This window comes from Luteolibacter arcticus (assembly GCF_025950235.1).
GTDB classification, from domain to species: domain Bacteria; phylum Verrucomicrobiota; class Verrucomicrobiia; order Verrucomicrobiales; family Akkermansiaceae; genus Haloferula; species Haloferula arctica.
In genome coordinates this window covers 688,841-746,511 of sequence record NZ_JAPDDT010000001.1, presented here as the reverse complement: position 1 = coordinate 746,511, position 57,671 = coordinate 688,841, and the positions used below count along the sequence as shown (strand labels likewise).

Annotated in this window: 42 protein-coding genes (2 of these 42 running past the window's edge); 20 read left to right on the top strand and 22 right to left on the bottom strand. The window is 61.5% G+C overall.

Going from position 1 to position 57,671, the window contains the following annotated elements; translation table 11 throughout:
• The 3 genes from OKA05_RS03040 to OKA05_RS03030 all read left to right on the top strand — a co-directional run.
• Positions 1-305, top strand: partial view of a hypothetical protein gene (locus OKA05_RS03040; protein WP_264485621.1) — the 3' portion only. It extends 118 nt beyond the left edge of the window; only the last 305 of its 423 coding nucleotides appear in the window; its start codon lies off the left edge, out of view; it ends in the stop codon at positions 303-305.
• Between the two features lie 379 nt (positions 306-684).
• On the top strand, positions 685-1,254 hold the full coding sequence (locus OKA05_RS03035) for a prepilin-type N-terminal cleavage/methylation domain-containing protein (protein ID WP_264485620.1): 570 nt from the start codon (positions 685-687) through the stop codon (positions 1,252-1,254).
• 440 nt (positions 1,255-1,694) lie between these two features.
• On the top strand, positions 1,695-2,198 hold the full coding sequence (locus OKA05_RS03030; protein WP_264485619.1) for a YcxB family protein: 504 nt from the start codon (positions 1,695-1,697) through the stop codon (positions 2,196-2,198).
• A gap of 289 nt (positions 2,199-2,487) precedes the next feature.
• Here OKA05_RS03030 and OKA05_RS03025 read toward each other — a convergent pair whose 3' ends face one another.
• A complete protein-coding gene (locus OKA05_RS03025; protein ID WP_264485618.1) occupies positions 2,488-3,075 on the bottom strand; it encodes a hypothetical protein in 588 nt (195 codons plus the stop codon).
• Positions 3,076-3,287: 212 nt separating this feature from the next.
• Positions 3,288-3,725 carry a hypothetical protein gene (locus tag OKA05_RS03020; protein WP_264485617.1) on the bottom strand — a complete coding sequence of 146 codons (438 nt, stop codon included), beginning with the start codon at positions 3,723-3,725 and terminating at the stop codon, positions 3,288-3,290.
• Between the two features lie 345 nt (positions 3,726-4,070).
• Between OKA05_RS03020 and OKA05_RS03015 the strand changes: the two genes are divergently transcribed.
• From OKA05_RS03015 to OKA05_RS02995, 5 genes are all read left to right on the top strand, one after another.
• Positions 4,071-5,102 carry a hypothetical protein gene (locus OKA05_RS03015; protein WP_264485616.1) on the top strand — a complete coding sequence of 344 codons (1,032 nt, stop codon included), beginning with the start codon at positions 4,071-4,073 and terminating at the stop codon, positions 5,100-5,102.
• Between the two features lie 814 nt (positions 5,103-5,916).
• On the top strand, positions 5,917-6,189 hold the full coding sequence (locus tag OKA05_RS03010; protein ID WP_264485615.1) for a hypothetical protein: 273 nt from the start codon (positions 5,917-5,919) through the stop codon (positions 6,187-6,189).
• A gap of 1 nt (position 6,190) precedes the next feature.
• On the top strand, positions 6,191-6,385 hold the full coding sequence (locus OKA05_RS03005; RefSeq protein WP_264485614.1) for a hypothetical protein: 195 nt from the start codon (positions 6,191-6,193) through the stop codon (positions 6,383-6,385).
• Positions 6,367-6,621, top strand: a complete 255-nt coding sequence (locus OKA05_RS03000) for a hypothetical protein (protein WP_264485613.1) — start codon at positions 6,367-6,369, stop codon at positions 6,619-6,621. Before OKA05_RS03005 ends, OKA05_RS03000 begins: the two co-directional genes overlap by 19 nt.
• Positions 6,622-6,829: 208 nt before the next feature.
• Positions 6,830-7,132, top strand: a complete 303-nt coding sequence (locus OKA05_RS02995; protein ID WP_264485612.1) for a hypothetical protein — start codon at positions 6,830-6,832, stop codon at positions 7,130-7,132.
• Positions 7,133-7,665: 533 nt separating this feature from the next.
• Here OKA05_RS02995 and OKA05_RS02990 read toward each other — a convergent pair.
• From OKA05_RS02990 to OKA05_RS02945, 10 genes are all read right to left on the bottom strand, one after another.
• Positions 7,666-8,991, bottom strand: coding sequence for a secretin GspD/PilQ domain-containing protein (locus OKA05_RS02990; protein WP_264485611.1), 1,326 nt, complete (start codon positions 8,989-8,991; stop codon positions 7,666-7,668).
• A gap of 3 nt (positions 8,992-8,994) precedes the next feature.
• Entirely contained in the window at positions 8,995-9,810 is an 816-nt protein-coding gene (locus OKA05_RS02985) for a zonular occludens toxin domain-containing protein (RefSeq protein ID WP_264485610.1), read from the bottom strand.
• Positions 9,810-10,181 (bottom strand): hypothetical protein, encoded by a 372-nt coding sequence (locus OKA05_RS02980; protein WP_264485609.1) that lies wholly within the window; start codon positions 10,179-10,181, stop codon positions 9,810-9,812. The genes OKA05_RS02985 and OKA05_RS02980 overlap by 1 nt, the downstream gene beginning before the upstream one ends.
• A complete protein-coding gene (locus tag OKA05_RS02975; protein ID WP_264485608.1) occupies positions 10,153-11,205 on the bottom strand; it encodes a thrombospondin type 3 repeat-containing protein in 1,053 nt (350 codons plus the stop codon). Before OKA05_RS02975 ends, OKA05_RS02980 begins: the two co-directional genes overlap by 29 nt.
• Before the next feature lie 254 nt (positions 11,206-11,459).
• On the bottom strand, positions 11,460-11,591 hold the full coding sequence (locus tag OKA05_RS02970; protein ID WP_264485607.1) for a hypothetical protein: 132 nt from the start codon (positions 11,589-11,591) through the stop codon (positions 11,460-11,462).
• A gap of 72 nt (positions 11,592-11,663) precedes the next feature.
• Positions 11,664-11,885 carry a major capsid protein gene (locus tag OKA05_RS02965; RefSeq protein ID WP_264485606.1) on the bottom strand — a complete coding sequence of 74 codons (222 nt, stop codon included), beginning with the start codon at positions 11,883-11,885 and terminating at the stop codon, positions 11,664-11,666.
• 324 nt (positions 11,886-12,209) lie between these two features.
• Positions 12,210-12,413: a hypothetical protein gene (locus OKA05_RS02960; protein ID WP_264485605.1), complete on the bottom strand. Its 204-nt coding sequence runs from the start codon at positions 12,411-12,413 to the stop codon at positions 12,210-12,212.
• A 71-nt stretch (positions 12,414-12,484) separates the two neighbouring features.
• Positions 12,485-13,456, bottom strand: coding sequence for a rolling circle replication-associated protein (locus OKA05_RS02955; protein WP_264485604.1), 972 nt, complete (start codon positions 13,454-13,456; stop codon positions 12,485-12,487).
• Positions 13,457-14,003: 547 nt separating this feature from the next.
• On the bottom strand, positions 14,004-14,333 hold the full coding sequence (locus OKA05_RS02950; protein WP_264485603.1) for a hypothetical protein: 330 nt from the start codon (positions 14,331-14,333) through the stop codon (positions 14,004-14,006).
• Positions 14,334-15,197: 864 nt separating this feature from the next.
• Complete coding sequence (locus tag OKA05_RS02945) at positions 15,198-18,254, bottom strand: DEAD/DEAH box helicase (RefSeq protein ID WP_264485602.1); 3,057 nt, start codon at positions 18,252-18,254, stop codon at positions 15,198-15,200.
• A gap of 673 nt (positions 18,255-18,927) precedes the next feature.
• Between OKA05_RS02945 and OKA05_RS02940 the strand changes: the two genes are divergently transcribed.
• Complete coding sequence (locus OKA05_RS02940) at positions 18,928-19,500, top strand: LON peptidase substrate-binding domain-containing protein (protein WP_264485601.1); 573 nt, start codon at positions 18,928-18,930, stop codon at positions 19,498-19,500.
• Complete coding sequence (rarD, locus tag OKA05_RS02935; RefSeq protein WP_264485600.1) at positions 19,497-20,387, top strand: EamA family transporter RarD; 891 nt, start codon at positions 19,497-19,499, stop codon at positions 20,385-20,387. The genes OKA05_RS02940 and rarD overlap by 4 nt, the downstream gene beginning before the upstream one ends.
• Positions 20,388-20,426: 39 nt before the next feature.
• Here the strand turns inward: rarD and OKA05_RS02930 are convergent, their stop codons facing one another.
• Positions 20,427-20,744: a bactofilin family protein gene (locus tag OKA05_RS02930; protein WP_264485599.1), complete on the bottom strand. Its 318-nt coding sequence runs from the start codon at positions 20,742-20,744 to the stop codon at positions 20,427-20,429.
• 257 nt (positions 20,745-21,001) lie between these two features.
• Between OKA05_RS02930 and OKA05_RS02925 the strand changes: the two genes are divergently transcribed.
• Positions 21,002-23,536, top strand: coding sequence for a DEAD/DEAH box helicase (locus tag OKA05_RS02925; protein ID WP_264485598.1), 2,535 nt, complete (start codon positions 21,002-21,004; stop codon positions 23,534-23,536).
• Positions 23,537-23,663: 127 nt separating this feature from the next.
• On the opposite strand, the gene OKA05_RS02920 is transcribed toward OKA05_RS02925, so the two are convergent.
• The gene (locus OKA05_RS02920; protein WP_343226944.1) at positions 23,664-24,947 is read right to left on the bottom strand and encodes a replication-associated recombination protein A; all 1,284 of its coding nucleotides are present in this window, start codon (positions 24,945-24,947) and stop codon (positions 23,664-23,666) included.
• Positions 24,948-25,111: 164 nt separating this feature from the next.
• A complete protein-coding gene (locus OKA05_RS02915) occupies positions 25,112-29,515 on the bottom strand; it encodes a glycoside hydrolase family 2 TIM barrel-domain containing protein (protein WP_264485596.1) in 4,404 nt (1,467 codons plus the stop codon).
• A gap of 97 nt (positions 29,516-29,612) precedes the next feature.
• On the opposite strand from OKA05_RS02915, the gene can reads away from it, so the two are divergent.
• The gene (can, locus tag OKA05_RS02910) at positions 29,613-30,212 is read left to right on the top strand and encodes a carbonate dehydratase (RefSeq protein WP_264485595.1); all 600 of its coding nucleotides are present in this window, start codon (positions 29,613-29,615) and stop codon (positions 30,210-30,212) included.
• A 120-nt stretch (positions 30,213-30,332) separates the two neighbouring features.
• Here the strand turns inward: can and OKA05_RS02905 are convergent, their stop codons facing one another.
• From OKA05_RS02905 to OKA05_RS02895, 3 genes are all read right to left on the bottom strand, one after another.
• Positions 30,333-35,237, bottom strand: coding sequence for a beta strand repeat-containing protein (locus tag OKA05_RS02905; RefSeq protein ID WP_264485594.1), 4,905 nt, complete (start codon positions 35,235-35,237; stop codon positions 30,333-30,335).
• 162 nt (positions 35,238-35,399) lie between these two features.
• The gene (locus OKA05_RS02900) at positions 35,400-36,074 is read right to left on the bottom strand and encodes a response regulator (protein WP_264485593.1); all 675 of its coding nucleotides are present in this window, start codon (positions 36,072-36,074) and stop codon (positions 35,400-35,402) included.
• A 10-nt stretch (positions 36,075-36,084) separates the two neighbouring features.
• Positions 36,085-38,856 carry a sensor histidine kinase gene (locus OKA05_RS02895; protein WP_264485592.1) on the bottom strand — a complete coding sequence of 924 codons (2,772 nt, stop codon included), beginning with the start codon at positions 38,854-38,856 and terminating at the stop codon, positions 36,085-36,087.
• Between the two features lie 141 nt (positions 38,857-38,997).
• Here OKA05_RS02895 and OKA05_RS02890 point away from each other — a divergent pair, with 141 nt between their 5' ends.
• The 3 genes from OKA05_RS02890 to OKA05_RS02880 all read left to right on the top strand — a co-directional run bounded on the left by OKA05_RS02890 (position 38,998) and on the right by OKA05_RS02880 (position 46,540).
• Positions 38,998-40,077: a GNAT family N-acetyltransferase gene (locus OKA05_RS02890; protein ID WP_264485591.1), complete on the top strand. Its 1,080-nt coding sequence runs from the start codon at positions 38,998-39,000 to the stop codon at positions 40,075-40,077.
• A gap of 150 nt (positions 40,078-40,227) precedes the next feature.
• On the top strand, positions 40,228-45,639 hold the full coding sequence (locus OKA05_RS02885; RefSeq protein ID WP_264485590.1) for an Ig-like domain-containing protein: 5,412 nt from the start codon (positions 40,228-40,230) through the stop codon (positions 45,637-45,639).
• A gap of 73 nt (positions 45,640-45,712) precedes the next feature.
• Positions 45,713-46,540 (top strand): tetratricopeptide repeat protein, encoded by an 828-nt coding sequence (locus tag OKA05_RS02880; RefSeq protein WP_264485589.1) that lies wholly within the window; start codon positions 45,713-45,715, stop codon positions 46,538-46,540.
• Positions 46,541-46,549: 9 nt separating this feature from the next.
• Here the strand turns inward: OKA05_RS02880 and OKA05_RS02875 are convergent, their stop codons facing one another.
• Complete coding sequence (locus OKA05_RS02875) at positions 46,550-47,194, bottom strand: D-Ala-D-Ala carboxypeptidase family metallohydrolase (protein WP_264485588.1); 645 nt, start codon at positions 47,192-47,194, stop codon at positions 46,550-46,552.
• Between the two features lie 271 nt (positions 47,195-47,465).
• On the opposite strand from OKA05_RS02875, the gene OKA05_RS02870 reads away from it, so the two are divergent.
• The 3 genes from OKA05_RS02870 to OKA05_RS02860 all read left to right on the top strand — a co-directional run bounded on the left by OKA05_RS02870 (position 47,466) and on the right by OKA05_RS02860 (position 51,818).
• Positions 47,466-48,701, top strand: a complete 1,236-nt coding sequence (locus OKA05_RS02870) for an LptF/LptG family permease (protein ID WP_264485587.1) — start codon at positions 47,466-47,468, stop codon at positions 48,699-48,701.
• A 7-nt stretch (positions 48,702-48,708) separates the two neighbouring features.
• Positions 48,709-50,580 carry a SulP family inorganic anion transporter gene (locus OKA05_RS02865; protein ID WP_264485586.1) on the top strand — a complete coding sequence of 624 codons (1,872 nt, stop codon included), beginning with the start codon at positions 48,709-48,711 and terminating at the stop codon, positions 50,578-50,580.
• Between the two features lie 107 nt (positions 50,581-50,687).
• Positions 50,688-51,818, top strand: coding sequence for a serine hydrolase domain-containing protein (locus OKA05_RS02860; protein WP_264485585.1), 1,131 nt, complete (start codon positions 50,688-50,690; stop codon positions 51,816-51,818).
• Positions 51,819-51,914: 96 nt separating this feature from the next.
• Here OKA05_RS02860 and OKA05_RS02855 read toward each other — a convergent pair whose 3' ends face one another.
• Complete coding sequence (locus OKA05_RS02855; RefSeq protein WP_264485584.1) at positions 51,915-53,180, bottom strand: acyltransferase family protein; 1,266 nt, start codon at positions 53,178-53,180, stop codon at positions 51,915-51,917.
• Positions 53,181-53,185: 5 nt separating this feature from the next.
• On the opposite strand from OKA05_RS02855, the gene OKA05_RS02850 reads away from it, so the two are divergent.
• Complete coding sequence (locus tag OKA05_RS02850) at positions 53,186-53,866, top strand: zf-TFIIB domain-containing protein (protein WP_264485583.1); 681 nt, start codon at positions 53,186-53,188, stop codon at positions 53,864-53,866.
• Here the strand turns inward: OKA05_RS02850 and OKA05_RS02845 are convergent.
• Positions 53,846-55,039 (bottom strand): hypothetical protein, encoded by a 1,194-nt coding sequence (locus OKA05_RS02845; RefSeq protein ID WP_264485582.1) that lies wholly within the window; start codon positions 55,037-55,039, stop codon positions 53,846-53,848. The genes OKA05_RS02850 and OKA05_RS02845 overlap by 21 nt on opposite strands.
• Before the next feature lie 58 nt (positions 55,040-55,097).
• Positions 55,098-56,177 (bottom strand): GntR family transcriptional regulator, encoded by a 1,080-nt coding sequence (locus tag OKA05_RS02840; protein ID WP_264485581.1) that lies wholly within the window; start codon positions 56,175-56,177, stop codon positions 55,098-55,100.
• Positions 56,178-56,346: 169 nt separating this feature from the next.
• On the opposite strand from OKA05_RS02840, the gene OKA05_RS02835 reads away from it, so the two are divergent.
• Positions 56,347-57,671, top strand: the start of a protein-coding gene (locus OKA05_RS02835) for a beta strand repeat-containing protein (protein WP_264485580.1). Its footprint extends 1,462 nt past the window's final position; the window shows 1,325 of its 2,787 coding nt (coding positions 1-1,325); it begins with the start codon at positions 56,347-56,349; its stop codon lies off the right edge, out of view.

The following is a 57,671-nucleotide window of genomic DNA, read 5'->3' as shown; positions in this document are numbered from 1 at the left end:
TCGTCTGGGTTTCGGGTAAGAAGCTGCGGCTTTCGATCGAGACCATCGACGGCAAGCCGAAGGGCACGCACGAAGTCGATGCTGGCCGCCACACGTTCGGCCTGGTGGGCGAGGGGCTGGAGCGCATGCAAGTCCGGGGCTCGCTCACGGTGCGGATCGAAAAGGACACCTACTACTACTTCAGTTGCGTGAAGGTGGAGCAGGGGCGCTATCGCTTTGTCTGCGAGGTCGACTTCGACGACGGCGATGAAGAGACCGACGCCAAGCGGGAGATCACCTCGGTCACGGTTTCCGTGAAGGAGTGAGAGTGGCGACAGGGCCGGCCGGTCTGGCGCGCGACAACCCGGACCGATTTGGAGGACGGACCCGAAGGCACGGGACTAAGTCTGTGATCGGCGCGCCACGGCACACTGGGAACGCGGAATTTATTCCGCCTGGAAGCCCCGGCGAACCGGCCGTCGAGGCGGAATAAATTCCGCGTTCCCAGTGAATCCGAGAGGCGCAACTGGCCTTAATCCCGTGCCATTCAGGACGGACGGGCAGGGGTGATCGATCCCATTCGCGCCGCTTGGCTTCCATTCGCGGTTCTCTAAGTCCAAGTGCGGTTGCCCTGACCCCTCGCTTTTGCCCATTGCCACTGCGCTAGAAATCCGCTCTATTCATAGAGCTTGGAGTCCTAGATCTATGAAAACCCATTTCTATCCTCGCTCACGGTCTGGTTTCACACTCGTCGAGCTTCTCGTCGTCATTTCCATCATCATGGTGCTCGCCGCGATGGGCTTTGGTGCCATCGCGAAGGTCAACCAGCGGAAGAACGAGTTGGTGACCAAGACCTGCGTCACGGATTTGTCCATGGCTCTGGATCAATTCTATAACACCTACAGCAGGTTCCCGAGCGTCGGCAGCGCGGATGAACTGACCGCTGAAGGCCAGGCCGGAACGGAGCTTCTGAAAATCCTGCTCGCCAAGGAGGACCCCGGAAGCGAGCTGCAGAATCCCCAGCAGATCGTCTTCCTCACCCCGAAGATCGCCAGCAACAAGAACCAAGGGGGCTTGGTTTACTCCGGCAATCAAATCGAAGGCATGTACGATGCCTGGGGCCGCCCCTTGCACATCAAGTTCGACGAGGATTCCGACAATGAGATCCCGAATCCATTCCGGCAGGGTGAGGTCGTCCGGCAGAAGAGGGTCATCGTCTGGAGCTTCGGCCCCGACGGGAAATTCGGCGACAACGATGAGGTGAAGTCGTGGTGAGGAAATCCTTCGGCGAAGGCGGAGCCTGAGCATGATGAGCCGCCATTGATAGAACCGGTGAAGCCCGCGGAGATCGACCGGCGAAGCATTCTGGTCAGCCGGATGAAAGTCTGTTCCGTCTTGAAAATCCGTGATTTTCTCGCGTATGACCTACGCGAGAGCCATACAAGTCCTCTGTAGGATTGTCGTCGGTGGCTGGCTTGCTCTCTTTGTCCTCCTTTGGTCTCTTAGCCCTTTCGCCCAGCATGCCATTGATCGCACCCTGCGTTTCTGGGTGGTTTGGGGACTGATTGAGGCAGTGTTGCTTGGGGCGTGCATCGGATCGATTGTCTTGGTCTCTCGACGCAAATGAGGCCCAACCCGGTCTCTGAGCTTGGTTGTTCGAGAGCTGGCGTTCGCCGGGGCTGGCAGGGTAAGCAATCTCAATCTCAGGGCTCCCGATGAACCTCCAATATTCGCTTTCGTACACCGATCGACGGGCCTTCCTCGATGCCATAACGCCCCGCACGTCAATCAAGCCCCTGCCGTTTTATGCCGGCGTTTTCGGAACCAATGGAATGCTGCTGGTCTTGGCTTACCTCTGTTCGGCCAAGCTCGATCACACGTTGCTGGCGATCATCGCTGTCTTCTTCGCGATCAAAAATCTGAAGGCCGCAATCCCTCACACGAAGTTCCATCGCCGGTCGATTGATGCTCAGGCCCGCGAGGGAACCGGCCACCCGATTCAGCTTGAGATTGGGGATGCCGGTCTCACTGAAACTGCGTGCGGAATCGTCTCGTTCTGCCCTTGGAGTTCTGTGACCAAGATTCAGAGGGTGGAGGGTCTGGTGATTGTCCATCTTGCTTCCAAGCAATTTTCTCTGATCCCGATCTCCGCCTTGGATTCCACCCAGGTAAGCGCAGACGAATTCGTGGCATTTCTCGAATCAAAGGTCGCGCATTGAAGGGGATTGGAGCGCCACCGTGAGCCGTAGGGGAGGCCGTTGACAGCAGGCCGTGCCCAGTCATCAGGGAAGTCACGCCCGTCAGAGCGGGTCTGATCCACGGCGCGGGCTACCCGCTGTAGCGCTATGCGATACTTCCTCCCACGAACTCGTTCCGCGAATAACCCCGGAAGCTAGATGCGTGCGGTTATCTTCAGTAGGATTTTGCGACCGTATTCTCGTGTTTCCGTTACGTTTTATTCGGCTACGACACCGGAATATTGCGTTAAAGCCGCTAAAAAGACGAAAATTAGGACGCGCCGAACTGGTCAATCATATTTTGAACCGAGTTGGGAGGAGGAGTAGCCAAGTGGATATCACGCCGCGCCTCCTGAAGAGCAGATTCAATACAGGAAGCCGCCTTGTCAAAGTCTTGGTAGGCGTCCCGGAAATCGACCTGCGAAATTTCGCCCGAACCGCTGATCTTCAGCATTCTGCATGTAACATCGGACGAGATCGAGGAGAGGTTTTCGTCGAGTCTCATAAGGATCGCTACACGACCGTGCGCATGAGCAAACTGGTTCCGCGTCTCCATCAGGGTGCTGAAGTGCCCGCCACATTTAGCGAGTGCCTGCCAACCCGTGTCGGAGGCGATATGCCTCAAGACTCTGACCTTGCCATTAAACGGCATGACCAAGCTGTTGAGGACAACGTCCTTGAAGAAGATCTGACGTCCCATTGCTGGGTTCACGTATTCAGCTATCAAACCGTCGATTTGGAATTCGATCTGGGAGAATCGCTGAAGGACTTTGCCGCGGCACGACTCGAAATCCTGTACGCGGTCGCTGACGCTCAAGATTGGCGGTGCTTCTTCATCCGGCAAAAGGTCATCGTTCATCTTCTCAAAAAAAATGCCTTGGGCGCGATCGCCCCAATGCGATAATGAGACACAGAGGAACACGGGCGTGAAGCTTCTGCGATGGGGAGTCTCTGCGCCGATTGCTGGCACGGGGCAAGCAGAACCAATCCGAAAACCACCTTTTTGAATTCCGCATTACATGCAGACAGTCAATAGGTTATGCGATAGATTCTCACTTGGGAAGGGGGCTGTTAGATACGCGGTCGCGGCCACGGAAGTCCTGCTTTCTGCATGGCTGCAATCTCTTTTGCTGCGTCCTCCAGGGAAGCACGAATTTTAGCATTATGAGCGGCAAGCACGTCTGGCGGCGTCGGTGCAGATGCGGACTCGGGAACGAGATCGAAGTCATACCGTGCGCCAGTCGGGTAGGGGACCGGCGGGGCGTTGTCTTTGAACTTCCGACTCTTCCATCGATAGCGGATCACGTCTTTGTAGGAGTAGAGTCGATTTCGCCCGTGCTGGAAGTAAGCAATCCACCCGCGCTCCGATGCTTGGTGCACGCCCTGGGGCGTCATGTTCAGGTAGTCCGATGCGAGCCAGACCGGCAGTCCAAACGAGTGTTCACGGCAGAAAAGTTCGAAGGCATGCAGAGCATTCAGGGCTTGGCGACGTGCTTTAGGCTTACTCATGATTTGTTGAAGCGAATTCCCTAACAGAACCAGATCATCGACATATGACGAGATCGCGTAGTGTACTGCGACCTCGAACGCGAAAGGCGATTTTGAACTCTCCCAAACAGGCAGAGCGGTCGCAGAAATCTCCGACCACCCTGATCCTGCCGGCATCTGCCGGCTCCCTCAGTCCAATCTCATCCGGAGGAAGATTACCACGACGCGCAGCCCTGGCACGCAGATTCTTTCCAATCGCATTGGGCGCAATCAAAGGCACCGCGTCGAACGCACGCCTTAAACTGCTTGGAAACTCGCGTTCGACGTGGCATCCAATTGCCAAGAACTTCAAAATTACGCCAAACGATGGGCCGCGATCTCACTTTATATCCGCAAAAGGCATCAAGATCAGAACTTAAAGATTACCTCGAATCCTTAGGTTTTGTGAGGTGTGGGCATTTTTGGGATTGGCCAAAGGGAACCCTCAATTATTCGTGGTTTGATTCGAAAGATTATCGCTCGATCGATGGAGTGTCAGCAGATGTTTATCCGATCCGAGACGAAGAGAAATTAATTACCGGAAATGATTGGGCCCTACACGTGAGAAACCTTGTTAGCGCAAGTTGGCACGATGTCAGCATGCTTAACGAGGTGTTGCGTGGCGCAAGAAGGAGGTTCGGAGGAACCATAAAGGGGGACTACGGCACGAATAAATATGCCACTCTTTGGAAAGACGAGAGCACGCCTATAAGCAGAGGAGTTACCGCTGTCTTTCAAAGAGTCAAACAGGACATGGACGCTGTGAGACACGCCCTGCCCGATGCGTCGTTCTCCAGCCCGGCTATTACCCCTTCCACCTCAAAGAAGTCACGAGACTTCATTGAGTTTGCTAATCGCCATGATCCTTCTAGAGTTCTGTACAACGGATTAGTCCCGTTTGCCGTTTCGATGTTTGAATACTTCTTTTCACGATTATTCAGAATACTGATCACTTACGATACATTTGCGATCTCAAAGCGAAGCGAATACAAGCTTCGAGTCGATTTTGACATATTGCTAAAAGTAGGCAAAGGCGAGGAGAGTATTGAGGATGTGATTGCCAGCGCGTATACATTTCAGAACCTTGCGCAGCTAAACAAAGCTTATATTGATTGGCTTAAAATCGACGTAAGGAAAATACTATTCAAAAAGCGGCGCATTGGGCGCAAAGTATCCTTTCTGGAGAATCGAATCCAAGAGATCATTCAGTATCGCCACGGCGTCGTTCATCATTTTGATCTTGATCGAACGCTTACACAAGAGGGGTATCTTGCGATTTTGGACGCGGTCGATGCAAGCATAACCGAAGTTGTTATGCACATTCAAAATAAATATAAGGTCAAAATCGAGCGGTATTAAAGCCTTATCGGAATCAGCCCTATGCCTGTTGTAACAAGTCTATTTTGAGACGGTCCGGATTGATTCCGAGCGACTTGCAGCGATTTCAATGAACGTCACACGGCATTCCTGAGCCGCGGTGACGTTTTTCGTCTCAATAGCGGGGAAAATTCCACCATGAAGGAGGGAAGGGGACACAATCGGCAAAGGTCGGCAGTCCTCGACACCCGGCCGGGACTCATTCTCGGTCGCAAAGCCTCCCTGCGAAGGCCCTCGTTCCGGGAGTCTGCGGTAAGAAATCCCAGTGTGAGGAGAGGGTCGCTCCGCTTGATCCTCCGCTGTGCTACGGCCGGGGCGCTGAGCGCCCAACAGTAGGAGATTTAAAGGGGCCGTTTGCCCCCGCGCAAAGGCACCGCCCGCCGGTCGCGCAAAGACACGCTGCGCGGCGCGACCGGCGGGCGGGCGCGCGGGCAAACGGCCAACAGCCCCACTGACGGCCAATCTGATGGCGGCGGAGCAACCCACAGGGGAGGCCACGCACATGACCGCCGCTGAAGTCATTGCATCGAGTGGGGTGCGGGGTTCCACCGGCCCGATGGACCCGCCAGACCTGCGGAGTTCCGCAAACCCGGTTTCGATCCACCCACCTTCCGGCCTCCGGCTCGGGCATCAGCGCCCCGGCGACACGAATTCTGTTAGATACAACACAAGGCGGGATCGCAGACAGCATGCAAGCCCTCCGGGCCTTGAGGATTAAGGGATTTCCACGCAAAAAAACAGTCGCGACCTCTAGGTTTATGCTTGAAAACGAGATACGGAATTGTAACTTATACGCATGTCCCACGCGACCTCTCAGATACCGAAATGCCCCATCGGCCACCAGAAGCTCAAGGCAGAGATCCGGAAGCAACTTGAGCTTTCCCCCACCGACCCGGTGCACATCGACTATCGCCGACCGATGTTCAAGACCACCGGAACGAAGCGCCGGTTGGATGAGGCTTGGTTCTACGAGTTTGGATACCCCGACAAGAAATCGGGCATTGCCTCGGTGATCCACTACCCAGGCACGAAGCTTGAACCCTCAATTCACCTCGCAATTTTCATCTAACATGGAAACCCAACGCCAAATCATCACCGTGGAGGTGGACGGGAAAGCCGAGTTCTGGACCATCGGCATGGAGGTAATGGGACCCGACAACGTCCTGCTGGAAGCAACCCACAAGGGCGTGTCGCAAGACGTGCTACCCGTGCAAGTGGCGACCCGCGCAATCAGGCTATGGAACCAATGGATGCAACAGCTATGAAGCTCTACACCAATCCCGGCCGCGAGCAGCTCGCGGAGGCCGCACAGCAGCTCAAGGGCAGCGAGCGCGGCCGCCGCACGCTAGTTCAGCTGGAGCCGTTCCTTCGTGGCCCCGCCTCGGCGCTGGACACGAACAACCGCAATGCCCTCCTAACCCTCATGTTCGGTTTTTATGGCAGCTACCCAGGCACGACGCTCGAAGTCATCGAGCTCGACGATCTATCGGCTACGGACTGAACCGTTAGACCCGCAGCTCTGCACGCACCTTTGGTGCCCCACTTGCAAGCGATGCATAGGCGTCCGCGATTGGATGGACACCGACTTGCGGGGCGACCTCCCGCCGAATCATTACCAATGCTTCGTATGCGGCTTCTACTTTGAATTCCGGCAACGCCAAAACCGCTGGCCCGCCCGCATCATCATTCACCACCCCGAACTCTAACTTATGGAACACCACTACATCCGCACCGGCCGCAGAGGCTACCAAGAAGCCTACAAGCCCGGTTTCAAGCCCCGGAACCGGACGCTTTCGCTGATGGCTTCCGAGGATGAGACGGCCCAAATCGACGCGGCCGCCAAGGCCGCCGGCCTGAAACGATCCGCATGGCTTACGAACGCCGTGATCAAAGTCCTGGGCGAAACCCAGAGGTCGCAGGCGCCCGCGAAAAAGGCGGCAAAGAAGACGCCGAAAAAGGCGGGTGCCATCACAGAGGCACTGACGAAGGGATACAAGACGCCGGCGCCGTGACCCATAGGTTCTCACCTGGTCATTCCCATGGGTTCGCCTCGATCGCCACCCAGAGGTTTTACCGATCGCAGCGACCCATAGGTTGACGCCGGCGCATTCCTCTAGGTTTACTGCAGAGCGCCTCCCATGCTTGAGAATCCATTTTTTCTTCCCACGGTCCTCGCGGTCGTGGTTGTTGTGACCGTGATCCTTGCGGCCCGTCGTTAGTGTTACTTTTCCAGCACTTGGGCCGGGATTGAAATTCCACATGCGTAAAAGCGCCTCCGGCGGCAGGGGTTCCACCCCTTGACCCGGCCAAGGTGGGCCTTGGAGCCCTAATTTCCCCACTCAGGGCTCTTGCCGGACGGCTGCGGCCGATATGGCGAGGAGAAGGTTTCCCGTGACTTAGCCTCATCCGCCTCCATCCGACGACCCAACTCATTCCATTGGTGCACCGCAAGGGCTCCATAGACGGACCAACCGGCGAAAAGGACTGTGATGATGATGAGGCAGGCGGCGCAGATCCAGTTAGGCAAAGCAGATTTCACGCGGACTCACTTAGCGGGAGCCCGTCTTTCGCGCAAGAAGGCCTTTTCCTGCGATTGCCAGTCACGCGGCGGAAGCAGTTCCCCAATGATCCAGTCGCGGCCCTCTGTGGCGGGCTCCGTGAGCGGGGGAGGGGCATCGAGCACACCAGCCGGAAACGGTTGCTCGGGTGCGTCTACGAGCACTGCCTTGGGTTCGTCGGTGTAGGTCGAAAGGATCACATACAGCGCGCCTTCGCTGATCTCCGTGCTCGATCCGATGAGATGCTTTTTTACGACGTTCCTAGTAGTTCGAACGCCACCGAGGACAAGGGTTTGACCGACTGTCATGTCGGCGACGCTGCTAACCGTTTGCGACTGGATCACTGGCACGCTGTTCCCTCCAACTTGGACGCTGGCACCGACGACGCCATTTGTCTGAACGACTCCAAGGCGAACGCGGTCGTTGGCAAAAAACGTCGGTGTGACCTCCAGTTGAAGCCCCACCTTGCGGTATCGGATCGAACCTTGCGAGATCCCGTTAGAGACGATGGTCTCGGCAATGGGAACCTCTTGCGTGCTCTCGACCTTGGCGGGTTCTCCGTTGAGCAACCGAACATAGGGATTCTGGACCACTTCAACCGATCCGCCTTCCGCGATGACATCGAGCGCGGCCGAGATCCGATCCGCACCGACATCGAGCGCGAGGCCGGACGGGCCAATCGTGAGTTTCGTATCGGTGGCACCCGTAATAGCTCCAAGAGCGGCGACAAGGTCGAAGCCCTTTTCTACGCGACGATCAACGTAGACGGTCCACGCTTGGACCGAACATCCGGCGGGGAGTTGATCCATTGCGACGAGAGCCGTCTTGAACGAATCGCAGGGACCGGCGAGACCACGGAAGAAAACGACACGGGCGACCGGATCTGCAATCGCCATGACTCCTAACCGCTCCCAACCCTGAAGGAATTCAGGGGAAGGGACGGGCCGGAAGTTCATGACGTAAACGTCGGACACGGGGGGGACGTCGTTGGAAGGAACTCCTTGGACCGCACCCGGTGGGGCGTGATTGGATGCACCGGCCGCCAAGCTCATGGAAGGAATGACTTGCGGTGTCGGTTGCCCTGGCACGTTGGGGAATCCGCCACTGCCGGTGGGCTGCGTTCCTGCGGGAGTCGATCCGGCAGGCGGGGCCGGTACAGGACTCGGCGCAGGTTTCGACGCAGAAGGCCCAATCTTGGGCGCGATGAGGTTAGTCACCGATCCGATAAACGAGCCGCTGCCGCCCTCTTTTGGACGCAATGCAAAATACCAGATCGCCGCGCCGATCGCAAAAAGGATGAGGATACGGCCCATGGTTCAACCCTCGCTGTCGGCGGTTGCAACTTCGACCACGGAAGGCCTGCGGGCCGCCTTGCGATTCGTTGCACGACCTGCCTTCCAGTTCTCGAAGCGAAGACGAGCCACGCGGAAGGGCTCGGAAATGTCCATCCACCAACGGCGATAGAATGGAACACGCGTGAGCTTGAAGGGATCGACGCGGGTTACCTCGTCGGATAGATCGCCCATCTCTTTGTCGAGGAACGAAAACGAATCGTAGACGCGGAAAAACCGCTTGTCGTATCGACGCCAGCGACGGCCTAACAAGGTGCCTTTCTTCACGCTGATGACCTTCACGATGAAGCATCGCGGGAAGAGCTTCACGATCCAACCGAGCGGGACGTGATCGGAGCTAACAATTGCAAGCTCATACTCGGCGAGCGCCCGGAATTGCTTCTCCATCGTTTCCTTTTCCTGAACGATGTAAGTCACGTTCACCTTGGCCTTGCGGCTTTGTGAATGGAAGGAAACCAAGCCCTTGTTCTCGGTGCCGGTTTTCTGCCAGTCGCGGGCGTTATAGATCAAGTGGATCTCATCAAAGTAAGCCTCGATTGGAACAGTTGAGCCCCACGGAATCACACGATGCCAGTTGCGATCCTCTTCGGGATTCACCCGGATGAGCTGGCGCTCATCGAGCACGACACCACGCAAGCGAGCCGCGAGAAGGGCCATTTCCTCCCAAACGACCTTGATGTTGGTGACGACGATCCGACCCTGACAGAGGGCGTCAAACATGAGCATGGACGTGTAAAGCGTCTTGCCCGAACCAAGGTCACCGGTAACAAGCTGAATCATCAGTTTGAAAGAGTTGGAATGAAGGATTTCACCCATCGTACGGAAATGATCACGGCCCAAAAGGTGAAGTAAGCACTTAGGATTCCGAGCGTCTCCGCAAGCGGGAAGATCGCATTGAGCAGGCCGATCATTGGCCAAACGCTGAACTCCGCACCGCCTCCGGCGAGCTGGATTGTGTTAAGCGTGGAGGTTATCCAATCGACACCGGCCACGAAGACGAGGGCAACGATGTTGAAGAACCAAGCGAAGAAGGCGATGACGGTTGCAGCAAGGGGGAGCAGCTTCGCAGCATAGTCCTTGACCTTGTTAAACCAGAACATTGATGGGATCTCGATCATGGCTTCAGATGGAAAGACGTTCAAAGCAATCACGGCCGACAACGTAGACGACAACCAGAAGCATGAGAGAACGGATGAGCGTCCACGGAGACTCATCGAAATGGAACGTATACGTTCGATCTCCAAAGCCCCCTAGCGGGAGCTGCATGACATAGGTGGTCGTGCTAGGAATGGCACCCGAGCCAAATGGACGGAAGCTGCCAATCTTGTTCCCGACGATGCCCTTGGCCCCACTAACCGAACCGGCCACGTCGTGGCCGACGCCGGGTTTAAAAGCTCCCGTTTCGTCACTGTTAGTAGACTGGCCTTGGCCGAATTCGTCGGTTTCACCGGGGCCGGGACCGGGGCCGGGTTGAGGCCCGGGGCCTCCCGATCCATCACCCGTCCCGGGGTTTCCTTGACCGTCTCCCTGATTGCCGGAGGGGACAGGCGTGATACCTGGGCGAACGTCGGGAGTCTTGGGATTCTCGTCCCCTTGGTCTCCAATTCCGTCGTTGTCGTCGTCGGCGTCGGTGTTGTCGCCAACCCCGTCGTCGTCGTTGTCGCCGCTCTCTTTCCAGTTATCAGGAAACTTGTCCTCGCTGTCGCGAATGCCATCGCTATCGCGATCGTTCCAAGTTTTCAAAGGATCATACGGAGCATCGTCCTGAAGGTCGGGAGTGCCGTCGTTGTCGTCATCAAGGTCGGCATTGTCGCCAGTGCCGTCGTTGTCGGTGTCGTCCTTCTCATTTGCATTCTTTGGGAAGTCGTCCGACTCATCCGGCCGGCCGTCGTTGTCGTCATCGCTATCGGTGCTGTCGGGAGTACCGTCGCCATCGAAATCGGCAGGCCCGCCCACATCAACCCAAAAGGAGAAAGCCCCCTCGACTTGCACGGGATTGATGTAAACGGGTGTCCCGTAGTAGACACCGCCCGCCGTGTAGTTGGTGACCTTCGTGATTTTCATCGTGTCGGCGACGAGATCCGCAGAGGCATTGACGATTGGGCCGCTCGTTTGCGCGGCGACACTTCCCGCCATGCTGACGGCAACGGTGGACGTTCCAGTTGCGACGGTCACGGAGCTACCGATAGGCCCGCCGATAGAGTAAGGAACGGCGACAGCTAGCGGGGCATTCGAACCCAAACCCGACTGCTGAACGCCGAGAAGCAACGGTTGATCGGGCTTGCCGGGGCCTAACTGCAACGGTCTCCATTGGTTGACGCTGTAGTAATAGACGGTGGCATTGATGGGATAATTCCCACACTTGCAGACGACTGTTTTGCCGAATGCGTGCGTGCCGGAACTGCCACCGGTTGCGGCAATCTCAGCCCTCAGCCCTTGGGAAAGAGCAAACCAAGCCCCAACGCCATAACACCAGCGAAGCAAACGCCAGCGATGAAGGAAAGAACGGCCCGCAGGTCCGTTAGAAGGTCGATGATCACCTGTCCTTGTTCGAAGGTCATGCATTGCTCTGGTGTTTGAGGTGAGGCGAAAAGGCCCCGCCCGGAACATCCGGGCGGGGCGGCGAAAGGCTGTTAGACCTTGCCAAGAGCCCGCTTGAAGATCTTGTAGGCCATGAAGAGAATGGCCAACCCGATCGCCGCTTGCAGGATGGTATCGGCGGACGTCTGAGCCGTCGTGATCTCGGTGACCACGTCGGCGGCATCGAACGCGGCATGCGCTTGCTCGGTGACGAGCGCGAACATAAGCGCGAGGGCAAGGGAGGCACGCTGTGCCCAGTATTGCAGTGTTTTCATTTGGTGTAGAATGCCGGTTACGATCCGACCGGCGGCGGGTTTAGACAGTGTCCACCGCTCGCTTGATCCACGCATTTGCGGCGATCATGCCCCAAGAAGTGAGAGCTAGGCCCAAGCCCAGCGAAAAGATGGCGATGTCCATTGGTTTACCTCTCTAATCGGCTTGGACACCCGCCCGCAGGCGCGATGACTCAGGCTCGAAATCTGTGATATGAACCGGAGTCGTCGAACAACTGCGGTCAATTATGATTTGTTTAAACAAGGAAAGGAAACCCCTGCCGCCGCGCCCGCTTCGCGGGCATCGACGGCAGGGGTTTTGGGAACCTAGGCGTCGAGCTCAACATCGTAGGACGGCAATCCGTTATTCACGCGCACACCCACGACGCGGAACTTGCGGACGCTGAAAACATCGAAGACGGGAAGCTTCGCCTCCTCATCCTTGCGAATGGTGATCTCGACGGTATCCGACCCAGCCAAGACCGTGGCCCGCTGGTTCCAGAAGGAATAGGGCTTGTTCGTCTTCGACATGCCCGACACGTGGCGAGGCTCGTCCTTGGCGGTGACGAGGCCGGTGATCTTGATGCCGAGATCGGCTTGGCTCAGGAGGTTCGCAAATGGGTTCCCTCCTGACGCAATCTCTCGGCTGCTGGAAGCGACAGGCGGTTTTCCCGTATCAGGGGTGCGATCAGACATGACGTTGTGTTTTGTTGTACGATGAAGGCCGGGACAGCGAAGGAACCCACGGCGAGCCCGACTGCCGCTCCGTGGGCTGTATGCCATGACGCGAGGTGCCAGAATCGGCCCTTGGACATGGCAAGAGTGATGACCGCGCTCGACTTGTAGTTGCCCCCGGCATCGCGGGAGACGACTTGAACGGAGCGCTCTAACCGTTCCGCGGCGACGCGAGCGGGGAAGGGGACCAAGGCCGATTTCGGCTCGATGGCGGGCCGCTCGTCTTCGATCTGAAGACCGGTGTAAAAGCCCTTCGAAGTCTGCCAGAAGCGGACGCGGGCAAAGGTAACGGGCTTGCTGACCTTCCGGCGGGTGCCGTCTTCGTCGGTGACAGTGACGAGCCGCGACGAGTGGTAATCAAGGAACCACTCGGGCGCGACGTTGCGGGAATCGGTGCCGTCCTGGTCAACTTGGTAGACGGCCTTGAAAGCGTATTTGAACGAGTAGAGGAAATCCCGGACGTTGACCCGTTCGACGTTGGTCCGGCCGAGGCCCCAAAAGCGGGCGATGTCGCGCAGTTCGTCATGCGTGAACTTCGATTTCCGCTCGACGAGCAAGTGCCAGTGAACCCAGCCGTTTGCCTGGAACTCCATCTTCCAGCACCATTTGGCGTCGTCGCTCCACAGGCCGGCACCGCGGCAGGCGAACAGGAAGCGCCGCATGTGGTCCTTGCCTTGGAGGTAGCCGGAAAGGGGGCATTGCTCGAAAAGTTCAGGGTCGAGAGTGAGCGTGATGAAGCGCCAGTTTTTGAACGAGGGCAGGCCTTTGCGCTCGATGGCCTTCCGCTTCTTGGAGACGCCGGCGACGGTCAGCCAGTTCGGCGGGCTGTAGTCGCGCACGTGGAGAACCCGCGACTGGAGCGCGGCCGGACTCTGCCGAGAATGGGAATCGTCATCAATGGACGAGACGCGACGCGGGCTCAGAGTCCGACCACGCAAGCCGGGCGATCTCTCGCGAGAAATTGTGTAATCCCGGCAGCCGTGATTTTCGGCTTCGAAGCCTTCCGGGATGTCCTGGACGGAACCTAGAGGTAATGCCCTGGCAGGATCGACAGCGCCCCCGGAAAGGGAACAACCGGTTTGCTCAGCGCTGCCGATCCCATTTTGATGGGCGGCAGAAGTCGCGCCCGCCAAGAGCGGGTCTGATCCACGGCGCGGGCTACCCGCTGTATCGCTATGCGTTACTTCCTTCCTCATTCCCGTGCCGTGGATAGACCCCGGGCGGGAATATGCGTGCGGTTATCCTCAAGCAGGATTCCGCGCCCGTGTTCTTGTGCTGTGTTCCCTTACGTTTCATCTGAGCCGCTAGACTCACCGGCCGCTAGACCGGGCCTTGCCGGAGCAAGGTGACGCGACGGCTATCAGGCCGTCGCGTGCGACGTCAACCTTAAAAAGGAGTTTCTAAGTTTTTCAGCAAGTCGTCCAACGTCTTCTCCACCTTAAAGACCTTCGATCTTACGAGATAAAAAAGATCGAAAAGATTTTCAGGCTGTATGGCGTAGCTGGGCGCGGACTCCGTAGTAATCACGATGATCGCAGAGCCATCTTCGTTGATTAAAGTAACCCGGGGCGCCTTCTGATATTCCACACGCACTGACGAATTGGGGAAATCGAGAACAAAAGAATTCGTTTCCCGACCTTCTTTCCAAACTAATGTATCGTCTTTGGTTGACTCTACAAGATAGGCGAAAATTTTATTAATCTTTTCCTTGTCCATGATTATCAGAGATTTGTGATTTTAACAGGAGTATAGTTTCGCCAATCGAGTCGCTGATTGAATCTGCGACTCCGACCAACAAAACTCTCTTAGGGCGAGTCCAACCTCTTTCAGCAATATTGCGGTCTACGATGGACTCCTTTAACTCGGAGAGTTCACGAAGAGCCCCTTGGAGTGTAGAGGCGAGAAGGCTATCATCCTTTGGGATTCTATGCTTTGCCTCGACGAGAAGGTCTCGAAGCTGCCCAAGCGGAACCAAAAAATCGGCAGGCATTTTGGAAGGCACCTGGAGATCTGAACTGAGACGTTTTACTAGTGTACCAGCGTTCGCCAATGCCGTTAAGAGATCCATGCCAGAAACCAACGCGACGGCGCGGCGTACTTCTCGAGAAAGCTGCTTCAACCGACGAACGCCAATCGCGAATCCCACAATCGCGGCAATAAACCCGAGAATTCCAAGTGCGTCCGCGATCGGCTCCCGCCAATCAGCTTCGCACCATGCCTGCCAAACTGAAACGGAAGACTCATCATCCGGTTGAGGGTTCGTCGGGGGCGGTAAGGCTGGGGGCACAAAGGGAAGTCACAAAAAGCCCAGAGAGGCTAGCGGACCTCTCTGGGCGGTAAGGAACACAGAGCAACACGGGCGTGAAGCTTTGCGATGGGAATGCTTTACGCCTCATGCCTGAATGTAGCAAGCAAGAATCAGCATTTTGAATTCCGCATTACATGCATTGTAACAAGTTGTATTAGGCTGATTCGGAAGCACTCAATCAGGCTCAAGACTGGGAAATCGGCCCTGTGGCAGCCTGCCGCAATTCTGGGTCCTGCTAACGTGACTATCGCTCCCATGGGCTCGGTTCTGTTTCATCGCAGGAGCCCTTCGAGTTCGCCGCTGGTCCAATTCATCGGCGCGCTGTCGTCTCCGTCGCCTGTGGCGGCGTCGATCAGGGCGCGCTTCCTGTCCTGCATGCGGCGGACGCGTTCCTCGACGGTGTCGCGGGTCATCAGGCGGTAAACGGTCACGGGCCGGGTCTGGCCGATCCGGTGGGCTCGGTCGGTGGCCTGGGCTTCGACGGCGGGATTCCACCACGGGTCGAGGTGTACGACGGCGTCGGCGGCGGTCAGGTTGAGGCCGTAGCCGCCAGCCTTGAGGCTGATCAAAAACACGGCCGGACCGGGCTCGGACTGGAAGGCATCGACCAAGGATTGACGGTTCCGGGTGGTGCCATCGAGACAAAATACCTTCCCGAAGTCACTTTGGAGGCGATTCTCGATTCGGCGTAAGTTCTTGGCGAATTGGCTGAATATTAGCGTTTTGCCACCGTTCTCGAAGCGCTCTCCGAGCAACTCAAGCAAACGATCGATCTTGGCACTGTTTGAATCCTTCCGTCCCGGGATCTCCAAGAGCCCGGGATCGACGCAGGTTTGCCGCAGACGCAGGAGCAGGGTCAGCAAATGCATCTTGCCGGCCCCCTCGCCTTGCTGCTCGCGGATGCGCTCCAGTTCATCGAGTCCGGATCTCGCTAGGCTCGCGTATAGCGCGGCTTGGTCGTCGGCGAGCGTCAGCCACTCATCGATCTCGATCTTGTCCGGGAGATCCTTGGCGACCTGCTCCTTGGTCCGGCGCAGGACGAAGGGCGAAATCCGCAGCCTCAGCCGCTCCAGCAGTCCGGCGGACGCCTTCGGATCGGTCGAGGCGGGCTCGTAGCGCTCCTTGAACTCCTTGCGGTCGCCCAGGTATCCGGGTGCCACGAACCGGAAGATGGCCCAGAGGTCCTGAATCCGGTTTTCGACCGGGGTGCCGGTCAGGGCGATCCGGCCGCCGGCCCGGACCTTGGCGAGGGCCTTGCTGATCTCCGCATCCGGATTCCGCAGCAGGCTCGCCTCGTCGGCGACGATCAGCCGGTACTCCCTCTGGAGGTGAAAGGCCAGGTCGCGGACCAAGGTTCCATAACTTGTGACAATCACATCCACCCCCGAAATCTGATCCCGCAGTCGATCCCGGCCGGTGCCATGGAATCCGAGGCATTTCAGGTCCGGTGCAAACCGCTCCAGCTCCGCCAGCCAGTTCCCAATCAAGGATGTCGGCGCGACCACCAATGTGGGCTCCGCGGGCTCGCTGGAATGCTGCTTGAAATGATTGATGGAAGCAATTGTTTGGAGTGTCTTCCCCAAACCCATTTCATCCGCCAGCAATGCACCGCCGAGGCGATTCAAACGATCGGTGAGCCACGAGGATCCTTGGGTTTGGTAGGGTCTCAACTTGGCCTTAAGACCGGCGTTTGAAATGATTTCGTATTCATTCTTGTTCGAGTTATCCGACGAGCTTTTAGAGAGTGGATTACGGAGTTTTTCCCGTAAATTCTGGAAAAGGATTGACGCAGCTCCAGAAAGCCGGATTTCCTCATCCGGTCGGCCGATCCCGATCTCGGAAACCAGTGGCTGGAAGAGTTCCTCGCAAGTCCGGCTCAGCACCAGTTCCGCGCCGCTTTTGAGGGTCACGCGGCGCTTGCCGCCGCCGAGGAGACGGCGCATTTCGGGGCCGGGAATGCGCTGGCCTCCGGTGGTCTGAAACGACAATTCAAACGCCAGTGAAGAGCCGAAATCTGCCTTCTGTTCGATCTCTGGACGGACGACGTGGACGCGCTTGAGGACGGTCGCGAAGCGCTCCCCTTCCCGCACGGTCCAGCGCTGGCGGAGGGCAGGGAGATCGTCGGCGATGAAGCCGAAGATGGCGTCGCGACCGCGCAGTTGGAACCGGGCGCGGCGCTGGGAGGGCTCGAAACCGGCGATCACCAGCAGATGCCGGGCGGCCTCCTCGGCGTCGATCTGTCGGGCCTGGAGGTGGCCATCGGGAGCGATGGCGGGCAGGCCGGGAAAGTCGTCGCCCGGGTCGGGCAGCGCTCGGGCGGACAGGCCGGGGTAGCGGACGGAGAGGGTGGCCTCAAGGGCCTCGAGCGAGCCCTCAAGATCGAGGACGAAGTCCGGGTCGGCACTGGCGAAGCGCAGGCTGCCGAGCCAGCCGGGATGGGGTGCTTCAAACAGATCGAGCCAAGCATCGAGATCAGCCAGAAACTCGGCGACGGGCAGGCGGAGTTTCCCCTGGCTGGCCAGATTCGCCACGCGCTCGAACCAGCCGGGACGGCCCGAGGCTGCCGGTAGCCGGGCTGCGGTTCCTGCCCCGACGAAGGCCGGACTCGAACCCCAGCGGACCAGCTTCCGGCGTGTTTCGCCTGGGTCGAGATCCAGAGAGACCTGTGAGCCCTCCAAGCGACTATCGGCCAAACGAAGCGGCGGGCCGGGATCCGAATCGAGCCGGAAGGGGCCCGGCCGGCCGTCGATCTCCGCCCGCGGGTGGCCGGCCAGGCGGTCGAGCAACGCCGCGGCGTCTTCCCCGGCGACGCGCAGGGCGAGCGGTGCGGAGCCGGATGCCGCTTGGCCGCGGTCGGCCAGCCAAGCGCTGATGGCAGCATCGGCCGCGGTGATGGGTTCCCCGGCGGCGGGCAGGAGGCGGACCGAGAGCTTTCCCTCCAGCCACTCGGATTCAAGGCGCGGGGAAAGCCGGACTTGCCACGCCATGGGAACGAAGGCGGGGGCCTTGGCCGCTTGCTGGGGCGATGCGCCAGCCGCCGGCTTCTTTTCGCCGGCGATGGCGGACAGGAGCACGGCGACCGCGTGGGCGCAGACCCCGCCGGTGGCGCGATGGTCCGGGCAGCCGCACTGGACGTTGACGTCGCTAGGGCCGGCGATTTTCACAATCGGCCGGAGCGCTAGCTTTCCTTCGCGCATGGTGCCCTGGATGAGATTCCCGTCGGCAGATCGCTTGAGGCCGGCGACCAGCCCTTGGTCGGCCATCGTCTTGCCCTCCTTGAACGGCTTCCAGCCGGTCAGTCCCCTCACCCAGTCTTCCGTGATCTCCATGTTGGCCGGGGGCTACGGAACAGTGGGAGGGGCGGGTCGGCGAGGGAAAAGACAGAGGGATTTCGGGATATGGATATTTAGTGCTGAGCACTGGGGGTGCTGAATTTATTCCACTGGTTTTAGTTGTGTTGATATTTATCCTCCTGATTTGATTGAGGTGATTTTGCTATACGTGCGAATAAATTCCAATGCCTTTAAGAATTGGCCGCTCGGAGAGGGAGCCGAGAATCAAGTTGGATTATTTTACCGCGGATTGCGCGGATAGCACGGATGGAGAAAGTAGCACCGAGAGCGATGCCGGAAGCTTGGAAGCATATTGCCCGCCATCTTTCGCTTCTCTTATTATCAGCGATATTCGCGTAATCCGCGGTGATGCTTCTTCCAATCCTTAAAGGCATTGAAATATATTCCGCGTTCCCGGTGTTCTTGGTTGCTCCTTATCCTCGATGATAAGGAGCGGATAACGCGCATCAGGGAATCGATGTCGCCAAGTTCTAGCGACCCGCACCCAGCCGGAAACGAGCAAGTCGTTCCGCTACGAGAAAACGGCTGCCGTTTCCCTTCTCCGAATGGACCTAACACCTCGCTTTTTTTTGCGTTGCGCGGGCGGTTGGGCGTGCCTCCTTTGCCGCAGCAAATGTCGTCGCTCAACATCCCCGAAACCTGTGGCGTGATGCTTCTGCCCGACTGCACGCTTTTTCCCCACGGCGGATTGCCGCTGCACATCTTCGAGCCGCGCTACCGGATGATGCTGGCCGATTCGCTGCAAGGGACCTGCTTCTTCGCGATCGGGCGCTTGCTGGGAAAGGAGACCGACGATCTGTCGCGCTGCGCCGCGCCGCTCGGCACAATGGGCTTGGTGCGGGCGTCGCGGGAACTCGACGACGGCACTTCGAACCTGCTGCTGCACGGGGTGATCCGGGTGAAATTCATGGATTGGCTGGACTCGCCCTACCCGAAGGCGCGGATCCTGCCGGTTCCATCGATCTTCGAGCCGGAGTCGCAGTCGAATGCGGCGCTGGCGGCGCTCCACGAAGCGTCCGATCAGGTGACCCGCAGCCTACCCGCCGAGGTGCGCGAGGCGCTGATCAATATGACCCAGCAGATCGATGACCCCTCGATCCTCGCGGACGTGATGGCGCAGCAATTTCTCCACGATCCGGACGAGCGCCAGGATCTGCTGGAGATGGAGTCCGCGGCGGCGCGGGTGGCGTGGATCTGCAAGAAATTCGAATCCCAGGCGTGAACGAGTCCCGCAGCGGCACGGCCAGCGCGGTGGTGGCCTTCTTCCTGTGGGGCGTGCTGCCGGTATTCTGGAAGTCGCTCGGGTTCCTGCCGCCGCTGTCGATCATCGCGCATCGCACGCTGTGGTCGCTGGTGCTGCTGGCGGTGCTCATGGGCGGACGGCGGCAGCTCGGCGAGGTGGTTCGCGGCCTCTCCTCGTGGCGCGGGGTCGGCTGGCACCTGCTTTCCGGCGGGCTGCTGGCGTCGAATTGGCTGCTCTACGTGTGGGCGACGCTCAACGGCCGCATTCTGGAAGGCGCGCTCGGTTACTACCTGAATCCGTTCCTCAACATGCTCTTCGGGGCGTGGTTCTTCGGCGAGCGTCAGAATCGGCGGCAGCTCCTGGCGGTGGGGATCGCCCTGGCCGGAGTGGCCTGCCAGTTTCCGGCGGTGAAGGGCGTGCCGTGGGTGGCGCTGGTGCTGGCCATCACCTTCGCCCTCTACGCGGTGGTGCGGAAGAAAGCCCCGCTCGGCGCGCTGGCCGGGCTGACCGCGGAGACGACGCTGATGGCACCGCTGGCGGTAGGTTGGCTGGCGTGGCAGGCGTTCCGCGGGGAGGCATGGTTTGGCAATGGCAGCACGCAGGCGCTGCTGATCATCGGGACGGGCCTGGCGACCGCCACGCCGCTGCTGTGCTTCGGCCATGCGACGCGGACGATTTCGCTGACCACGCTCGGGATTCTCCAATTCATCGGGCCGACGCTGCAGTTCCTGATCGGCTGGCGGCTCTACGGCGAGCCGATGAATGCGCTGCGGCTGGTTTCGTTCGGGCTGATCTGGACCGCCGTCGCGATCTACGCGGCGGATGCCATGACCCGCAGCAGCCAGGACACGAAAAAGGCCGCCTGACGAGCAGGCGGCCTTTTTGAAAAACGGATAATTCGGCGATCAGCCGATCTCGGTGCGGCCGGAAAGCTGCGCGCCTTCTTCCATCGAGAAGTTCTTGGCCTTGATGTCGCCGTCGAGGCGGGACTTGGCCTTCAGCTCGCAACGCTCGGAGGTGATCTTGCCCTCGATCTTGCCGAAAACCTTCACGTCGCCGGCGGTGACGTTGCCCTTCACGGTGGCATTCTCGCCGATGGTCACGCGACCCTTCTCGGAGATGATTTCGCCCTCGATCTTGCCGTCGATGATCATGTCATTCGAAAAGCGGATGGAACCGGTGATCTCGATGCCGCTGGAAAGGACGTTGGTTGCGTTCGCCATGGGTCCGGAATTCAGCAGAGCCACCGCGGCTTGGCAACCGGATTCCCCGGCGAAAATTCGCGGAGGCCCCATCGGCAAATGTAGCGGCTATCTGCGACTGTCGCAATTTGGCGGCAACAAGTCGCATCCTTGGGCTCCCGAAAATCGGGAATCGCACGATGCGGCCGCTGCCGCCAGCTTCCGACGGTCGCAGACCGCCGCTACAGCTGGAAGGGCTCGACCCGCCCCCTCCCGGCCCCCAGCATTCCGCCCCGCCGATGCTGCTCGACCCCGCCCGTGTCTCCGATCCTTCCTCAAACGACGAGGTCCTCAGTGCTTTCCTCGATTACCTGATCGAGACGAACGTCGAGCCCTACGATCATCAGGAGCAGGCCATTCTCGAGCTGTTCGCCGGGAATAACGTCATCCTCAATACCCCGACCGGCTCGGGGAAATCGCTGGTGGCGCTGGCGCTGCATTTCAAGGCGATCTGCCAGAACCGCCGCTCTTACTACACGGTGCCGATCAAGGCGCTGGCCAACGAGAAATTCCTCTCGCTGTGCCACATCTTCGGGCCGGAGAAGGTCGGAATGATCACCGGCGATGCGACGGTGAATCCCGGTGCGCCGGTCATCTGCTGCACAGCCGAGATCCTCGCCAATCTCGCGCTCCGCGAAGGCGAGCGCGCTCAGGTGGACGACGTGATCATGGACGAGTTCCACTATTACTCGGACGCGTCCCGCGGCTTCGCGTGGCAGGTGCCGCTGCTGACCCTGCCGCAGGCGAAGTTTCTCCTGATGTCCGCGACCCTCGGCGAGACGGCATTTTTCGAGGAAGGCATCACCAAGCTGACCGGCACGCCGACGGTGCTGGTGAAGTCCGAGCATCGGCCGGTGCCGCTGGAGTTCGACTACAGCGAGACGCCGCTGGAGGAGATGGTGTCGGAGCTGGTGGAGAAGAACAAGGCGCCGATCTATCTGGTTCACTTCACCCAGCTCGCCTGTGCGGGCACGGCGCAGAGCCTGCTGAGCTGGAATTTTTGCACGAAGGAAGAGAAACAGCGCATCGCGGAGATCCTGCACGATGCGAACTTCCGCAGTCCCTACGGCAAGGAAGTGTCGAAACTGCTGCGGCACGGCATCGGCATCCACCACGCCGGGTTGCTGCCGAAGTATCGCATCCTGGTCGAGAAGCTGGCCCAGCGCGGCCTGCTGAAGGTGATCTGCGGCACCGATACGCTCGGTGTGGGTGTGAACGTGCCGATCCGCACGGTGCTTTTCACCCAGCTCTTCAAGTACGACGGAAGTAGTACGAAGACGCTGGCGGTGCGCGATTTCAAGCAGATCTGCGGGCGTGCCGGGCGGCGGGGATTCGACCACGTCGGGTACGTCGTCAGCCAGGCACCGGAGCACGTGATCGAGAACCTGCGGCTGGAACAGAAGGCGGCGAAGAGCGGTAAAAAGAGCTTCGTGAAGCGCAAGCCGCCGGAGAAAGGCTTCGTGAATTGGGACGAGAAGAGTTTCCGGCGCTTGATCGATGCCGCGCCGGAGAAGCTCGTCTCCAGCTTCAACGTCACTCACTCGATGCTACTCAATGTGCTCGGCCGCGAGGAGGAGGATGGCTGCGTGGCGCTGCGGAAGCTGATCAATGACAGCCATGAGCCGCCATCGAAGAAGAAGGCGCACCGGCGCCGCGCCTTCCAAATCTTCCGCGGCATGGTCGAGGGCAACATCCTGACCATCATCCCGAAGACCGAACGCAGTGGCCCGGCAAAGGTGCGGCTGAACATCCAGCTTCAGGAAGACTTTTCCATGAATCAGGCGCTCGGGCTGTGGCTGCACGAAGCCATCCCGCTGCTCGACCGCGAGTCGCCGGACTATCCGCTCGATGTGATCTCGCTGGTCGAGGCGATCCTTGAAAATCCTGATGTCATCCTGCGCAAGCAAGTGGACCAATTGAAGGGCGAACTGATCGCGCGGCTCAAGAGCGAAGGCGTGAGCTACGAGGAGCGGATGGAGATGCTGGAAGAGGTCGAGTGGCCGAAGCCGGGCAAGGAATTCATCTACCAGACCTACAATGCCTTCGTCGCCGAGCGGCCGTGGATGAAGGAGGCGGCGGTGCGGCCGAAGGCGATCGCCCGCGAGATGTTCGAGCACTGGCAGTCGTTCGAGGACTACGTGAAAACCTATGGCCTGGAGCGAAGCGAAGCCGTGCTGCTGCGGCACCTTTCCGAGGTCTACAAAGTGCTTTCGCAGACCGTCCCGCCGATGGCCAAGACGGAGGAATTGGTGGAGGCGGAAGATTACTTCGGCGAGCTGCTGAGGACCGTGGACTCCAGCCTGCTCGACGAGTGGGAGAAGCTCCGCAACCCTGACTACGTGCCGGAGCTTGAGAAGCCTCCGGAAGAGCGGAAGGCCGTCGCCCTCACCCGCAATCGCCCCGCTTTCACACGCGCCGTGCGGAACGCGGTATTCACCCTGCTGAAAGCGTTCGCGGAAGAAAACACGGCAGCCATTCTCGCACAGATCGAGCCGAACGACGGCGAAGGTCAGCCGTGGACCGCGGCGCGGATTGGCGTTCTGTTAGATGCCTACTTCGCCGATCACGAGCGGATCCGCCTCGACCCCGAGGCACGGGCGACCAAGCACATGCGGATCTCCGACGACCAGCCGCGACGCTGGGCCATCGAGCAGACACTGGTGGATCCGGACGAGCTGAATGATTGGGTGCTGAAGCTTGTGGTGGATCTCGACCGCAGCGACGCCGAGCAGCGGCCGGTCTTGGTGCTGGAGGCGATGGCGGCGATCGTGTGAGAAGTAAAGCGAGGACGGCTGCCGCGCTCGGTTCTAACGTAGGCGCTTTGGTGACAACGCGGAAGCGTGTGGACAGCCCGCTTCAAGGGACCGTTCCGCGCTGTCAACAGCGCGCCTACGCAAAGATTTACTCCTTCTTCCTCTCCTTTTCAGCCAACTGCCGGAAGTAATCCATCCGCTCCTTAATGCGTTTCTCAAGACCGTTCTCGCCCGGATGGTAGTAAATGCGGCCCTCCGGCAAGTAAGCCTGCGGGACATAGCCGCCCTCGTAATCGTGGGAGTAAAGGTAGCGCATCTTCTCCTCATCGGTCCCGCTGGCGGCGGCGAGTTTCTTGCGGGTCTTCGTGCGCAGGTGCTCCGGCACGGCGAGGGTGCGGCCCTTCTCGACATCAGCCATCGCCTCGTTGATCGCGGCGTAGGCGGTGTTCGATTTCGGCGCGGTGGCCAGATAGACGGTGGCGTGGGCGAGCGGGATGCGGCCTTCCGGCATGCCAACGAACTCGTAGGCCTGCTGGGCGGCCATCGCCACGCGCAGGGCATTCGAGTCGGCGAGCCCGATGTCCTCGCTGGCGGAGATCACCAGACGCCGGGCGATGAAGCGCGGGTCTTCGCCTGCGTGCAGCATCTTCGCCAGCCAATAGAGTGCGGCATCGGGGTCGGAGCCGCGGATCGACTTGATGAAGGCGGAGGCGGTGTCGTAGTGCGCGTCGCCATCGGCATCGTAAACGATCGCCTTGCGCTGGATGGATTCCTCCGCGACGGCGAGGCTGAGTTGAATCGTGCCGTCGGCTTCCGGCGGAGTTGTTAGAACGGCGAGTTCCAGCGAGGTGAGGGCTTTGCGCACGTCGCCGTCGGACATCACCGCGAGGTGTTCGAGCGCGCTGGGATCGGCTGCCACTTTCAGCTCGCCGAAACCGCGTTCGGCATCGGCGAGGGCGCGGTGAAGCACGGGCAGCAAGTCCTCGGTCGAGACGGCTTCGAGCTGGAAAATCTGCGAGCGGGAAACCAGCGGCGAGTTGACGTAGAAGTAGGGATTGTGAGTCGTGGCGCCGATGAAGCGCACGGTGCCGCGCTCGATGTGCGGCAGTAGCACGTCCTGCTGCGCCTTGTTGAAGCGGTGGATCTCGTCGATGAACAGGATCGTCGTTTCGCCGCGCAGGTCGCGCCACGTGCGGGCTTGGTCGATCTTGGCGCGGATCTCGGCGACGTTCGATTCGACGCCATTGAGCGCCTCGAAGCGCGAGCCGGTGCTGCGGGCGATGACGCTGGCGAGCGTGGTTTTCCCGGTGCCCGGCGGGCCGTAGAAAATCAGAGAGGCGAAGCGATCCGCCTCGATCGCCCGGCGCAGGAGTTTCCCCTCGCCGAGGATGTGCTTCTGGCCGGCGATTTCATCAAGCGTCCGCGGCCGCATGCGGGAGGCAAGCGGCTCTCCGTTTCCATTGCCCTCGCGGCGGGGCTCGCCGGAAGCAGGGACGTCGAAAAGATCGGGCACGCGGGGAGCTTAAGCGGTGCGGGAGGTCGGACAAGCGGAAGGTAGAGGATGCCAGCCAAAGCTCGGATCGCTCGTCCCCACCACTATTTTTTCGTCGCGAAATCAAACTCTGCGGCCGTTGCGAAGTCGTCGCCGTCGTGGGCGCTCAGGGCGATGAATTTCACGTAGCGGGCAGCTATCGCGGCGGCGAAGCGGATCTCGTGGCGGTTGGTATCGTCTTGCAACTCCCCTTCCCCGGCGGGCTTCCAAGCCGTACCGTCGATGCTGGTCTCAACCTTGTAGGCTTTGATCCGGCCGTTGCGGCTGTCTAGGCGCGGCAAGAAAGCCATCGCGGTGAGTGATCGCTCGCTGCCGAGATCGACAGTCACCTCATGCGGATGCTTGGCGAGAAAGAGGCCATACTGCGAGTGCCAGAAGGTATCGGTTTTGCCATCGATCAAGTGATCCGCCTCGCCCTCGCCGGGCTGTTCGCTGCTGACCTTGAGGATCGTCCATTCGTCGCGCGGCTGCGGGGCTTCGAGCGAGCGCAAGGCGACTACGTCGAGTTCGGCGATGGCCGACCATGGGTTGCCATTGATCTCACTGAGAGCGACGAGTCGCACGAAACGCACCGTGAGCGGCTTTTCAAACGGCACGCGTTCGAGGCTTTGGCCACCGCTGAATTTCCCCTTGGCGGCAGGTTTCCCCCAGTCGTTGCCGTCGAGGCTAGTGAAGACCTCATACTCGCCGACGCGGCCGTTCTCTTGGTCTTGGCGCGGTAACACGGTGATGCCGGAGAGCTCGGCCTTCACTCCCAGATCGACTGCCAGTTCGTGTGGTGGACGCGGCGCACTGCCTTGCCACTGCGTGTGCCAGTAAGTTTCGGGATTGCCGTCGATGGCGTAGGCCGCCTCGCCTTCACCCTTCGCTTCGCTGTCGGCGCGGAGGATCTTCCAAGTGTCGCGCGGCAAGACATAGGGAAAGTCGCGCGACGAAATGGCAGAGGCAATCATGTCTGGCGCAGTCGCTTTGGCTTCGATCTTGCAGGCGGTTTTCAGAGCAAACGGCGAGTCCCATTTTTTCCATTCACCACCGTCGATACGATACTCGATCTTCGCGTTGGACGTGGCGGAGTTGAAGCTGACCCGCCCGCCTCGGTCGCGTTCGATCAGGACCGGCGACGTGACCGGGACATCGAGCGAGCCCCATTTGCCGGGGTCTTCACCGCGACTCAACCCGAAGATCGAGAAGCCAAATCGCCACGGACCCGAGCGGACGATGTCGCGCTCCAGCGGGATAGGACCGCAACTCGCGCCGCCGAGGCCAAGGACCTGGTCGGAAAGCGTGAGCACGGTGCCCTGCGATTCCGGCAAGTCCTGCGGATGACGGGCTGTGAGAAGCTGCATGTCATCCCACGGCAGGGCAGCGACCGACATCCGCGCGCCACGTGCGCCGAAGACGAGGCCGTTGCCTTGGTCATCGGTCAGCGCACACCAGCGCACGTCCTCGCGGTTGCCCATGTCCATCGGCTTGGGATACGGGACGAACAGGTCCTTCACGGCCTTCGTGTAACGGCCAATATCGGAGCCGGTCTTGCGATCCGGGTAGTTCTCGTCCGGACCGCGGCCGTACCAGGCGAAGTTTTTCAGCTCGGGCGAAAGACGAAGCTGCTGGCCGATACGCGGCAACACGATGGAGGGACCGACGCCCGTGCCCGTGGCGTCGAAGGAAACGATTCCACCGGGAAAGACCGTCCAAGCGAAGACGCTGTCAAAGTGGAAACCATCCTCGCCGATCGGCGCGCCTTTCTCGATCTGGTGAAAGCCGCTGTTCTGCTCCGGCACGCGGTCGGAGGTTTCGCCCTGCGACTTCACCCGTGCGATGATGCGGACACAATGGTCGGTACTGCGGTCGATCTGCACGTCGGTGGCCTTGTCCGCCAGCGTGTGCAGGCCATTGCCGAACCATGCGTTGGCGGTCCACTTGTCGTTGTCGGTGAAGGCGCGGAAGGCGTTCAGGCAGGAGCCTCCGGCAAGCCATTCTCCGGATCCCGCATCGTAAGAGACAAGACCTCCGGTCTTCCGGTCAAACCCGACCGTCCAGCCGGTGGTAAGCGTTCCTCCGCTGACTGAAATCTTGCCTTCCTCATCCTTCACCACGAAGCCGGAGTGGGGCGTCATCAAGTCAACCTGCGGCCTGGAAGGCGGAGCAAGGATCACAGGGTGCTGGGTCGCCGCGATTTCGTAGCCCTTCTTCTGCCACGTGGCGTCCTTCGCCAGGTGGAATGAGATCCGCAGTTGATAGTCCGAGCCCTCCTTCACGCTATCGCGATCTAACAGCGGGATCTTGACCGTCGCCCTGCCGCGGGGTTCCACGTCGAGTTTCTCCAGGCTGCCCTTGCCGATCTCCTTGCCGTCCGCGGTCAAACTCCAGCGGCACTCGAAACCGGAGAGATCGCGGAAGAAGTGCTTGTTGAAGATCTCCACCTCGCCCAGCAGCTTGTGGCCCTCGTCGTCTTCAAGGATCTGCCGCAGGTCGGAGACGATGTCCTGATAGACCCGCTTCACCTCCCAGAATGCCGGCTTGGGATCGCGGTTCGCCCAGACGACGCCTTTCAGGATGAACAGCCCGTCATTCGGCTTGTCGCCGAAGTTGCCGCCGTAGGCCTCGAACTTCTTCACGCCGACCTCGGGCTTGCCGCGCGCAAGATCGACGGTGACCTTGCCATCGATTTCCTTCGCGTGGATCGACTGGTCCTGCCACTCCCAGATCGAGGCGCCGATGATGTTGTCGCTCGATTCGATCGCCTGCCAGTAGTCCGCCAAATTGCCCAGCGCGTTGTTCATCGTGTGGGCGTATTCGCAAATGTAGAAGGGCTTCTTGCGGTCCTTCTGTGCGGCCAAGGACGCGACCCAATCGACGCCCGGGTACATCGTGCTGTCCACGTCGGGGATGTCGTTGTTGCGCTCGTAATGATCGGGCCGTGAGGTGTCGATCGCCTTGAGCGCGTCGTGCGCGGCTTGGAAGTTCTTCCCCGGCCCGGCTTCATTGCCGAGCGACCATAGGACCACCGAGGGATGGTTCTTGTCGCGGTGGACCATGTTCACCACGCGATCGACATGGGCCTCCTTCCACTCGGGAGGATGGGAGAGCGATTGCTCGCCATAGTAGTAGCCGTGCGACTCGATGTTTGCCTCGTCCATCAGGTAGATGCCGTGGACGTCGCAGAGCTCGTACCAGTAGGGATCGTCCGGATAGTGGCAGGTGCGGACGTGGTTCACGTTGGCCTCCTTCAGTCGCACGATGTCCTGCATCATGCGCTCGCGGCTGACGGTGTGGCCGGTGTCCGGCTCCATCTCATGGCGGTTCGCGCCCTTGAGCTTCACCGGTTGTCCATTGATCAGATAGACGCCGTTCTTGATCTTCACCTTGCGGAAGCCGGTGCGGAAGGAAACCGCTTCCTCGCCGGTGGAAACGACCACGGTGTAGAGATTCGGCGTTTCAGCGGTCCATTGCGCCGGGCCTTTGACGGCAAGCATGACCACCTCGGAAGCCTCGCTGCCTGCGGAGATCTGAGGACTCTCGATCCGGCTTTCAGAGATCACCACCACGTCGGGCACGGGATTTCCGGTGGAGTCGAACAACTCGACCTTCACCGGCGGCACACGCACCGGCTTGTCACCGAGATTGCGGACGTGGGTGGTCACCCTCAGCGTGCCGTCCTTGTAGTCCGCATCCAGGTCCGGCAGCGCGAAGACGTCGCGGATCTGCACCTTCGGCGTCGCGTGGAGATAAACGCCGCGGAAGATCCCGCTGAGTCGCCACATGTCCTGGCATTCGAGGTAGCTGCCGTCCGAGTAGCGATAGACCTCGGCGGCGATGGTATTCTCGCCGGGCTTGAGCGCCTTGGTGATATTGAACGCGGCCAGTGTCCGGCTGTCCTTGCTGAAGCCGAGATACTGCCCATTGACCCACAGGTAGAAGAAGGAATCGACGCCATCGAAGTTCACGAAGACCTCCTTGCCGTCCCAGTCCTTCGGCACGGTGAAGCTGCGGCGGTAGCTGCCGACCGGGTTGCGGTCCTTGTAAGCGGGCCAATCCTTGGGCGGCTCCCCCGTCACCTTCGGCCACTCGCGGTTGAAGGTGTAGGCCTGGTTCGAATAGATCGGAATGTCGTAGCCTTCCATCTGCCAGTTCGAAGGCACCGGGATCTCCTTCCAGCCGGAGACGTCGAACTCGGGCTTGTGGAATTCGACCGGGCGCTGGGAGGGGTTGCCGACCCAGTGGAACTTCCACGGGCCATCGAGCGAAAGGAACCACGGCGACTTCTCGCGGGCGACCGCCTTGGCCGACCCGGCATCGGGAAAGGACATGAAGGTGGCGCGCGGCTTCTCCTTCCCCAGTGAAAGGTTCTGCGGTTCCTGCCATTCCTCCCCGGTCGGTGCGGTCCGGGCGAAAAGTGGCAGCGCCAGCAGGATGGAGAGAATTCCCGGAAGTCTTCTTTTCATGCGGGAAGTGATTTTTGGTGTGATTGCCCTCTTTCGCAAGCCTCGACTCAACCCGGCCATCGACAAGCTGGGAAGTGTCCGTTTTGATCCTCCGCTGATGGACTCTCTCGATCATCTGTTGGAAAACAATCGCGTGTGGGCCGCGGCCAGAGTGGCCGAAGATCCGTACTTTTTCTCGCGATTGGTGGCGCAGCAAACCCCTGAGTATCTGTGGATCGGCTGCTCGGACAGCCGGGTGCCGGCGAATCAGATCACCGGCCTCGATCCCGGCGAGATCTTCGTTCACCGCAATGTGGCGAACGTGGTGGTGCAGACCGACTTCAACATGCTGTCCGTCCTTCAATTCGCCGTGGACGTGCTGAAGGTGAAGCACGTCATCGTCTGCGGCCACTACGGCTGCGGCGGGGTGAAGGCAGCGCTTGAAAACCAGCGCCATGGCCTGGTGGACAACTGGCTGCGGCACATCCGCAACATCGCGCGACGGCGGGAGGAGGAACTGGAGGCCCTGTCGCCGGTGGATGCGCTCGATCGGCTGTGCGAGATCAACGTGCTTTCCAATGCCGAGAACGTTGCCCGCACCACCATCGTCGAGGACGCATGGGAGCGTGGACAGCCGCTCCAGATCCACAGTTGGGCCTACCGCTTGGATACCGGCCGCATCAACGTGCTGGACCAGCCGATCCACGCCGATCGTTGAGCGCTGCGATCAAGGGCGAGTCCCCTCCCCTTGCCGGACATTTCTGAACCCCGACGGGACAGGCCGGGAGATTGCTCTCCCGGCCTGCTTTCTTACCCGTATTGATACCCAGAGAAACTATCAGGGGGTGGCGTCTGCCGCGGAGACGCGCAGGAAGCCTTTCGGTCCGCGTGGCGTGACTCCACCGATGGCACCATCGAGACGGAACGTATGGTAGGTCCAGCCATCTGTCAGCGGGGTTGGCATGCCTGCCGCGCTGACTGCGATCTCGGTCACTCCTTGGTCGAAGAGCGTGAGATTGTTCGATCCCTCGATGGTGTAGATGATGTCGTCGACGGTGGCGGTCTTCGAAGGGCTGCCGCCGAAGGTGGCGGTATTGCGGACCGGCAGCGTGATCACCAGCACCTTGTCAGCTCCCACGGTTTCGATCCGCGAGCGGACCTTGCCGGTGGCGGTGCCGTTGGCCGGATTGCCGTCGAAGGCGAACTCTTCGAGATTGGTCAGGCCATCACGATCCGGGTCGTCAGTCTTGGCGGTCAGGCCACCGACCGCGAAGTCGTCGATCCAATCCGCGAAGGGATCGGCAGCTCCTCCGACATTCAGGATGCCGGTGCCGGTAATGCGTGCGGTCTTGTGAGTCGCCGATGAGGCGAGCGAGCCCCAGGTGCCGGTCGCCTGCGCCACGCCGTCGATGCTGAAGCCCGCGACGGTGTCGGTGCCGGCGAAGTTCAAGTTCAGAACCGCGCTGCCGGTGGCGGAGACATCCACGATGCCCGTGTCGCTGAGCGTCCCGGTGCCCAGCGACAGCGTGCCAGCGGAGACCGTGGTATTGCCGCTGTAGCTGTAGGTGCCCGACAAGGTCAGCGTGCCACCACCCTGCTTGCCCAGGCTGCCGGTGCCAGTCACAGTCCCCGAGAGAACGATGTTGTGGGGGACATCGGCAGCGTCGGCCGCTTTGACGATGATGGATCCGTCGAGAGTGGTCGCCAAGCCGGTGCTCCAGTCTGCCGTCGCACCGAGCGTGCCAGTGGTGAGATGCAGGCTGCTGGTGAAAGCCGGAGCATCCTGGACCATGCCACCAGCGCCGAGGTAAAGCGTGCCGCCTTTCAGCCAGACCACACCGGTCCCCGCTGCCGCCGTGGCCGTGCCGAAGCCGATGCGTTGGACAGAGGCCACGCCACCGGTGAGCTTGACCATGCTCCGGTTGGTGGTCGTTGCATTGGGGCTCATCACGATTCCTGCAACGGTATCGGTGGAGGTAAAGCTACCGCCTGATACCTGGAGCATCGACCACCGGGTGTTGGTGGTATTCCCGATGGTCACCTCTCCGGTGACCGTGGTGGCTCCCCCCGTGATATGGGCCGAGGCACCTGAATTCGATGTGCCGATCACAAGCGGGCCATTGACTGCCGCGGTACCTCCGGACACCACGAAGCCATCCACGACCGCCGCATCCATTTCCGTATAGGCGGGTGTGGTCGAGGATGGACCTTCGGCCAAGGCGTTGTAGCTGCGGGTGCGCTGGAGGGTCACATTGCTGGCCGTGAAACTTCCCCCGGCAACCCAGATCAAGCAGCCGTCGCTGGTTGAAGATGTCCGGATACCGCCATTGAAGGCGGCAGTTCCGCTGGCGAGCTGGAAGCCGGAGACGGTGCTGAACCCGCGGTTGTCGACGGTTGATTGTGCGCTGGAGGTGAGGTCGCCTCCACTGACAAGGAACAAGGTGCTGGTGCCCATGTTGACCCCCGCGGTGGTGATCTTGCCCCCCGGAGGAAGTTCCAGCTTGTTGATGGCTGGGAAAGTCACGCCGCTCAGGTTGGTAGCTCCGGCGTAGTTGTTGTCGTTGTCGAGCGTGAGCGCGCCCCCTCCGTTCTTGGTAAAGGAACCCAAGCCGGTGAGCTTGCCGGAGTAAGTGGTGCTGGCACCGTTGCCGCCGACGGTGAGGGCTACGCCGAGCGGTGTCTCATCGGCGTTGTTCAGCACGAGATCCTTGTTTCCTTCCAGAGCGCCCAAGGTCGCCGCTCCATTGGATGCAAAGCTAATGCTTCCACCGCTTGCATCGTATTGAAGCGTGCTGCCTTGCAGGGCCGTGCCGTTGAGCAGGATGATGGAAGAAGACGCACCGGGGATGGTCGTCGTTCCAGTAAAGGAGCCGGTTCCAGTAAGCCCAAGAGAGCCGGTGCCTTGATGAATCAGCGAGCCGGTGCCGCTGATGTTTCCGAAGAACTCCACTGGCCCGGCGAGATTGAAGGCCAAGGTGCCATTGTTTACGATATCACCGCCATTGAACAAGCCTGTGGAGCCGCCTGTGCCGAACTGCAGCGTGCCCGCGGCCAGCGTGATGATACCCGTGAAACTGGGATCGCCCCCGAGTGTCAATTTGCCTTCACCGGACTTGATGAGGTCAGCAGTGCCGAAATTGCCGATCGAGTTGGCCAGGGTGACGTCGTTTCCATCGATATCGAATTCAATGGTGCCGGAGGTGAAGGAGATCGTCCGGTTGGAGATGTCCTGGAGATTACCTGCTCCCCAGAGCAGTTTCGATCCGGCCAGTGAAAGGCTGCCATTGCCCAGTCCACCGTTGGCGAAGGTAGTGATGCCTCCGGAAAGTGTGAGACTGCCGTTGAAGCTGTTAGACCCCAAGAGATCCAGGAAGCCGGGGCCGGATTTGGTCAAGCTGCCCCCGCCACTGATGGCCCCGCTCAAGGTAAGCCCGTCATCGGCTGCCGAAGTAGTGATGACCGTGTTGGTGGTGAGGGTGATCGGCGCGGAGATCGTGTGAACTCCGTCGCCATTAACCACCGAGGAGCCATTCGAGCCGTTGTTGAAGATGAGCGATCCACCGCTGCCTTGCGAGATGGTGTAGCCATTGGTGCCGCTGAGGAAGGTGAGTGCCCCCACGGTCTTCATGCCGTCGAGCGTGACGGTGGCAGCGTTGGATAGATTCGTGGAGAAGTTGGCGGTGGCACTGGTGCCGTTCGGGAAGGTGCCGTTCCAGTTGGCGTTGTCGGTCCAGGAACCACCACCGTTCACGATCCAGTTGCGAACCACTCCCGGCGTGCCGATCGTCAAGGTGACGAAGCCGCCCGCGGTACCGAAGTTATAGGTGAAGCCCGGTTGGGGATTGGCGACTGTCAGGTTGGTCGCGGCACCACCCAATGTGCCGCTGTAAGCAATGAGATTGTAGGTCCCGGCGCTCGCGAAGGGAACGGCCGAACCCTCCTGGAGCAGCGTGATCGCCCCGCCACTGATGGTGAGACCCTGCGCGTTTTGAACGGTGATCTGATCGTTGCTGGAGCCGAATTCGAAGTTGAGCGCCGAATCCGGCTGCAATTCGAGGCTGTCCACGGTGAGCGTCCCCACGCTGGTTCCGGGGGCAACCGTGCCGCCGGCGGTGACAGTGACCGCGCCATCGATGTTGCCGTTTCCACCCAAGGTTCCGCCGGTGTTCACGACTACCGGACCCGTACCGGTCGCGGAGCCCGAAACGTTGGTGGCGAGCAAGACACCGGCATTCACATTGGTACCGCCGAGGTAGGAGTTGGCCGCGGAGAGTGAGAGGCTGCCGCTGCCCTTCTTGCTCAGACTGCCGCTGGAGCCCGTGCCCACGGGATTGGCCAGGGAGATTGCAAGACCGTTCGAATCAAAGGTCGCCCCGCTCACTCCAAAGAGAATCGGGACCGACGAGATATCCACAGGTGCAGTCCACTGGATACCCCCGCCGTCAAGCGTGACCGAGGGGGTCGAGCCAAGACTGCCCAAGGCGGCGACCCCGATGAGGCCTCCCGTCACGGTGGTGGCACCCGTATAGGTGTTGGCACCTCCGAGCACCACCGTGCCGGTCCCTAGCTTGGTGATGGGGCCTGGCCCGCTGATAATGCCGCCGAGCGTGAAGGTGTCGGACCTGTTGATGGCTACGGTGCCATAATTGACGAGTGCGCCCGCGAGGCTTCCCGCAGTGCCGCCGTTGCCGATTTGCAGGGTGCCTTCGTTGATCCGGGTCTCGCCCGAATAGCTCGCGGCAGAAGCGATGATCACGGTTCCCGGGCCGGTCTTGGTGAGGGAGGATGCGCCGTTTCCGTTGATCGGAGCATTGAAGATCAGCGAGCCGGACGGATTCAGTTGATGCAGGAAGAGTTCGCCCCCGCTGCTGTTGGCGCGCAAGCCTCCGGCACCGTTGTAAATGACATCCTGCGCTCCGACCGAGGAGGTGACGATGATGTGAGGCGTGGTATTGACGCGGCCGGCGCTCGAGGTGTCGACCGTCCACGAAGTGTTCTGGGTATTGGCCGCGTTAAAGCGAACGCCGTTGCTGGTGGTGAGAGAATTCGAGTGGCGGTAGGCTTGGGTTGCTCCGGCGGTCGTGGTCTGGACATCAATGCCCACCACGGTCCCGCTGATGTTGCCCCCGTTCGGATTGACATAGGTGAAGACCGCCGTGGAGTTCGCGATATTCTTCGTGGCATCCAGAGAGGCGACGTCGACTCCGTTGAGCGTTGCGTAAGAAAGCCTGGTGGAAACGGTCCCGCTACCGATGTTGATGGTGCCGGCTCCGCTGGAGTTGGAAAAATTCACCGCACCGCCGGGGTTGCGGGTAATGGCACCGGGGACGCTGATGGTGCGGCCGGCGGCGACCTGCCAGTTCTGGGTGGTCACCCCCGGCAACGTAACGGCCGACGCGAGCGTAAGATCCTGGGTGGCGGTCGAGAGATCGATGCCTCCGGAGCCGATGGTCAGGCTGTTATTCTGGATGGTGACCGCTCCGCTTGGGCTGGTGAGCGAAATGCCGCGGATCGTGCGGGCGGCTCCGGTGTCGATGGTGAGGTTCGCTGCCGAGCTGGCAGTGAAGTTCACCATCTCGGTCGTGCCGGGCAGCGCAACTTCAAGCCAGTTGGCGGTGTTGGCCCAGGTGGCGTCGGCCGCCCCGGTCCAGGTTTTCGCGGCATGTAGGGGAGCGGTGGCGCAGAGGGAGGCGCAGGCTAACAGGGAAGCGCGGGTCAACGCGCCGATTGGGGCGGTTTTCATGGGTTTCTAACGGTTCTTGGGTTTCCCGAAAGACGGGGAAATGCAGGAAATTCCCGCGTTACAAGAATCGTTATCCAAGAAGTCCCCAAAAGCGTCGATTACCCCAACAGGGGTATCCCGTGCCAAAAGCTCCCCTGCCCCGAAAACCGGGTCGGGAATGCGTCAAATAGGAAACCGCGGCTCTTCACGGGAGTCGCGGAATTTCATCGCGGCCTCGGTCCGCGAGCGCACGTGGAGCTTCTCATACACGTGCTTCAAGTGAACCCGGACGGTCTCCACCGAGATGTCCAGGCGGTCGGCAATCTCCTTGTTGGCGAGACCTTCGCAGAGCAGTTCCAGAATCTCGGTCTCACGCTTGGAAAGCTTTACTTCGTCCATTAAGGAAGGCTCGGACTTCACCGGCTGGTGGAACGCCTCGACCACGCGGCGGGCGATTTCCGGGCTCATCGGTGCCCCGCCGGTGCGGACGTCGAGGATGGCTTCACGGACCTCGGAAGGATTCGAACGCTTGAGCAAATATCCGCAAGCACCGGCTTTCAATGCGGCGAAGATCTTGTCGTGGTCGCGATAGACCGTGACCATCACCACCTTCACGTCCGGCAGGTACTGCTTGAGGCGCGCGGTGGCCTCGATGCCTGACATGCCGGGCAAATTGATGTCCATCAGCACGATCTTCGGGCGGAAGGCGTCGATCTTTTTCAACGCCTCCTCGGCGGTGGTCCACACCCCGATGCAGCGCAGGGTCGGGTCCGACTCGACCACCTTTCTCAGGCTGCTGCCGAGGGCGGCGTTGTCTTCGACGATGGCGACATCAGTGGTCTCGGGTTTGGCAGACACGGTGGGAAGACTAGGTCGGGGATGAGGGGGCCGCAAGCAGCGGCAAGGTCAGGATCACGGTGACACCTTGGCCGGAGACGCTGGCGATCGAGCAATCGCCCCCGGCAGCTTTCATGCGCTCGCGCAGGTTGGCCACGCCGTAGCCCTTGGCCTCCCACTCCTGGGAGAAACCGCGGCCATTGTCCTCGATGCGGATCTCAAGGTTCGAGTCATCGAGTTGGACGGCGAGGCGGGCCTGCGTAGCCTTGGAGTGCTTGACCAGATTGTTCAGCGCCTCCCGTGCCGCAAGGAACACCCCGTGACGGACGGTGGCGTCGAGCGGCGTCTCAGGGACGTTCCGTGGAATATCGGTGCGCAGGGCGATGCTCGCGGTGTCCAGGAACTCGCGGGCAAAGGCGGCCAGATAATCGACCAGCGAGCGCAAGGTGTCCTCGCGCGGGTTCACCGCCCAGACGATCTCATCGAGCGTGCCGACAACCGCCTTGGCCTTGTTAGAGAGTTGGTCGAGTGCGGGCCGCATGGCGCTCTCATCGCCGCCCTCGGCCGCGAGCGCGGAAAGGATCGAGATTTCCGTGAGACTAGCGCCGAGGTCGTCGTGCAAGTCACGGGCGATTCTCGTGCGCTCGCTTTCGCGGGCGTTGCGGATCTTGAGGGCTTGGATGCGCTGCTTCATCCGCCGGCGGGCCACATACCAGGCGATGGTCGCGGTTCCGGCGATGGTCAGCGCGGCCACGCTCAGGAGGAACCATGCCGATTCCCAAAAGTGTGGCTTGATGTGGATGGACACACGCGCCGCTTGCTTGCTCCACACGCCGTCGCCATTCACGGCGAGGACTTCGAAGGTGTAGCGACCGGGTGGAACCGCCTCGTAGGCGGCCACGCGTTGGCTGCCGAGTTCACGCCACGAGTCGTCGAGCCCTTCAAGGCGAGCGCGGTAAGTGACTTTTTCCGGTGCGCTGTAACTCAGACCGACGAAGCGAAACTCGACACGCGAGCGTCCCGGTCCGGCTTCGATCTTCCCTTCGTGCTCTTCCTGTTGGACTCCGTTGATACGCGTGCTGCGAAGGTAAACGGGTGGCTGCACCTTGTTCACCTCTACCAAATCCGGACGCACCCGGACCACCCCGCTGCCGGTGGGAAACCACAGCCGGCCATCGTGCCCCTTCCACCCGGCGGGATGATACCCGCCGATGCATTCGCGCGACGGCAGGCCATCCGAACGGTCGAGTCGCAACCAGTGCAGCGGACGCTCTTGCTTGCGCGCCCGGTCTAACAGCTCCTGCCGGCTGGCACGCAGGATGCCGCCGAGCGAGCCAAACCAGAGTTGCCCGCGGTCGTCATTGAGGATGCAGGTCAGCCGCAAGTCCGGCACCCCGTCATCGGCAGCGAACTGGCGCCATGCCTTACCGTTCCAGAGAAACAGGCCGCCGCCGAGAGTGGTCGCCCAGAGCTCGTCACTGGCCACGGGCAGCAGTCCTGAAATCCACCAGTGCTTGAGCGGGGCGGGATCTCCCACCATGCGGAAGCCCTTGCTGCCACCGGTGAAAACGCGGCCATCGCTGGTGGCCGCGACCAGATCCTTGCCGTTGCGCACCAGGACGGTGACGTCGCACTTCGGAAGGCCGCAATCCTCACGGTGCTCTTTCACCGCGGTGCCATCGTAGGAGGCGAGCCCCTGTTCGCCTCCGAACCACACCACGCCGTCTCCATCCTGCTGGATCGTCCGGACCTTGGAGGGGATCTGCGTGCGGCCAAACCGCTGCATGAAGGTGCCGTCCTCGCGACGGGAAAACACCGAGCCGCCGCGCGAGGCGACCCAGAGGACGCCATCGCGGTCTTCGAACATGGTGGACACCGGCCGTTGGTAGCCGGTCGTGACGAGATTCAAGTGCTCCAACTGGTCGCCGGACCAGCGGTCCACTCCGCCGCGGCGATTGGCGATCCACCAGGTGCCGGCGCGATCCTGCATGATGGCGAAGGTCGTGGGCTGCGAGGGTCCTTCGCTGATCGAGAGTGGCTCCACCCGGCTGCGCCTTACACGGGCGAGCCCGCTTACCGGAGTGGCGACCCAGACGTTGCCTTCGCGGTCTTCCAGCAGCTCATTGAAGACATAGGGCGAGGCCACGCCGGGCAGATCCACGGGCACTTCTCCATCAATCACCAAACGGCCCGTTTCGTCGGGAGCCCAGCGACGCCCGTCCTTGGTGTGGAGTTCCGAGACCTTCCAGCCTGTCCCGGTTTCGACGGCGCGGCCGCCCGCGGTTTGCTTCTCGTGATCCCGGGCAAAGAGTTCTTTCAATTCGTCCGAGGGAGCCTCGACCAGCACCGTGGTCCCCTTCTCCAGCTTCCAGATCTCTTCCCCCCGCCGGAAATGAATGATTCCGCTGCGGTCGAGGATCAACTGGTTGATCAAGGGCGGCCGCGGTCGCGGGGCTTCATGGACCACGCGCTCCAACCGGCCGTCCTGGATGCGGAACAAGCCGCCTTGGAATGTGGTCACCCACACGCTGCCGTCTTCCGGGGCGAACAGCCGCCAGAAAGCAAAGCGGAAGCGCCGGAGTTCGCCATCCGGCTCGATGGTGTCGAATTCGACGCCGTCGAAGCAGGCGATGCCCTCCGCGGTGGCGACCCATAGGTAGCCGTCGGCCGATTGGACGATCGAGCGCACCACGTTTCCGGGCAGCCCGTCCTCCGACTGCCACAGCCGCACCATCGGCGTCTGGCGCTCGGCGGAAAGGAGCGGCAGCAGGGTCAGGAGGAGGATGGCGAGCAGGAGGCGCACGGTGGGGTAGCTTGGCGGAGGGAGACGAGGCTTGTCGAGGACGCCCATCGCATCCCTCCCCCGCCCGGATGGCAATTCCCCGGACCGGTTACCCGGGATCGGCGGTTGCAGGCCTTTCGGTCCCTCTGCTAGAACTCCCGCGTGGCCGACCAGGGTGACTTTCGCGCGGTGCTCCAGTATGTCCCGCAATTCCGCGGGAAGATCTTCGTCGTGCTCATCGAGGCCGGCCTTTTGCCGGAGCCTGCGATCGCGGAAACCCTGCTGGATCTCGCGGCGATGGAGGACGTGGGGGTGAAGCTCATCCTCGGCGTGCTCGGCGGCGATTTGAAAGACCTCTACGATTGGACGCTGGAGTGCGAGATCATGGCGGCCCGCCTTACCCGCCCGCTCGGCGATCCCGATGCCGTGGAAGAGGCCAAGGCCATCCTCTCCCGCGGTCAGACCGTGGTGGCCGACGCCTCGTCGAATGACCCGCTCGATCCGCAGGTGGTCGATTTCACGCTCGGCATCGGCGCGGTAAAGCTGATCGCCCTGTTAGAAGAAGCCATCCTCATCGACGGCGAGCCGGTGCCCGCCGTGAGTGCCGCGGATGCCGATGAATTGGCGGCCTCCGGCACGGTGACCGGGGCGCACCTTTTGAAATCCGCCGCGGAAGCCTGCCGCAAGGGCGTGCCCCGCGTCCATGTCCTCAACGGCCGCCGCCAGGGCGTCCTGATCGACGAGCTGTTCTCCAACGAAGGTGTGGGCACCATGATTCACGCCGACAGCTACCGGGACATCCGGCCGCTACGCGAGGAGGACATCCCGGAGCTGCTGGGCATGATCGGCCGCTCGGTGCGGCGGACCAAGCTGGTGGCCCGCACCTACGAGGATATCCTCGCCAAGATCGGCGACTACCGCGTCATGGCCATCGACGATAACGTGGTCGGCTGCGTGGCGCTGCATGAATACCCGGCGGACCACACCGCGGAGGTGGCTTGTCTCTACGTGAAGCTCAATCACGAGGGCCGCGGCTACGGCGTGGATCTGGTGAAGCACGCCGAGCAGATGGCGCGTGAGAAGGGACTGCCGAAGGTCTTCGCGCTGACCACCCGTGCGGCGGACTTTTTCGAAAATCGCGTTGGCTACACGCTGAGGGGGCCAGAGGCTCTGCCAGAGTCCCGCCGCCACCAGCTTGAGGAAAGCGGACGGGATTCGAAGATCTTCGAGAAGCGCCTCTAACAGCGAAGGCGTTTCCCTGACCGTTCCGTCACCTGCGGATTGGCACGAGGTCCCGCTACGTGACCAAAGTTTCACGTCCCGATTTCCTCACACAATGCCGGTTCGCGGGCGGGAAATCGCGGCTAGATGCCTCAGGCGGTTTCTCCGCCTATGCACCACTTCTCTCCTCAGGGCCGCGCCCGGCTCGCCATCTCATCCCTCTCCGTCTGTCTGCTCGCGCCAGCATTCGGGGCCGCCCCGCTCATCGGGAATCTGACTGTCACGCAGAACGACACTGGAAATGCCCACACCGGCGTCACCGGCGTCTTGTCCCAAAGCAACGGGGTCTCCTACGTCGGCGGGACCCGAGGTGACTTCGGCCTGCGTTTTGATGGTGCCACTCCCGCCGCGGATGTGGCCAATGGCATCCTGATGGTCTCGCTGCGCGAGAACGGCCGCAGCAACCAAGGCACCACGCCGAACCCGATCGGTGCCGGCCTCGGCTACGCCACGCCCGCGATCCAGACGCCGGGCAACCTGGGCACGCCGAATCCTTCCTATGCTGGCTATTCTTCCGCCATCAGCATCGGCAACACGGCGATCACCACCACCAACGCCACCACCTTCTTCGCCTCTGGCGAAGAGTGGAACGTCAACCAATCCTTCGCCTACTTCAAATACAGCGACTGGCTCGGTGGCTGGGCGGACAACGCCGAAAACAACGGGGCGATCAACGGCTTCCTGAGCAAGAGTGCGGGCTTCACGGTGGCCAACGGCGCGACCGACCCGGGGACCGCGACCTTGTTCGACGACACCGACAACGCCGGTTTCTATACGCTCCGGCTGGGCGGCTTCACGGCTTCGCGTGGCACCAACTCCGCGGTTTCAGCAACCAGCCAGAATGGCATCCTGCTCGTGACCGGTGGCAAGAACGAGGACAACTACGCCCTTTCCTCCGCCAACGCCGACGGAACCTTCACGCTGATCTGCAAGGACAATGGCTCCGATGGCTTTACGTTCGAAAACGATCCGGTCGCTTTCGTTTACATCCCGGCCGGCCACAGTGATGTCGCGGCGATGGGCCGCATAGACGCCGAGGGTGACGCCGTCGCCAACTCCGGCAGCTTCACCGTGACGAAGGGCGGCACCGGCCAGTGGTATCTTTCCGCTCCCGGCCGCAACGACTCCAACAGCGTCCTGCTGATCAGCCCGGAGGGTGCCACTGTCACCGGCACCAATCGCGGCGACAACCTCTGGAGCTTCGCCTGGGATGCCGCGAACAACCGCTGGGTGATCGAAGGCCGCGATATCCCGGGCGCCGCCACGTCGACTCCGGGCCTGCAGAACATGGCCCCCAATGAGGTAGGCTTCAGCTTCGCTCTGTTGGCAGCCAATCCACCGCCGGTCGTGAGCCTCGACTCTCCCGCCCACGGCTCGAATGCGACGATCGGTGCGCCGGTCTCCTTGACGGCTACCGCTTCCGACGACACTGCGGTGAGCAAGGTCCAATTCTATGATGGATCGACGCTGCTTGGCGAAGACACCACCGCGCCCTACGAGTTCGTATGGAGTGGAGCTTCGCTCGGCACTCACTCGCTGACGGCACGGGCGATCGATGACCAGGGCGGGTTCGCCTCGTCCACCGCGGCAACCATTTCCGTGGCCCCGCCGGAGGGTGCTGACGGGCTGTTCTTCGATGGCGTGGACGACTACGTCACCTTCGGCGATCACCCGGCACTGAAGCTGTCCACTTTCACCATCGAGTGCTGGTTCAAGCGCGAGGCCGGTGGCGTCGGCGCAGGGACCGGATCGGGCGGGGTGAACGCGATCCCGCTGATCGCAAAGGGCCGTGGGGAAGCCGACACGCCCGCGAACATCAACTGCAACTACTTCATGGGCATCGACACCGCCACCGGCAAGCTGGCGGCGGACTTTGAAGATGCGGCCACCGGCCTCAACCATCCCGCCCTCGGGCAGACCGTGATCCCGGTCGGGATTTGGCAACACGCTGCGGTCGCGTTCGACGGCACCTCGTGGACGCTCTATCTCAATGGCAAGGAGGAAGCCACCGTCAGCACGGAAGGCGAAGTCCCGCAAAACCTCTCCATCCAGCATGCAGGCCTCGGCACCGCGATGAATTCGACGGGTGCACGCGAAGGCTATTTCCAAGGGCAGATGGACGAAGTGCGCATCTGGAACACGGCGCGCGATCTCGGCCAAATCCAGTCCACGCTGAATAGCCAGATCACCTCCGCGCCGGACCTCGTCGCACGCTACGCGATGGATGAAAGTTCCGGCTCCACCTTGCTCAGCAGCGCCGGCACGGCGATCGATGGCACCTTGGGCAACGGCGTGATCCGCACCACCGGTGCGACCTTCGATCTCAATGTGCCGCCGAGCATCTCGCCAAGCTCGCCCGCGAACGAAGCGATCGACATTCCGCTTACGGCCGAGCTTTCCGCCATGGTCAATGATCCCAACGGCGGCAACCTCGAAGTCACCTTCCACGGTCGCAGCGTTGGCAATGCCTCGCATTCGGATGACTTCACCGTCGTCGCCTTGCCCGACACGCAGTTCTACTCGGAGAACGTCGGCGGCAACCGCGCCGCGATCTTCTCGGCCCAGACCGATTGGATTGTCGCAGAGCAAGACGCGAGGAACATCGGCTTCGTCCTTCACCTGGGTGACATCACTCAGAACGGCGACAACCCGGCCACTGCGGCCGCCCAGTGGGCCAACGCATCGAACGCGATGTATCGCCTCGAGAACCCTTCGACCACGGGGCTGGTGGAAGGCGTGCCCTACATCATGGCGGTCGGTAATCACGACCAGACGCCGATCGGCGATGCGGACGGCACGACGACGAACTTCAATACCTTCTTCGGCGTCCATCCCGTCACGGGCATCAATCACTTCGCCGACATGTCCTACTACGGCGGCACCTCCGAGCCGGCCAAGGCGGACAACAACTACACGCTCTTCACTGCGGGCGGCATGGAGTTTATCGTCATCAGCTTCGAGTATGACACCACACCGGATACCGCCGACCTCAATTGGGCGGATGCCTTGCTCAAGGCTCACCCGGCCCGCCGCGGCATCGTGATCACCCACCACATGGTGAACACCGGCCTCCCGGCCAGCTTCAGCACGCAAGGCTCCGCGATCTATCAGGCGCTGAAGGATAACCCCAACCTGATCCTGATGCACGGCGGGCACATTCACGGCGAAGGCCGCCGGAGCGACAGCTTCGAAGGCCGCACCGTCCACTCGCTCCTCGCCGACTACCAAGGTCGTAGTAATGGCGGCGATGGCTGGCTGCGCATCATGACCTTCCGCCCGTCTCTCAATCGCATCGACGTCCAGTCCTATTCCCCGACGCTCAACCAGTATGAGACGGATGCCGACAGCCAGTTCTCGATCGACGTGGACCTGTCCGGTGGTGTCGGTCCCTTCACCGAGATCGGCAGTGTGACCGTGACTCCCGGCACCGCCTCGATCACCTGGCCCGGTTTGGAAGAAGGCGGCCGCTACGAATGGTACGCTGAGGTCAGCGATGGCACCACGACCATGACGACGCCAGTCCGCTCGTTCACGGCAGAGGGCGCAGTCTTCCCGCCCGCGGTGGCGCTCACCGGTCCTGCCAACGGCTCGCACTTCGCCGCTCCAGCCAACATCACGCTCGAGGCAACGGCCTCCGATCTCGATGGCACGGTCGCCAAGGTCGAGTTCTTCTCGGGCACCACGCTTCTGGGAGAAGACACCACGGCACCCTACAGCCTCGCTTGGGAGAACGTTCCGGCCGGCAGCTACACGGTGATCGCGAAGGCCACGGATGACGAGGGCGTGGTCGCTTCGGCCGATGCCGTTTCGGTCCAAGTGCTCGTGGAACCGGTCGCACCTGCGGTGACGACGGTTTCCGCCGGCCTCTTCGAACCTGGCTGGACGGTCGCCTCGACCTCATCTGAGCCACGCGGTTTTGAGAACCCCGGCAACAATGTCGGCGACATCGAACTCGTGGTGAATGGCAGCAACGTGCCCTTCCTTTCGGGGGTGATCGCCGTGGCAAACTGGAACAACGCCGGTGAATCCGCGGACAACATCGTCTCCGCTTTCGCCAACGGCTCCGGCCATGCCGTGGTCAGTGTGGCTGACAACTCGAACAACAATGCCGCGGATTTCAATCCGACCACCACCGAGCAATCGGCCGGCACTGCCGTGGCAGTCCTGCCATTCTCCGGAGGCTTCACCGGTGCAATTGTCGCTGCGAATGGAAGCGTGCTCGCCAGCAATCTCCCTGCGGGAGCCGCGGTGAACAAAACCGGCAGCGGTCTCTACACCGTGACCGGCCTTTCGATCGCTGGAAACCTTCTCGCCTTCCCCAATGGCAACGAGGGTACCACCGATGGTGACAACGTGATCTCGGTCCGGATCAGCAACGGCACCTGGGTCATCGATACCCGCGACAATGCCTCCGGCGCCCAGGACATTTCGTTCAGCCTCGTCTATCTGCCGGTGGCTACGCCTGGCATGATGAGCGGGATGATCCGCCAGAATGGCAGCCTTGAGACTCTCAACGGCAAGCTTGGTGAAGCCGGCGGCACCGTGACGGTGAATGCCAACTACTACGAGCTCACGATTGGCGACGGCACGGTGATCAATCCGTCCACCGCCGCCTTGCTCATGACCGCAGACTCAACCGCGAACGGACAATCGGCCGACAATATCGTCAGCTATTCGGCGAGCGGAAACGCCTTCCGGGTGTTCACACAAGACCTGCCGCAGCTCAACGGCAACTTCCAAGCCATCGATGTCCGCTTCGTTGCGGTTCCCTTCAGCCTCCAGCAACCGGTAGTGACCCTGCCGCTGGTGAACATCGAGGCGACCGATGCGACCGCTGGCGAATACGGCGCGGATCAGTCGATGGCCTTCAGCGTCACCCGCACGGGGTCGACGACCGAAGCGCTTGCTGTTTCCTACACCACCAACGGAGCGACCTCCGGCAGTGACTTCACCGCCCTGACCGGCACCGTGGAGATTCCGGCCGGCCAAAGCTCTGCCATCATCCCTGTAACGGTCCTGGCCGATGATGAAGCGGAAGGCGACGAATCGCTCGTGGTCACCATGAGTGAGAGCGCTGCCTACGACCTCGGCACTGCCTTCGCTTCGGCGACCATCGCGGATCGCCCGCTCCAGGCCTTCTTGAAGGCCCATCAACTCGGGGCTCCCGAGGCTGACGATGACGGCGACGGCGTGGCGAACGTCCTTGAATACTATCTGGGCACCGATGGCGACGACGACGCAAGCCACGCCACCGTTACCGCGGTTACGGCCGGGAACGGCAGCTTCACCGCGCGCTTCCCCCACGCCAAGGGCGCCAGTGATGTGAATGCCGCCGTCGAATGGTCCACCGACCTGACAAACTGGCACCGCAGTGGTGAAAGCAACGGCAGCCAGACCTCGACCGTCGCCATTCAGCCAGTGTCCCCGGCCGAAGAGGATCCGGAAACCTTGGAAGCCGTCCTCACCGTGACCGACGGTCCGGCACCGTCTTCAGTTTACCTGCGGCTGACCGTTACTCCCTGATCTCCTGCCGACACGAACCCGCCGTGGCTCCCCTTTTCCTCCCCAGGGGAGCCACGGCGCATTTCTTTCCACGATGAAGCCATCCCTCATTCTAGCAGCGTTGCTGTTCCCCTTTAGCCTGTCGGCACATCCCGATCCGAGCCATTCGCTGGAGCAACTGGAGGAACACCTAGCCGAGACGCCGGACGATCCGGAGCTATTGCGCCGGAAGGCCGACCTGTTCCTCTCGACGGGCCATCCCGATCTGGCCCGGCCAGTGGTGGATCGCCTACTTGTGCTCGATTCCCGAGAGCCGGAAAATCTTCTGCTCGATGCCCGGGTTTGCCGCGCCAAGAAAGACACCGCGACGCGGACCAAGGCCGCGGACCTCGTGAAGGCCCATCCGAAGTTCGCGCCGGGATGGCTCTTCCTCGCCCAGATCGAAGATGATAAGGGCGACCGCCAGGAGGCCATTTCCGCCATGCGGCAGGCGCTCGACCTTTCCGCCAAACCCTCAGCCACCGACGTGCTGACCTGCGCCGCGTGGTTGGAGAAGCGCGGCGACAAGCCGGAGGCCATCGCCGTGATCGACCAAGGGCTTGCCAAGCTCGGCGTGCTCAGCGGCCTCCATCAGAAAGCGATCGAGCTGGAGCTGACCCTCCGGCACTATGACTCGGCGCTACGCCGCGTCGATGCGCTGACGGGTCGCTTCCGTCCATCGGTCGCACTGTCGCTCCAACGCGCGGACATCCTCGAGAGCGCCGGACGCTTCAAGGACGCCGCCGCGTCTTGCGACTCCGCCCTAGCCTTGCTCGATGTCATGCCCGCCTCTCGCAAGGCGGGCATGGCGTGGAAAGAGCAGCGCGAGATGGTGAGCCAGCGCAAGGCGAAGAACCTCGTGCGGGCTGAGGAGACTAACTGAGCCGCCCTCTCACCAATCGACGTTCTGCCCGCGTGTGTCGATGTGCGTGAATGTCGAGTAGCGCCCCACGCCGCCGCGGAAGAGTCCGCTTGAGCGCAACGTGCGGGCGGTCTGGGCTACTGTCGAAGTAGCCACGGGGAATTGCACGTCGATCGCCACGTTGGCCTGATGATAGGAGCCGGACTTTGCGCCTGGGCAGCGGGAATTGTAAGCCGGAGCACGATACGCGGAAACGATCTCCTTCACCGGCTGACCGAGTTGAATGGCGACGCGATCAATGACCCGGAGGGTCGGCACCATCTGCCGCCAATAAGCGCGCGGGGGTAGTGCATTCCAGACCGAGCCCCGCTGTTTCGCATGGGCCTCGATGACTTGGCGCGGGGTCAGCCGCTGGAGTCGCAGGCTGGCGAGGAAATCGGAGTAGGCCTTCAGCTCACGGCCTTGGCGTGCCACCCATTCCGCGGGCAGGCCACTGAGGTCCACCGTGCTGGCGGCGGTGACGATGGTAATCTTGGGTTTCTTGGAAAAGAAGGCAGAGGCAGAGCCGGTGGTACCAAGCAGGGCGAGAGCGCCAGCTCCAAGGGTGCCAAGGGCACCACGGCGGGATTGGAGCGGGATGTGGGCGGACTCGCCGCGGGACGGATCGATAAGCATGTCGTGAGTGTGCGGGCTGGCTGGGAGGACGGCATGGAGAGCAAGCTCCGTGCCGCGAGTTTGTGTGAAAGAATCCGGCCGGCTCATCCGGCGAATTTGCGGTGGAGAAAAGCAAGCGAGGCGGGTGGGGCAAGGACATTCGAACGCATTCGCTAACCGTTAGGGAGTTCTGTGAACAACCCTGGTGAAAACACACACCGAGTATGGTCAATGTGACCACCGGAACTCCCTCTGGACAGGCTGGCGCGGGCGAACCATGCTGCGTGCATCCATGCGTCTTTCCGACCGCTACATCGGCCGCCAAGTCCTCGTCGGGACGCTATTCGCCATCCTGCTGCTCAGCACCATCCTGGTGATGGGCAGTCTCTTCCAGAACCTCCGGATGCTGATCGTGGAGCTCGGCGCTCCGCTCTCGATTATCGGCGAATTCCTGGTGGCTGCCCTCCCCTTCGCGCTGATTTACACGATTCCATGGGCGTTTCTCTCGGCCGTGCTGCTGGTGTTCGGCCGGATGTCCTCGGAGAACGAGCTGATCGGCTTCCGGGTGGCGGGGATGAGCCTGCCCCGTCTTTCGCTGCCGGTCTTTTTCCTCGGGGCGCTGCTTTCCGTCGGCTGCCTGTGGCTGAACCTGGAAGTCGCACCATGGGCGAAAGCGACATCGAAGAATATCAAGATGCGGGCCTTCGCCATGGACCCGCGCAGCATGCTGAGTGCCGCGGCGGAGCAGGACGGCCTGGCGCGCTTTGAGGAGAGCCTCAAGGACGTGCGCGCCTACATCGAGAAGTCCGATGGCTCCACGATGGAAGGCTTTCACCTCTTCAAGGTCGCCGATCCCACCGACAAGGAAGCCCGCGACATCTACGTCCACGCGATGAAGGCGAAGGCCGTCATCGACAAGGACAAGCAGCAGTTCCGCCTGCACCTCTACGACGCGATGTTCCAAACGTCGGACTCCACGGGCAAGCCGCAGATTGTGCTCGCGGAGGAGTCGGTGCCGGTGGTGCTCCCTTACGAGACCAAGCCCTCCAAGGATGATCCCGCGACGATGAGCAACTCGGCGATCCGAGACTACATCGAGGAGCTGAAAGAGAAGCAGCTCCGGGTGGTAGAGAGGGTGGCGACCCTCAAGCAGGAGATCAAGGGCTTGGAGAGTGAAGGTGAAAGCAAGAAGCCCCTGTTGCTGGAAAAGCAGGAGCTCCTCAAGAAGAGCCTGGTAGTCGACTGGACCGCGTTCATCCCGAACTACGAAAAGGAAATCCACCGCCGCTATGCCTCGTCGTTCGCCTGCCTGGCCTTCGCTTTCATTGGAGTGCCGCTCGGCATCAAGGCACGGCGCAAGGACACCTCGTCCGGTCTGATCTTGAGTCTCTTGATCGGAGTGGCGTATTTCATCTGCGGAATGATTGGCGGCAAGAGCCACACGGGCGTCCAACTCGCCGCTTGGGCACCGAATGTCGCCAGCGTGCTGCTTGGCTTGGTGCTGATGCGCCGCGCACGGTTCCGCTGAGGATTCCATGAGATCACCTTTCCACCCCAGACGGATCGCACGCCGCCTCGGCACGTTCTTCCGCGGAGGGAAACTGGATCCACTGCCCATCCTCCACACGCTGCGGCGCTACAGTCGCGAAAAATTCCGCGCCGACGGCAAGGCGGCGCTCAATGTCTCGCTGCTGGATATCCCGCAGGGCATCGCCTATGCGGCCATCGCCGAACTGCCGATTGTCTTCGGCATCGCTTGCTCGGCCACGGCCTCGATCGTCGCGCCACTGTTCGCCGGCTCCCGTCACACCATCCTGGGGCCGACGAATGCGACTGCGTTCATGCTCTTCGGTTTCTTCGCCGTGGAGCCCGCGCTGGCCGCGCGCGAGACCCAGTTGGTGCCCTTGCTGGTGATGATGGTCGGGTTGTTTTGCTTGTTAGGCTCGATCCTACGGGTGGCCGACCTGCTGCAGTACATTTCGCGTTCGGTGCTGGTCGGCTACGTCTCCGGGGCGGCGGTGCTGATCATGACCAACCAGTTCAAGCACCTGCTGGGCGTGGCCTACGAGGTGGACCAGATGCGACCGCGCAGCTTCGTTGGACTGGTGGATGCGTTGATGCGCTCCCTTTCCCATGTGGACTGGGGACCGGTGATCATCGGCGCGACGACCTTCGCGCTGTTCATGGCGATGAAACGCTGGAAGCCGCGATGGCCGAATCTGGCGATCATCCTGATTCTCGTTTCGGCGGTCTTCGGAACCCTGATCCAACAGGGCGTGGCACCCTTCGCGAATTCCGCGCGGTTCCGCACGTTCACGCCGGAGGATCTGCTGCCTTCCCTGCCCCACTTCGCACGACCGGGCATCTTTGAGGACATCTCGTCGCTCGTGGCCGTCGCGCTCGCCGTCGCATTCCTCGCTTGTTTGGAAAACACACTGATGGCGAAGACCATCGCCTCACGGTCCGGTGATCGGGCGGATGTGAACCAGGACATGTTCGCGGTGGGTGCTGCCAATTTTGCATCCGCCATCGCCGGTGGAATGCCTGCCTCGGGATCGCTGTTGCGCTCGACGCTGAATTTTTCCTCCGGGGCTCGCACGCGGATGTCCTCGATCTACTCCGGGCTACTGGTGCTTTCCGCCGCCTTGCTGATCGCGTGGTTGCCGAAGTTCGGGATCTCCTTGATCGACTATGTCCCGAAGGCCGCGTTGGCAGCCCTGGTCATCGGCATCGCGCTCGCGCTGATTAATCGCCACAATATCCGCGTTTGCGCGCGTTCGACTCCGGACGATGCGGCGGTGCTGATCACCACCTTTGTCTCCACCTTGATCGCGCCACTGCACGTGGCGATCTTCATCGGCGTCGCCCTGTCGATCACCCTGTTCCTGCGCAAGGCAAGCCGGCCGCACTTGGTGGAATACGAGTTCAGCGACGCCGGTGAACTGCGGCAGATGGGTGAGAAACGCCAACGCCCGAACCCGGCAATTTCGATCGTCCACGTCGAAGGCGATCTGTTCTTTGGCGCCGCCGAGTTGTTCCGCACGCAGATCCAGCGCACGGCGGCCGATGCCTCGCTGAAGATCATGATTCTGCGGCTGAAGAACGCCCGTCACCTCGACGCGACGTCGGTGCTGGCCTTGGAGGATCTGGTGAAATTCATGCGGGCCAACGGCCGTCACCTGCTGATCTCGGGCGCGACCCGCGATGTCTATCGGGTGCTGAAGAACTCCGGCGTATTGGCGACGGTTCAGGAAGGTGCCAACCGCAAGGCCGGCGAAAGCAACATCTTCCTCAACAAGCCCAGCAACCCGAACATCTCGACCCGCGACGCGCTCAAGCGCGCCCAGCAGCTTCTCGGCGGCGAGAAGGCCGAGGTGCGCATTTTCTACGACCCGAACAAGAAGTAGCCCGAAGATGGCGGATGGCAGATCGTAGATGGAAGAAGCAGCGCCTTCCTCCCTCCCACCTGCCGCCTTTCATCTGCCATCCACAATCTACGATCCTCCATCTCCCCATGAAACCCATCCTGCTCCTTTCGCTGCTCGCCACGGCAGCATTCGCTGAAGTGAACCCCGCCATCAGCGAGGCCATGGACAAGGCCACCGCTGCCAAGGAAATCGCCGGCGCCGTGACGCTGGTGGCCGATGGCGAGAAGACCCTTCATTTCGGTGCCAATGGCTTCGCCGATTTAGAAAGCAAGGCGAGCATGGAGACCAATGCCTTGTTCTGGATCGCCTCCATGTCCAAGCCCGTCACCGGCACCGCGGTGATGATGATGCAGGACGCAGGCAAGCTCTCGGTCGATGACCCGGTGTCGAAGTACTTGCCCGAGTTCAAGGGCCTCAAGGACGCCGGCGGCAAGGAAGTCATCGTGACGATCAAGCAGTGCCTGACCCACAGCGCGGGCTTGAGCGAAGTCTCGCCGCAGGAGTCCGGCAACATCGCCACGCTGAAGGATCTGATGCCGCTGATCGTGGCGAAGCCGGTCCAGTTCGCACCCGGCTCGAAGTGGCAGTATTGCCAGACCGGCATCAATACCGCTGCACGGGTGGTGGAAGTGGTCTCCGGCGAGTCGTTTCCCGACTTCCTCGACAAGCATTTGTTCCAGCCGCTGGGCATGGAAAACACCACCTTCTATCCCACGGAAAAGCAGGCCGCGCGCTTGGCCGTGTCATACAAGCGCTCCGCTGCGGGCGGACTGGAAAAGACCGCGCTGATGTTCCTGGGCAACCAGCCGATCACCAGCCGCGAGCGCTACCCGCGGGCCAATGGCGGCCTGTTCTCCACCGCCGAGGACTACGAGAAGTTCGCCCGCATGATCCTGCGCGGCGGCGAACTGGATGGTAAGCGCTACCTTTCGGAGAAGGCCGTGAAGCAGATGACCACGGTGCAGAGCGGCGACCTCAAGACCGGCTTCACCCCTGGCAACGGCTGGGGACTCGGCTGGTGCGTGATCCGGGAACCGCAAGGCGTCGCAGCCACCCTGTCGCCGGGCACCTTCGGTCATGGCGGGGCGTACGGCACGCAGGCATGGATCGATCCGGTGAAGAAGCGCATCCATCTGCTGCTGATCCAGCGGGCGGACTTGCCGAATTCGGACGGATCCGACATCCGCAAGGCGTTCCACGAGGCCGCGGCGAAGTGAGTTGCGTAGGCGCGGTGGTGACACCGCGGAAGCTTCCAACCCAGCCCGCTTTGCTCCCGGCATCAGCCTTCTCGTGAACTATGAAAGAAGGTCCCGCTACACCCGCAAGAACACCCGCTTCCGCCACAGGAACCAGAGCAGCAGCCACTCGATCAGGAGGATGCCGGCGACCAGCACGACTTCCTCCCACTTCCCGCAAAGCCGTGCGATACCGCCGAAGAAGAATTCCGAGATCACCGGGAACGGGATGATCCGTTCCGCGAGGTAGATCGTCAGCGGGTTCATGCCGACCACTTCGAGGGGAAAGCTCCACTTCGACTGCGGGCGGAAATCGATGATCAGGTGGAAGGCGGTGAAGAGCCAGATGCAGATGCCGCCCGCCAGGAGGTTGAAGGTGGTGGTCCACGCCGACTTGATCGGCGGATAGCCGGCCTTCCAGCACAACCAGCCCGCGACTAACAGCCCCGCCCCGGCGAGCAGCAGGCGGCCGGCGGCGGTGTGCGAAGGCGCGCCCCAGCTTTTCACGTAATCGCCGGTTAGCACGCCGCCGAGGGTCAGCGCTGCAGCGGAGACGATGCACAGCAGACCTTCGGGATCGAATACGCCGGTGACGTGCAAGCGGCCAGGCAGCAGCAACCGGTCGAGCCAGGCATTGACGATTCCCTCCTGCGTTAGCACGCCGGCTCCGTGGCCGGGGACGGGAAACAGCAGTTGCAGGCCGGCAATGGCCGCAAGGATCCCGCCACACCAGATCGCCCGGCCTTTCCACGTGGAGGTCAGCAAGTAAAGGCTGGCCGCGATGCCATAGGCGAGGCCGATCTGGCCGAGCACGCTGGCGTAGCGCTGTGTCTCGAATTTCAGCTCCAGCCCCCCATTGTAAACGATTCCCAACAGCACCAGCAGCAGCACCCGCTTCCACACGCCGGCAAGCAGTGCACCGCGTGAATCGCCGCGCTCACGCTTCTTCCCGAGGGCATACGGGACCGACACGCCGGACAGGAACATGAACAGCGGAAAGATCAGGTCGTAGGCGCGCAGGCCGTCCCATTTCACGTGCTCGAGCTGCTCCGCCCACACGTGGAGCCAGCCGACGTCGGTGACCTTCGCGAGCTGGAGGAACAGCTCCGCCAGGCCGACGATCCACAGCATGTCGAAGCCGCGCAGGGCATCGAGCGAGCGCAATCGCGGGGAGGTTGCGGGTTGATCTGCCATGACGGGCAACAGGCTCGCGGGCGGGCACAGGATTGCAAGCCGGACCTGATCCGGCTCCGCCGGTGGATCCAGCACGGCCCGCCCGGCTGCCGTGTGGAAAGCCGCCTTACCGGTGGAATTGACCGGGATTCCGTCATCGGCGAAAACCACCCGCGATGAAATGCACGAGCTGCGGCGGCCGACTCCAGGGCACCATGACCTTCTGTCCCTTTTGCGGGGTCCGGCAGGATGTGAACCTGCGGCAGATCCATTTCCGCGACCTCGGTGCCGATGCCTCCTTGCCCTGCCCCCACTGCTCCACGCCGCTCGATGTGATCGAGTTCGACACCGACACCGAGCCGAAGATCCGCATCGAGCGGTGCACCACCTGCTACGGGACATTCTTCAATCCCGGCGAGTTGGAGGCGCTGTTAGAAGCGCAGACGAACCCGCTGGTGTGGCTCGACCCGGCGCAGATCAACCAGATCGCCGCCGACTTCAGCCACAACCGCGACGTGATCGTCTATCACCGGTGCCCGATGTGCCAGGAGCGCATGAGCCATCTCAATTTCGGCGGTCGCAGTGGCGTGATCGTGGATCGCTGCGGGACGCACGGGGTATGGCTGGAGGGCAGTGAACTCCGCCGTCTGACCGAGTGGTGGCGGGCCGGAGGCAAGTTGATCTATCAGCAGCACGAGGCGGAACGCGTGAAGAAGATGTATGCCCCGGTCGTGGAGAATCGACGGAGGACACCGCTGGTGACCACAGAATCCCTCCGGTTTGAAGACTCGAAGGGGCCTGATACGTTGGACGTCCTGACGATTGTCGGCGGGGTGCTATCGGCTTTCCTCGATTGAGATCGGCTGCTCCATCTTCCCCTCCCGTGGCACTTCCACATAACCGATCAGTGATCCTGAGGCCTTCAGTTTTTCGAGAGCCTCGCTCAAGCGGATGGTCTGGAAATTTGCTTGCGTGAACCAAGTCACCGACGCCTCTCCCCCCGGCTCCCAGGCCTTCGCATAGCCCGTGACAACGCATGCCCGGCCATCGATCCACCACACCGGCAGCAGATCGCGGGCGCCGATCTGGTAGCTGTTGATCGACAGCTTCGCGAGGTTCACCACGCCCTGGAGACTCTTTGCAGGAAGCTCGCGATCGATCGCGCTGACGAGTTTTGTCTCTTTCCCGCTGGTTCTTGTGATGACGGCGAAGTCGATGGAGGGAAGCGACCTCGCGATCTGTTCCACATCGGTGGGATCCACGCGATCCCCGACGACGAGCTTTTCCTCCAACGCTTTCCGCTGCGCGTCGGCAAAGCGCAGGCTCAGGAATTCCGGCAACTGCGCGAGCCGCAGTGGATTCCCCTTGAAGCCCGGAGCCCCGCGAACGGTCACCAGGTGATAGGCGGAGAAGTATCGCTTCTTCACCTTGGTCCCCCGCTTGCTTTCGCTCAGGATCCGCGCGGCTAGCCCGGTCCGCCCCGTCGCGCGAATGGTTCCGGTGGTCGGATCGTGGATCTGGTATTTCCCGTTGGCATGGCCGAGCAGAAGCACGTTGTGCGGCCCGCCAAAGGGTCCGAGCGCGCGAAGGGAAATGTAGTCGCCTCGATCCAGTGCCGGTTCGAAGACCTCAGTGATCAGCCGCTCCGCTTCGGGGAGCAGGGTCTTCTTCGCAAAGTCGCCGTAGTCGCGCCGCCCGCCTTCCGAAGCGATGCCGAAGAGCTCGAAGAAGACCTGCTTGTCGAATGCACTGCGGAACTCGAAGTCACCCCGCCGTAGCCCGTAGATGCTCGCGACCCATGCCCTCGATGCTCGGGTGTCGTCCACGATCTGGATACCGCTGATCTTGGTCAGGGCCGGGACGTTCGCATAGAAGGCACAGGAAAGACCGATCTGCTTGGCACCAGGAAGCTTCGCCGGTTTTGCGGTGCCTTGAGCGGATGCCACATTGGAAAAGGCGGTGCATGCCAGCAGCACCGCGACCGCGACTCGTCGCTTGACGCAAAGCCTCGTTCTTCCAGTGGGCTTCATGGTCGCGTCGGTCCCAGACTCAGCATGGCTGTCATGATGCCTGATCTTGCGGCCGGGATCAACTCTCCGGCGCGCGGGCAAGGCTTTCCGCCTCCATCAATTCCAGCGGCAGCGAAACGTGCATGTGCAGATTCTCCGGCGGCGTCTCGATCCACTTTGTCAAGGTGCGGGCCACCTGCACCACGGGATATTTAAAATGAGCGATCCGCGGCAGGTGCCACTCCATCATCCGGTCTTGGGAGAGCATTGCGATCGAGATGTCCTTGGGAATCCGCAGGCCATGGTCTCGCAAGACGCATGAGGCGATGATGAAGTGCTCCCAATCGAACAGCACCAGCGCGGTGGGCGGACGGACCTTGATCACTCTCGCCAGTGCGGCGGCAAGGTCTTCCGGATCGGAGCGAGGGATGATCGGGGCGTGGTAGTTTGGCACGAAGGGCAGGCCGCGTTCTTCGAGACACTCCGCCATGGAGTTGCGCTGGCGCTGGCAGAAGCCCTCCGGCAGGCCGCACATGAGCTGGCAGATCCGGCTGTGTCCCAGGTCCATGAGCTTTCCCATCACCTGCGAGAGCATATCCGCGGCATTCACGCCGAGCATCGGGACCGCGAGCCGGCCGGTATCGCCCCCCAGGAAATAGGCTGGCACCCCGCGGTCGAGCGACCATTTTGCGATGTCCGGGCGACCGCCGAAGACCACCAGATGGCGGGCCTCCTCTGACTTCAGCAAGCCGTCCCAGCGCCGCCTGTCCGGCCTGGCGTCGTTGCCATGACCCGTCGTTCGGTGCCTCACGTCCCACTCGGGCCGCTCTAACAGAAGCTGAGAAAGGATCTCCAGCGCCACCGTCCTCATTTCATGGAGCGGCTCGGCGGTGAGGTAGAGCACCTTGCGGCGCGCCGTCTGCTTTGCGCCGCGGCCTGCTTGCGGGATGCGGAACTTTTTCCGCGGCCCATCCGACAGCAGCGTCCCGTCCTCGACCAAGCGGGCCACCGCTTCAGCGACGGTGACAGGATTCACGGAGAGCGCTTTCGCCAATGGCCGGAAGCCCGGCAAACGCTCGCCGAACCGTCCATCACGGATCGCCTCGCGCAAGGCGGCTTCCGTTTGATCGGCCAAGGTGATCCGGCGCAGCGATTCCATGGAAGCCGAGCAATACAGGCGTGCGACCCGATGTCAAACTGCCATGGCGACCAATGCAGATTGTCCGCGCCGCCGGACTCGCCGCGCCGCCGTCGATTTGGTCTTCCCTGAGGCTTGAATGGCGGGCCTCGGGTTCGGCTCGCCTACCGCCTCCTGACATCGACGCATCATGAACATCACACGGCTCAAGCGCTCCTTCTTCACCCGTCGCTGGTTGCTCGGCAGCACCGCCCTCGGTATTCTCTCCTCCCCTGCGGCCACGGTCACGTGGACCGGCGGAGGTGCGGACATGAACTTCAGCACCCCCGCGAACTGGACTCCCGGCACGCCCGCCGATGGTGACGAACTGGTTTTCCCGGACGGTGCCAGTGCCTTCGACGTGGCGCTCAACGGCACCTTTAGCCCGGCCAAGCTGACATTCTCGTCCACCGGCTTTACCGACTATGCTCTTGATGGAACCGGCAAGTTGGACGGCACCGGTGTCGTCATCGCGAAAACAGGCAGCTCCTTCCTTACCCTCGGCGGGGACAACAGCTTTACCGGGGAAATCCAAGTGAGCAGCGGCAAGCTGGCGCTCAGCAGCCAGAACCTGATCGAGAGCACATCCTACGCCTTGGGTGCCATGAACAACGCGATCAAAGTCGCATCGGGAGCGACCCTCGACTTCAATGGACAAGGCGGGGCCGTGCACGCCACCGCAGGTTCGCGGCGTTACTACTCGGCAGAAGTCGCGGGCAACGGCATCGAGGTCGAGCCTGGCATCTTTGCCGGCGCGATCACTTCCAGTTCATCGGGAAACCTCGCCTTTGTTGGCCGTGGCAAGACCGGCATCCAGCACCTTGCTCTCACCAGCGATGCCTCGGTCGGCGTGCCCGTGGGAGTGAATCTCGACCTCGGGTTCGGCTCCACCGGGTTCGTCAGTGGATCGGTCACCAGCTCGTCCGCCACAGTCCGCACGCTCACCAAGACCGGCGCGGGCACGCTGCATCTCGCCGGTACAAATTCCGGTGTGAATGTCCGTGTTAGCGAGGGGATTCTCGTCGGCTATAGCACCACGGCCTTCGGGAACAAACTCACCATCGACGCTGGAGCGGCGGCCCGAAGTTGGACCACGGGGACCTTTACCGTGCCGGTGGAAATCGGCGAAGGCGGCACCCTGACCAACGCCAGCTCACCGATCACATTCTCCGGCCCCATTACCCTCACGGGCACGCCGACGTTCTCGACGAACAACACCCAGCCACTCACCATCAGCTCGACACTTGATGCGCCTGCCGACGTGGTCGTCCACCGAACCCCCGGCCAAGCCGGCTCCACGGTGATCTTCACCGCGGACAATACCCTCGACGGAGAACTTCTCTGCTCCGGTGACGCCGTGGTTCAACTCGGCAGCGGCGGCACCACCGGATCGTTCAAAGACGACCTCGGTGCTGATTCGCCTGTGGATCTTGGTTCTGCCGGCACTCTCATCCTCAATCGCTCCGACAGCTTTGC

Excerpts from the sequence above, each read along its gene's own strand:
- OKA05_RS02860 (WP_264485585.1), top strand. The coding sequence starts at position 50,688 with ATGAAACCCATCCTGCTCCTTTCGCTGCTCGCCACGGCAGCATTCGCT.
- OKA05_RS02885 (WP_264485590.1), top strand. The coding sequence starts at position 40,228 with ATGCACCACTTCTCTCCTCAGGGCCGCGCCCGGCTCGCCATCTCATCC.
- OKA05_RS02930 (WP_264485599.1), bottom strand. The coding sequence starts at position 20,744 with ATGGCGAACGCAACCAACGTCCTTTCCAGCGGCATCGAGATCACCGGT.
- OKA05_RS02920 (WP_343226944.1), bottom strand. The coding sequence starts at position 24,947 with ATGCGGCCGCGGACGCTTGATGAAATCGCCGGCCAGAAGCACATCCTC.
- OKA05_RS02925 (WP_264485598.1), top strand. The coding sequence starts at position 21,002 with ATGCTGCTCGACCCCGCCCGTGTCTCCGATCCTTCCTCAAACGACGAG.
- OKA05_RS03015 (WP_264485616.1), top strand. The coding sequence starts at position 4,071 with ATGGGCCGCGATCTCACTTTATATCCGCAAAAGGCATCAAGATCAGAA.
- OKA05_RS03025 (WP_264485618.1), bottom strand. The coding sequence starts at position 3,075 with ATGAACGATGACCTTTTGCCGGATGAAGAAGCACCGCCAATCTTGAGC.
- OKA05_RS02965 (WP_264485606.1), bottom strand. The coding sequence starts at position 11,885 with ATGAAAACACTGCAATACTGGGCACAGCGTGCCTCCCTTGCCCTCGCG.
- OKA05_RS03000 (WP_264485613.1), top strand. The coding sequence starts at position 6,367 with ATGGATGCAACAGCTATGAAGCTCTACACCAATCCCGGCCGCGAGCAG.
- OKA05_RS02915 (WP_264485596.1), bottom strand. The coding sequence starts at position 29,515 with ATGAAAAGAAGACTTCCGGGAATTCTCTCCATCCTGCTGGCGCTGCCA.
- OKA05_RS03020 (WP_264485617.1), bottom strand. The coding sequence starts at position 3,725 with ATGAGTAAGCCTAAAGCACGTCGCCAAGCCCTGAATGCTCTGCATGCC.
- OKA05_RS02990 (WP_264485611.1), bottom strand. The coding sequence starts at position 8,991 with ATGGGCCGTATCCTCATCCTTTTTGCGATCGGCGCGGCGATCTGGTAT.
- OKA05_RS02940 (WP_264485601.1), top strand. The coding sequence starts at position 18,928 with ATGCTTCTGCCCGACTGCACGCTTTTTCCCCACGGCGGATTGCCGCTG.
- OKA05_RS02995 (WP_264485612.1), top strand. The coding sequence starts at position 6,830 with ATGGAACACCACTACATCCGCACCGGCCGCAGAGGCTACCAAGAAGCC.
- OKA05_RS02865 (WP_264485586.1), top strand. The coding sequence starts at position 48,709 with ATGAGATCACCTTTCCACCCCAGACGGATCGCACGCCGCCTCGGCACG.
- OKA05_RS02875 (WP_264485588.1), bottom strand. The coding sequence starts at position 47,194 with ATGCTTATCGATCCGTCCCGCGGCGAGTCCGCCCACATCCCGCTCCAA.
- OKA05_RS02850 (WP_264485583.1), top strand. The coding sequence starts at position 53,186 with ATGAAATGCACGAGCTGCGGCGGCCGACTCCAGGGCACCATGACCTTC.
- OKA05_RS02880 (WP_264485589.1), top strand. The coding sequence starts at position 45,713 with ATGAAGCCATCCCTCATTCTAGCAGCGTTGCTGTTCCCCTTTAGCCTG.
- OKA05_RS03010 (WP_264485615.1), top strand. The coding sequence starts at position 5,917 with ATGTCCCACGCGACCTCTCAGATACCGAAATGCCCCATCGGCCACCAG.
- OKA05_RS02845 (WP_264485582.1), bottom strand. The coding sequence starts at position 55,039 with ATGAAGCCCACTGGAAGAACGAGGCTTTGCGTCAAGCGACGAGTCGCG.
- OKA05_RS02985 (WP_264485610.1), bottom strand. The coding sequence starts at position 9,810 with ATGATTCAGCTTGTTACCGGTGACCTTGGTTCGGGCAAGACGCTTTAC.
- OKA05_RS02870 (WP_264485587.1), top strand. The coding sequence starts at position 47,466 with ATGCGTCTTTCCGACCGCTACATCGGCCGCCAAGTCCTCGTCGGGACG.
- OKA05_RS03005 (WP_264485614.1), top strand. The coding sequence starts at position 6,191 with ATGGAAACCCAACGCCAAATCATCACCGTGGAGGTGGACGGGAAAGCC.
- OKA05_RS02950 (WP_264485603.1), bottom strand. The coding sequence starts at position 14,333 with ATGGACAAGGAAAAGATTAATAAAATTTTCGCCTATCTTGTAGAGTCA.
- OKA05_RS02840 (WP_264485581.1), bottom strand. The coding sequence starts at position 56,177 with ATGGAATCGCTGCGCCGGATCACCTTGGCCGATCAAACGGAAGCCGCC.
- OKA05_RS02970 (WP_264485607.1), bottom strand. The coding sequence starts at position 11,591 with ATGACCTTCGAACAAGGACAGGTGATCATCGACCTTCTAACGGACCTG.
- OKA05_RS03035 (WP_264485620.1), top strand. The coding sequence starts at position 685 with ATGAAAACCCATTTCTATCCTCGCTCACGGTCTGGTTTCACACTCGTC.
- OKA05_RS03030 (WP_264485619.1), top strand. The coding sequence starts at position 1,695 with ATGAACCTCCAATATTCGCTTTCGTACACCGATCGACGGGCCTTCCTC.
- can (WP_264485595.1), top strand. The coding sequence starts at position 29,613 with ATGGACTCTCTCGATCATCTGTTGGAAAACAATCGCGTGTGGGCCGCG.
- OKA05_RS02945 (WP_264485602.1), bottom strand. The coding sequence starts at position 18,254 with ATGGAGATCACGGAAGACTGGGTGAGGGGACTGACCGGCTGGAAGCCG.
- OKA05_RS02960 (WP_264485605.1), bottom strand. The coding sequence starts at position 12,413 with ATGTCGAAGACGAACAAGCCCTATTCCTTCTGGAACCAGCGGGCCACG.
- OKA05_RS02905 (WP_264485594.1), bottom strand. The coding sequence starts at position 35,237 with ATGAAAACCGCCCCAATCGGCGCGTTGACCCGCGCTTCCCTGTTAGCC.